Annotated in this window: 39 protein-coding genes, 1 pseudogene and 1 riboswitch; of the genes and pseudogenes, 18 read left to right on the top strand and 22 right to left on the bottom strand. The window is 63.1% G+C overall.

Features of this window, described 5'->3' with window-relative positions; all coding sequences use genetic code 11:
- From AAC126_RS08305 to AAC126_RS08290, 4 genes and pseudogenes are all read right to left on the bottom strand, one after another.
- A pseudogene (locus tag AAC126_RS08305) lies at positions 1 to 692 on the bottom strand (glycine dehydrogenase (aminomethyl-transferring)); the annotation flags it as partial.
- Positions 693 to 762: 70 nt separating this feature from the next.
- Positions 763 to 1,134, bottom strand: coding sequence for a glycine cleavage system protein GcvH (gene gcvH / locus AAC126_RS08300; RefSeq protein ID WP_339852064.1), 372 nt, complete (start codon positions 1,132 to 1,134; stop codon positions 763 to 765).
- Between the two features lie 25 nt (positions 1,135 to 1,159).
- Positions 1,160 to 2,257 carry a glycine cleavage system aminomethyltransferase GcvT gene (gene gcvT / locus AAC126_RS08295; RefSeq protein WP_339852061.1) on the bottom strand — a complete coding sequence of 366 codons (1,098 nt, stop codon included), beginning with the start codon at positions 2,255 to 2,257 and terminating at the stop codon, positions 1,160 to 1,162.
- A 143-nt stretch (positions 2,258 to 2,400) separates the two neighbouring features.
- Positions 2,401 to 2,491, bottom strand: a riboswitch (glycine riboswitch).
- 80 nt (positions 2,492 to 2,571) lie between these two features.
- Positions 2,572 to 3,114: a hypothetical protein gene (locus tag AAC126_RS08290; RefSeq protein ID WP_339852058.1), complete on the bottom strand. Its 543-nt coding sequence runs from the start codon at positions 3,112 to 3,114 to the stop codon at positions 2,572 to 2,574.
- Between the two features lie 123 nt (positions 3,115 to 3,237).
- Here AAC126_RS08290 and ispH point away from each other — a divergent pair, with 123 nt between their 5' ends.
- Genes ispH through AAC126_RS08270 form a run of 4 tightly spaced genes read left to right on the top strand, consistent with a single transcriptional unit; the run spans position 3,238 to position 6,800 of the window.
- Positions 3,238 to 4,182, top strand: coding sequence for a 4-hydroxy-3-methylbut-2-enyl diphosphate reductase (gene ispH, locus AAC126_RS08285; RefSeq protein WP_339852056.1), 945 nt, complete (start codon positions 3,238 to 3,240; stop codon positions 4,180 to 4,182).
- A 4-nt stretch (positions 4,183 to 4,186) separates the two neighbouring features.
- Positions 4,187 to 5,146: a homoserine kinase gene (locus AAC126_RS08280; protein ID WP_339852054.1), complete on the top strand. Its 960-nt coding sequence runs from the start codon at positions 4,187 to 4,189 to the stop codon at positions 5,144 to 5,146.
- Positions 5,146 to 5,577 carry a ribonuclease HI gene (gene rnhA / locus AAC126_RS08275; protein ID WP_339852052.1) on the top strand — a complete coding sequence of 144 codons (432 nt, stop codon included), beginning with the start codon at positions 5,146 to 5,148 and terminating at the stop codon, positions 5,575 to 5,577. Before AAC126_RS08280 ends, rnhA begins: the two co-directional genes overlap by 1 nt.
- Complete coding sequence (locus AAC126_RS08270; RefSeq protein ID WP_339852049.1) at positions 5,574 to 6,800, top strand: MFS transporter; 1,227 nt, start codon at positions 5,574 to 5,576, stop codon at positions 6,798 to 6,800. The genes rnhA and AAC126_RS08270 overlap by 4 nt, the downstream gene beginning before the upstream one ends.
- Positions 6,801 to 6,840: 40 nt before the next feature.
- On the opposite strand, the gene AAC126_RS08265 is transcribed toward AAC126_RS08270, so the two are convergent.
- The 4 genes from AAC126_RS08265 to AAC126_RS08250 are packed head-to-tail and all read right to left on the bottom strand — an operon-like array spanning position 6,841 to position 10,707.
- Positions 6,841 to 7,620 carry an ABC transporter ATP-binding protein gene (locus tag AAC126_RS08265; RefSeq protein WP_339852046.1) on the bottom strand — a complete coding sequence of 260 codons (780 nt, stop codon included), beginning with the start codon at positions 7,618 to 7,620 and terminating at the stop codon, positions 6,841 to 6,843.
- The gene (locus AAC126_RS08260) at positions 7,617 to 8,594 is read right to left on the bottom strand and encodes an iron ABC transporter permease (RefSeq protein WP_339852044.1); all 978 of its coding nucleotides are present in this window, start codon (positions 8,592 to 8,594) and stop codon (positions 7,617 to 7,619) included. Before AAC126_RS08260 ends, AAC126_RS08265 begins: the two co-directional genes overlap by 4 nt.
- Positions 8,591 to 9,574, bottom strand: a complete 984-nt coding sequence (locus AAC126_RS08255) for an iron ABC transporter permease (RefSeq protein ID WP_339852043.1) — start codon at positions 9,572 to 9,574, stop codon at positions 8,591 to 8,593. Before AAC126_RS08255 ends, AAC126_RS08260 begins: the two co-directional genes overlap by 4 nt.
- Complete coding sequence (locus tag AAC126_RS08250; protein ID WP_339852042.1) at positions 9,571 to 10,707, bottom strand: ABC transporter substrate-binding protein; 1,137 nt, start codon at positions 10,705 to 10,707, stop codon at positions 9,571 to 9,573. Before AAC126_RS08250 ends, AAC126_RS08255 begins: the two co-directional genes overlap by 4 nt.
- A gap of 275 nt (positions 10,708 to 10,982) precedes the next feature.
- Between AAC126_RS08250 and AAC126_RS08245 the strand changes: the two genes are divergently transcribed.
- Complete coding sequence (locus tag AAC126_RS08245) at positions 10,983 to 13,400, top strand: FAD-dependent oxidoreductase (protein WP_339852040.1); 2,418 nt, start codon at positions 10,983 to 10,985, stop codon at positions 13,398 to 13,400.
- A 53-nt stretch (positions 13,401 to 13,453) separates the two neighbouring features.
- Here the strand turns inward: AAC126_RS08245 and AAC126_RS08240 are convergent, their stop codons facing one another.
- Entirely contained in the window at positions 13,454 to 16,156 is a 2,703-nt protein-coding gene (locus AAC126_RS08240) for a DUF4347 domain-containing protein (RefSeq protein ID WP_339852037.1), read from the bottom strand.
- A gap of 298 nt (positions 16,157 to 16,454) precedes the next feature.
- Here AAC126_RS08240 and AAC126_RS08235 point away from each other — a divergent pair, with 298 nt between their 5' ends.
- Positions 16,455 to 17,258 carry a glucose 1-dehydrogenase gene (locus AAC126_RS08235; RefSeq protein WP_339852034.1) on the top strand — a complete coding sequence of 268 codons (804 nt, stop codon included), beginning with the start codon at positions 16,455 to 16,457 and terminating at the stop codon, positions 17,256 to 17,258.
- Here AAC126_RS08235 and AAC126_RS08230 read toward each other — a convergent pair.
- A complete protein-coding gene (locus AAC126_RS08230) occupies positions 17,255 to 17,914 on the bottom strand; it encodes a TetR/AcrR family transcriptional regulator (protein ID WP_339852031.1) in 660 nt (219 codons plus the stop codon). The genes AAC126_RS08235 and AAC126_RS08230 overlap by 4 nt on opposite strands.
- Positions 17,915 to 18,023: 109 nt before the next feature.
- Here AAC126_RS08230 and AAC126_RS08225 point away from each other — a divergent pair, with 109 nt between their 5' ends.
- From AAC126_RS08225 to AAC126_RS08215, 3 genes are all read left to right on the top strand, one after another.
- A complete protein-coding gene (locus AAC126_RS08225) occupies positions 18,024 to 18,878 on the top strand; it encodes an NmrA family NAD(P)-binding protein (RefSeq protein ID WP_339852028.1) in 855 nt (284 codons plus the stop codon).
- 104 nt (positions 18,879 to 18,982) lie between these two features.
- Positions 18,983 to 20,029 carry a type III polyketide synthase gene (locus AAC126_RS08220; RefSeq protein ID WP_339852025.1) on the top strand — a complete coding sequence of 349 codons (1,047 nt, stop codon included), beginning with the start codon at positions 18,983 to 18,985 and terminating at the stop codon, positions 20,027 to 20,029.
- Positions 20,030 to 20,034: 5 nt separating this feature from the next.
- Positions 20,035 to 20,541, top strand: coding sequence for an isoprenylcysteine carboxylmethyltransferase family protein (locus tag AAC126_RS08215; RefSeq protein ID WP_339852022.1), 507 nt, complete (start codon positions 20,035 to 20,037; stop codon positions 20,539 to 20,541).
- Between the two features lie 131 nt (positions 20,542 to 20,672).
- On the opposite strand, the gene AAC126_RS08210 is transcribed toward AAC126_RS08215, so the two are convergent.
- The gene (locus AAC126_RS08210) at positions 20,673 to 21,497 is read right to left on the bottom strand and encodes a hypothetical protein (protein WP_339852019.1); all 825 of its coding nucleotides are present in this window, start codon (positions 21,495 to 21,497) and stop codon (positions 20,673 to 20,675) included.
- A 299-nt stretch (positions 21,498 to 21,796) separates the two neighbouring features.
- Here AAC126_RS08210 and AAC126_RS08205 point away from each other — a divergent pair, with 299 nt between their 5' ends.
- Complete coding sequence (locus tag AAC126_RS08205) at positions 21,797 to 23,392, top strand: trimethylamine methyltransferase family protein (RefSeq protein ID WP_339852018.1); 1,596 nt, start codon at positions 21,797 to 21,799, stop codon at positions 23,390 to 23,392.
- A 24-nt stretch (positions 23,393 to 23,416) separates the two neighbouring features.
- Here the strand turns inward: AAC126_RS08205 and AAC126_RS08200 are convergent, their stop codons facing one another.
- On the bottom strand, positions 23,417 to 24,562 hold the full coding sequence (locus AAC126_RS08200; RefSeq protein WP_339852016.1) for an alanine racemase: 1,146 nt from the start codon (positions 24,560 to 24,562) through the stop codon (positions 23,417 to 23,419).
- 72 nt (positions 24,563 to 24,634) lie between these two features.
- Positions 24,635 to 25,009, bottom strand: coding sequence for a helix-turn-helix domain-containing protein (locus tag AAC126_RS08195; RefSeq protein ID WP_339852014.1), 375 nt, complete (start codon positions 25,007 to 25,009; stop codon positions 24,635 to 24,637).
- 138 nt (positions 25,010 to 25,147) lie between these two features.
- Here AAC126_RS08195 and AAC126_RS08190 point away from each other — a divergent pair, with 138 nt between their 5' ends.
- From AAC126_RS08190 to AAC126_RS08180, 3 genes are all read left to right on the top strand, one after another.
- Positions 25,148 to 26,224, top strand: coding sequence for a nitronate monooxygenase (locus AAC126_RS08190; RefSeq protein WP_339852011.1), 1,077 nt, complete (start codon positions 25,148 to 25,150; stop codon positions 26,222 to 26,224).
- Positions 26,225 to 26,318: 94 nt separating this feature from the next.
- Positions 26,319 to 26,933: a glutathione transferase GstA gene (gene gstA / locus AAC126_RS08185; RefSeq protein ID WP_339852008.1), complete on the top strand. Its 615-nt coding sequence runs from the start codon at positions 26,319 to 26,321 to the stop codon at positions 26,931 to 26,933.
- Positions 26,934 to 27,205: 272 nt separating this feature from the next.
- Positions 27,206 to 27,985, top strand: a complete 780-nt coding sequence (locus AAC126_RS08180) for an ion channel (protein ID WP_339852007.1) — start codon at positions 27,206 to 27,208, stop codon at positions 27,983 to 27,985.
- A gap of 10 nt (positions 27,986 to 27,995) precedes the next feature.
- On the opposite strand, the gene AAC126_RS08175 is transcribed toward AAC126_RS08180, so the two are convergent.
- Both AAC126_RS08175 and AAC126_RS08170 read right to left on the bottom strand, forming a co-directional pair.
- On the bottom strand, positions 27,996 to 28,766 hold the full coding sequence (locus AAC126_RS08175; RefSeq protein WP_339852005.1) for a metallophosphoesterase family protein: 771 nt from the start codon (positions 28,764 to 28,766) through the stop codon (positions 27,996 to 27,998).
- A gap of 20 nt (positions 28,767 to 28,786) precedes the next feature.
- Positions 28,787 to 29,719: an AraC family transcriptional regulator gene (locus tag AAC126_RS08170; RefSeq protein WP_339852003.1), complete on the bottom strand. Its 933-nt coding sequence runs from the start codon at positions 29,717 to 29,719 to the stop codon at positions 28,787 to 28,789.
- A gap of 148 nt (positions 29,720 to 29,867) precedes the next feature.
- On the opposite strand from AAC126_RS08170, the gene AAC126_RS08165 reads away from it, so the two are divergent.
- Complete coding sequence (locus tag AAC126_RS08165; protein ID WP_339852001.1) at positions 29,868 to 30,632, top strand: SDR family oxidoreductase; 765 nt, start codon at positions 29,868 to 29,870, stop codon at positions 30,630 to 30,632.
- 50 nt (positions 30,633 to 30,682) lie between these two features.
- On the opposite strand, the gene AAC126_RS08160 is transcribed toward AAC126_RS08165, so the two are convergent.
- From AAC126_RS08160 to AAC126_RS08135, 6 genes are all read right to left on the bottom strand, one after another.
- Positions 30,683 to 31,285 carry a sarcosine oxidase subunit gamma family protein gene (locus tag AAC126_RS08160; protein WP_339851999.1) on the bottom strand — a complete coding sequence of 201 codons (603 nt, stop codon included), beginning with the start codon at positions 31,283 to 31,285 and terminating at the stop codon, positions 30,683 to 30,685.
- On the bottom strand, positions 31,278 to 34,289 hold the full coding sequence (locus AAC126_RS08155) for a sarcosine oxidase subunit alpha (RefSeq protein WP_339851997.1): 3,012 nt from the start codon (positions 34,287 to 34,289) through the stop codon (positions 31,278 to 31,280). Before AAC126_RS08155 ends, AAC126_RS08160 begins: the two co-directional genes overlap by 8 nt.
- Entirely contained in the window at positions 34,286 to 34,642 is a 357-nt protein-coding gene (locus AAC126_RS08150; protein ID WP_339851994.1) for a sarcosine oxidase subunit delta, read from the bottom strand. The genes AAC126_RS08155 and AAC126_RS08150 overlap by 4 nt, the downstream gene beginning before the upstream one ends.
- Before the next feature lie 11 nt (positions 34,643 to 34,653).
- On the bottom strand, positions 34,654 to 35,925 hold the full coding sequence (locus AAC126_RS08145; RefSeq protein WP_339852066.1) for a sarcosine oxidase subunit beta family protein: 1,272 nt from the start codon (positions 35,923 to 35,925) through the stop codon (positions 34,654 to 34,656).
- Positions 35,926 to 36,097: 172 nt separating this feature from the next.
- A complete protein-coding gene (locus AAC126_RS08140) occupies positions 36,098 to 36,646 on the bottom strand; it encodes a hypothetical protein (protein WP_339851991.1) in 549 nt (182 codons plus the stop codon).
- Positions 36,647 to 36,661: 15 nt separating this feature from the next.
- A complete protein-coding gene (locus tag AAC126_RS08135; RefSeq protein WP_339851988.1) occupies positions 36,662 to 38,539 on the bottom strand; it encodes a hypothetical protein in 1,878 nt (625 codons plus the stop codon).
- Between the two features lie 333 nt (positions 38,540 to 38,872).
- On the opposite strand from AAC126_RS08135, the gene AAC126_RS08130 reads away from it, so the two are divergent.
- Positions 38,873 to 39,829 carry an alpha/beta hydrolase gene (locus AAC126_RS08130; RefSeq protein WP_339851986.1) on the top strand — a complete coding sequence of 319 codons (957 nt, stop codon included), beginning with the start codon at positions 38,873 to 38,875 and terminating at the stop codon, positions 39,827 to 39,829.
- Between the two features lie 101 nt (positions 39,830 to 39,930).
- Here AAC126_RS08130 and AAC126_RS08125 read toward each other — a convergent pair whose 3' ends face one another.
- The gene (locus AAC126_RS08125; RefSeq protein WP_339851984.1) at positions 39,931 to 41,319 is read right to left on the bottom strand and encodes an aspartate aminotransferase family protein; all 1,389 of its coding nucleotides are present in this window, start codon (positions 41,317 to 41,319) and stop codon (positions 39,931 to 39,933) included.
- Between the two features lie 367 nt (positions 41,320 to 41,686).
- Here AAC126_RS08125 and AAC126_RS08120 point away from each other — a divergent pair, with 367 nt between their 5' ends.
- The 3 genes from AAC126_RS08120 to AAC126_RS08110 form a co-directional block, all read left to right on the top strand.
- Positions 41,687 to 43,270 carry an ABC transporter substrate-binding protein gene (locus AAC126_RS08120; RefSeq protein ID WP_339851982.1) on the top strand — a complete coding sequence of 528 codons (1,584 nt, stop codon included), beginning with the start codon at positions 41,687 to 41,689 and terminating at the stop codon, positions 43,268 to 43,270.
- An 89-nt stretch (positions 43,271 to 43,359) separates the two neighbouring features.
- Positions 43,360 to 44,346 carry an ABC transporter permease gene (locus tag AAC126_RS08115; RefSeq protein WP_339851980.1) on the top strand — a complete coding sequence of 329 codons (987 nt, stop codon included), beginning with the start codon at positions 43,360 to 43,362 and terminating at the stop codon, positions 44,344 to 44,346.
- Between the two features lie 10 nt (positions 44,347 to 44,356).
- A partial coding sequence (locus AAC126_RS08110) for an ABC transporter permease (RefSeq protein WP_339851977.1) occupies positions 44,357 to 45,294 on the top strand: 938 nt, incomplete at its 3' end.

Below are 45,294 nucleotides of genomic sequence, written 5' to 3'. Positions count from 1 at the left end.
GCATAGTCATGCACGGCGCCGTTGGTATCGGGATATTGCAGCAGGACGGCAAAGGCGTCTTCCGGCAGGGTGTCGTTCTCGTCGCCGACCACCACGGTCAACCCGGCCGGTGTGGCCCGGGTCTGCAGCACGTCGATGGTCTGCGGATGACAGTTCCGGGAGACGAAGAAGACAGTGCCCTTGTTCTTCGATGCCTTGTGGCAGAAGGCCATGGCTTCCGCCGCCGCCGTGCCCTCGTCGAGCAGGGAGGCATTGGCGATTTCCAGACCGGTCAGATCGCCGATCATGGTCTGGAAATTGAGCAGCATTTCCAGCCGGCCCTGGCTGATTTCCGGCTGGTACGGCGTATAGGCTGTGTACCAGGCCGGGTTTTCCAGGATGTTGCGCTGGATGACGGCGGGCACGCGGGTGCCGTAATAGCCCATGCCGATCAGGGTGCGGTTCACCGTGTTGGTGTTGGCATATTGGCGGAGCTTCTGCAGCACCGCGCTTTCGGTCTGGGCGGGCGGCAGGTCGAGCGGCTCCGTGACGCGGATCTTTGCCGGAACGGCGGCATCGATCAGGGCGCCGAGGCTCTCGTAGCCGAGAGCCTTCAGCATTGTTGCCTGATCATCCGGGCCGGGGCCGATATGACGGCGAATGAACTCTTCGCTTTCTTCCTGTTCGGCGAAGGCCAGCCTGTTGTCCATCATCTCTTCTGCTCCTTCCGGCCCGCGGGCCGTACGTCATCTCGTCTATGGGGCGCCAGAACGACACCCGGCCTCAGGCTTCCGCGTGCGCCTTGTAGGCGTCGGCGTCCATCAGGGCGTCGAATTCGGCCTTGTCGGAAATCTTGATCTTGTAGAACCAGGCTTCGCCTTCGGGATCGCTGTTCACCAGATCCGGCGTGTCGGCCAGCGCGGCATTGGCCTCGACCACTTCGCCCGTGACCGGTGCGTATAGTTCGCTCGCGGCTTTCACGGATTCGACGACGGCGGTTTCGTCGCCCTGTGCGACGGTTTTGCCGACATCCGGCACTTCCACGAACACGACTTCGCCGAGCTGTTCCTGCGCGAAATCGGTAATCCCCACGGTGCCGATCTCGCCGTCGAGATCAATCCATTCATGGTCTTCGGTGTAGCGGCGTTCGCTCATATCTGATCCCCTCAGGTGCTTTGTTTTAACGTTTGTAGCCGTTCGGGACGAACGGCATCTTGGCGGTTTTGGCGGGCAGGGCTTTGCCCCGAACGACAACATTTACAGCGCTACCGGCGGCGGCATGTTCCGTGGTGACGTAGCCCATGGCCAGCGGTGCCTCGAGGCTCGGCCCGAAGCCGCCGCTGGTGATGCTGCCGATGCTGGTGCCGTCGGGCGCCTGGATTTCGGTGCCTTCGCGGGCGGGTGCCCGTCCGTCCGGCAGGATGCCGACGCGCTTGCGCGGGGCGCCGTTCTTGATTTGACCCAGAATGACATCCGCGCCGGGAAAGCCGCCTTCCTCCCGCCGGCGCTTGCCGATGGACCAGGTAAGCGCGGCCTCGACCGGCGTCGTTGTCTCGTCGATATCGTGGCCGTACAGGCAGAGCCCGGCTTCAAGCCGCAGGGAATCCCGGGCGCCAAGTCCGATGGCCTCCACGTCGTTTTGAGCCAGAAGTTTGCGGGCAAGGGCGTCGGCCTGATTGGCGGGCACGGAAATTTCGTAGCCGTCCTCGCCGGTATAGCCGGAGCGGGTGACGAAGCAGGCAGCCCCGTCCACATCCATCTCGGCGCCGGTCATGAAGCTGAGGGTCGCGGCGGCCGGGGCGAGGGCGGACAGCGCGGCTTCGGCGCCAGGGCCCTGCAACGCGATCAGCGCGCGGTCTTCCAGAACGGTGATTTCGGAGGAGAGGTTGGCCCGCATATGGGCGATATCGGCATCCTTGCAGGCCGCGTTGACGACGACCATCAACCCGTCCTCGATCCGGCAGACCATCAGATCGTCCAGAATACCGCCTGCCTCGTTCGTGAACATGCTGTAGCGCATCTGGCCGACGGCGAGGCCGTCGAGATCGCCCGGCGCCAGTCGTTCCAGGTCGCGCGCCGCATCGGAACCGGTCAGCTTGACCTGGCCCATGTGCGAGACATCGAACAGCCCGGCCTTGGCGCGGGTATGCAGGTGCTCGGCCTTGACCCCGGCGGGGTACTGGACCGGCATGTCATAGCCCGCGAACGGCACCATCTTGGCGCCGAGCTCGACATGCAGTGTGTGCAGGGGAGTCTTGAGAAGGGTGGTTTCGGTCATAGGTCTCTCCGGTCAGCGTAAGGCATCCCGGCGAACTGCCGGAACCTGCCCCCTCTGTCGCTAACCTGAGAGATTCACCCGGCGAACTCTGTGCCGGGCTTTCACCGTGGGTGAGACGGTTTCCCGTCTACTTTCCAGAAGTTCCTCGCCTCAAGGTCCTTTTGCCTGAGAGTTTCCGGGGGCGGTTGCTCCTTCGGCGCCGACCATGTGGCCGGTCTCTCCCTTGAGGGTCGTCGGTAGTGGCGAAACAATAGTCGCCGTAATTGAAAAAGAAAAGGGGCGTTGGCGATCAGGCGCTATCAGCTATGCCGGACCTAGCGCCGCCGCGAGCGGTTATAGGCGAGCTGTTCCTTCGTCAGCTGGAAGCCGATCAGCACCCGGTAGTCGTTCAGGATCTTGCGGTCCGCCGGATAGGGGATCTTCGGCTCGAACTCGTCCTTGATGGCGACGCGGCGCAGGTTGCCCTTGAAGGGCAGCGTGTTGTCGAAGGTCTGTTTGGCGATCACCGCGCCGGTCTCGTCCGAGATGGCGAGGAAGTAGGTCACGGCCGCCTGGTTGCTCTTGTTGGCCGGGCCGCGGGCGGCGATGACCTGGAAGGCGATATCCATGACCAGCTCATCGCTTTCGAAATTGCAGATCGCGCTGAGGCTGGCCAGCTGGGCGTCGAATCGGACATCGGTGAGGTCGCCGACGGCGCCGTCGGTGAACTCCGTCACATGGTCCAGATCGCTGACGAAATTCGTCACCGGGCAGCCCGGCGGCGGGCCCTTGTCGCTGGAGCAGGCGGCCACGAGCGCCAGCAGCACAAGCGGCAGCAGGACGCGGGTCGGAAAGCGGAAACGCGATTGAGAAAACATGGCTCAGCTCTGCTAGGGTTCAGTCGGCGCACACACTACCCGCTCGGGGACGGACCCGCAAATGGGCATGGCGTGCTTCTGTCTTCTATGGACAAGTTTTTACCGAAGGACTACATCGCGGGCATGAACAAAGCCGATCTCACCATTCTGCTGGCCACACCGCGCGGTTTTTGCGCCGGGGTGGACCGGGCCATCCAGATTGTCGAGCGCAGCCTCGAGAAGTACGGCGCGCCGGTCTATGTCCGGCACGAGATCGTGCATAACCGCTATGTGGTCGAGGGCCTGGAAAAGAAGGGCGCGATCTTCGTCGAGGAACTGGACCAGGTGCCGCTCGACGCGCCGGTGGTGTTCAGCGCGCACGGCGTGCCGAAATCTGTTCCGGCCGAGGCCGCGCGGCGCAACATGGTCTATCTCGACGCCACCTGCCCCTTGGTCAGCAAGGTGCATCTGGAAGCCGAACGGCACATGAAGCAGGGCCGCCACCTGATCCTGATCGGCCATGCCGGGCACCCCGAAGTGATTGGCACCATGGGGCAGGTTCCGGACGGTATCATCACTCTGGTGGAAACCCGCGAGGATGCGGAGACGGTCAGCTTCGAGGGCGATCCGGACCTCGCCTTCATCACCCAGACCACGCTGTCGGTGGACGACACGGCGGAGATCGTCTCGGTGCTGCAAAGCCGCTTTCCGAAGATGGTCGGGCCGGCGAAGGAAGATATCTGCTACGCCACGACGAACCGTCAGGAAGCAGTCAAAGCCATTTCGGAGCGCTGTGACGGCATGGTCGTCATCGGCGCGCCCAATTCCTCGAATTCCAAGCGTCTGGTGGAGGTCGCCAAGGGGCGCGGCTGCGACAGGGCGCTGCTGATCCAGCGTGCCGCCGATATCGACTGGGACTGGATGGCCGATGTCTCCGTGCTCGGCATCACCGCCGGAGCGTCCGCTCCGGAAGTGCTGGTTGACGAGGTGATCGAGGCCTGCCGGGCGCATCGCGCCGTTACCATCGAAGAGGTGACGGTCGCCCGCGAGGACGTCCATTTCAAATTGCCCCGCGAGTTGGCGAGTTAAGTCCTTGGCCGTTTACACGTCTATTTCCGACGAGGACCTCGCGTCCTTTCTCGCCGCGTACGATATCGGCGATCCGGTCTCCTTCTCCGGCATTGCCGAAGGGGTCGAGAATTCGAACTTCATGGTCCGGACCACGACCGGCACCTACATCCTGACGCTTTACGAGAAGCGGGTGAATCCGGACGATTTGCCGTTTTTCCTGAACCTGATGAACCATCTCGCGGACAAGGGCCTGTCCTGCCCGCAACCGGTCAGAACGCGCTCCGGAGAGATGCTCAGCCGCCTGAACGGCCGTCCGGCGGCAGTGGTGACCTTCCTGGAAGGCATCTGGCACCGCAAGGCAATGCCGGTCCATTGCCGGGCGCTGGGCACGGAGCTGGCCCGGATGCACGAGATGGGCAAGGATTTCGGCATGGTCCGGGAGAACAGCCTTTCGGTGAATTCCTGGCGGCCGCTTCTGGAATCCTGCGGTGCGGCGGCGGACGGCGTGAAACCCGGGCTCTATGCCTTTCTTGAAGCCGAGATCGATTATCTGGAAAAGAACTGGCCGGCGGACCTGCCGCGCGGCGTGATCCATGCGGATCTGTTCCAGGACAATGTCTTCTTTCTCGGGGACGAGTTGTCCGGCTTCATCGATTTCTATTTCGCCTGCACCGATATGCTGGCCTACGACCTTGCCATCTGCCTGAACGCCTGGTGCTTCGAGACGGACGGCAGCTTCAACATCACCAAGGCGCGGCAGATGATCACGGCCTATCAGGCGGCCCGCAGCCTCTCCGGCGCCGAGCTTGCCGCTCTGCCGGTGCTTGCGCGCGGCTCCGCCACCCGTTTCCTGCTGACCCGCCTTTATGACTGGCTGAACCATCCGGAAGGCGCGTTCGTGAAACCGAAGGATCCCATGGAATATCACCGCAAGCTGAGTTTTCATCAGAGCGTCACCTCCAGTGCGGGATATGGCATCTGATGGCTGGCAAACGGGTCGAGATCTATACGGACGGCGCCTGCAGCGGTAACCCCGGCCCCGGCGGCTGGGGCGCGATCCTGCGCTATGGCGACACCGAGAAAGAACTTTCGGGCGGCGAGAAAGAGACCACCAACAACCGCATGGAAATGATGGCGGCGATCACGTCGCTGGAATCCCTGACCCGGCCGATGCATGTCGATATCTATACGGACAGCACCTATGTCCGCGACGGCATCACCAAGTGGATACACGGCTGGAAAAAGCGGGGCTGGCGCACCGCCGACAAGAAGCCGGTGAAGAACATGGAGCTGTGGCAGCGGCTTGAGGCCGCCGTCGAGCGGCACGAGATCGAATGGCACTGGGTCAAGGGCCATGCCGGCCATCCCGAGAACGAGCGGGCGGACGAGCTGGCGCGCCTGGCCGTACCGTGAGCGCTTCCATCGGGGCTGCTGGCGCCGGGGCACCGGTTTCGGAGACCCGCTGGGACATTGTCTTGCTCGCCGTCGGCGCGGGCATTGTTGCCGCCCTGCAGGTCGGTAAGGTCCCGCCCGCGCTGCCGGATATCCGGGCCGGGCTCGGCCTTTCGCTGGTCGCCGGGGGCTGGCTGGCCTCCCTGCTGCATCTTTTCGCCGCTTTATTCGCCATTCTCATCAGCATGGCGACGGACCGGCTTGGGCCCGCCCGCATGGCGGTTGCGGCGATGCTTGTGATCGCCGCCGGCTCTGTGCTCGGCGCGGTCTCCGGCTCCGCGCTCGCCCTGTTCGCCGGACGGGCGCTGGAAAGCCTCGGGTTCGTTGCCACCTCGATTGCCGCGCCGACCCTGATCGTCGCCGCCGCCCGGCCGACCCATCGCTCTCTGGCGCTCGGCATCTGGTCCGCCTATTTCCCCATTGGCGCCGCCATCGCGATGGTTGCCGCGCCGGTGTTGATGGCCGCTGCCGGATGGCGCGGGCTCTGGCTGGCGGATGCGGGTATCTGCGTTGTCTTCGCCGTTATTCTGGCCGTACTCACGGCGCCGTCCCGCTGGTCCGGCTCTCCACGGCCCAGTCGGGAGCGCGGTTTCAGGGACGTGTTGGGCACATTGCGTCTGCCTGGCCCTTACCTTTTTGCAACGGCCTTCTTCCTCTATGCCTGCGCGATTTTCGCGCTGATGACCTGGATGCCGACCTTTCTGATCGAGCGGATGGGCTATTCCCTCGAAGGCGCGGCCCTGATCGGGGCTGCTGTGGTGCTGGTCAATATCGTGGGTAATCTCGGCGCCGCCTGGCTGATGCACCGCCACGTGCCGCGCTGGTTCATTGTCGCGATCAGTTTTATCGGGATCATCGGCACGGCCTGGTTCGTCTTTGCCGGGGATGCGCCCGATGCGTTCCGGGTGCCGGCGGCCATCGCCATGTCCTGCATCGCCGGCGTGCTTCCCGCCGCATGTCTGGCCGGTGCCCCCGCGCATGCACGCACAACATCGGAGGTGGCGACCTGCAGCGGCGTTGTCGTGCATGGCTCCAACCTCGGAAACCTGCTGGCAGCCCCGATCTTCGCCACGGTGGTGACCTATTTCGGCGGCTGGTCGAACGGGCACCTGCCGATGATCGGTCTTGGTTTGGCCGGGCTGGTGCTGGTGTTCTGGATCAAGCTGGTGGATAGAGGCCACTAGCTGCTGGCTTTTGCTTTCGGTCTTCAGCAGGCATGAAGGATCAGCGCGGTACCACCATCGGTGTGCCGGTGACGGGATCGGGTGTGATCATTGCATCGAGCCCGAAAGCACGGTGCAGGTTTTCCTCGCTCAGAACAGCGTCCGGCGTGCCGGTGGCGACCAGTCCTTCGGGGCCGAGCAGGACCAGATGATCCGAATAGCGGGCCGCGAGATTGAGGTCGTGCAGCACGGTGATGACCGTGGTGCCGTCCCGCCGGTTCCGTTCCTGCAACAGCGCGAGCACTTCAAGCTGGTGGCGCAGATCCAGCCATGTCGTCGGCTCGTCCAGCAGCAGGTAGGGCGTGTCCTGTGCCAGCACGAGCGCGATCCAGGCCCGCTGCCGCTGCCCGCCGGACAGTGTGTTCAGCGGACGGTCCATCTGGTCTTCCAGACCGACATGGCGCAGGGCCGCGGTGCATTTTTCCAGATCCTGCGCGCTCCAGGCCGCGAGCAGCCCGCGCCACGGTGTCCGGCCGCGCTTGATCAGCTCCATGACGGTGATGCCGTCCGGTGCGTTCGGCGCTTGCGGCAGGATCGCCAGACGCCGGGCTAGCGCCCGTGTGTCGAGGCTGAACACATCCTCTCCGCCAAGGGTGACGGTTCCTCGCGACGGGCGGAGCAGGCGGGCAAGGGCGCGGAGCAGGGTGGATTTTCCGCAGCCGTTCGGGCCCAGAATGGAGGTCACCTGCCTGTCCGGGAAGGCAAGAGACAGATCCGCGATCACGGCTTTGTCGCCATAGCCGAGGGTCAGGTCTTCGGTTTTCAGAACGGTGTGCGTCACAGGTCCCCCGTCTCCATTTCCCGTAGCAGAAGCCATATCAGATAGGGCGCGCCCAAGATGCCGGTCATCACGCCGACGGGTAGTTGCAGGCCGGGTATGGCGGCTCTTGAAGCCAGATCTGCCAGCACCGTGATGATGGCGCCCGCGGCGGCTGCTGAGGCCAGTTTGCCCGCCGGATGCCGTGCGCCCGTCAGTCTCGCTCCAAGAGGGGCGGCCATCAGGGCGATGAAGGGTAGCGGTCCGGCAACGGCGACGCCGGTTGCGGCGAGCAGCACGCCTGTGACCGCCAGCAGCCCGCGTGACAGGGAAATCCGTGTACCCAGACCGGCGGCGAGATCGTCCCCCAATTCCAGCAGGGCGAGGGAGCGGGTCTGCAGGGCGAGGGCAAGTGTCAGGGCCGCGCCGAGGCCGAAGACTTGCAGCACATGGCCCCAGTTCCGGGCGGCGAGCGATCCGGTCAGCCAGCGTTGCGCCTCGGTCGCTTCTTGGTGCGGCAGACGGGTCATGATGAAGCTGCTGGCGGCGGCGGCGAAGAAGCCGACCCCGAGACCGACAAGGATCAGCGTCAGGGCCGCATGCGTCCCGCTCCGGCCGGACGCGAGGAAGATAACGGCACCGGCGGCAGCAAGGCCGCCGATGGCGGAGAACAGCGGGATGGGCAGGGCGATCCCGGCGGACACGCCCCAGATCGCCGCCAACCCGGCGCCGGAGGTGAAGCCCATGACATCGGGCGAGGCCAGCGGGTTGCGCAGCAGGATCTGGAAAATCGCACCGGACATGCCAAGCACCGCACCCGCGCCAAGCGCCGTGCCGACGCCGGGGCCGCGCAACACCCGGAGGAACAGCGCACCGGGCCCGGAGCCGTGCCAGAGCCCGTCCCAGAGCGCGGCGGGGCCGATCATGACCTGACCTATGGAAAGGCCGAGCAGCACCGCGAGCAGCAGCAGAGCGATGATGAGGAATGCGCCCTTCATGTCAGCGCCCCCGGCCTGAGACGCCGGGCGATCCAGATGAAGACCGGCGCGCCGATCAGGGCCGTCATGATGCCGACGCGGATTTCAGCCGGGGCAACCAGCAGGCGCCCGGCAGTGTCCGCCAGCAGCAGGATCGTGGCGCCGAAGAGGGCGGAGACCAGCAGCTCGAGGCGTAGATTGTGCCCGCTGATGCGCCGGGCGAGCGGCGGCACCATCAGGCCGAGGAAGGCAATAGGACCAGCGATCGATACGGCGGCGCCCGTCAGCATGGTCAGGACAGCCAGCGCGCCGAGTTGAATACGCCCCGGCTTTGTGCCGAGACCCTTGGCAAGCCCGGTACCGAGGGCGAGGGCTTCCAGCCTCGGCGCCAGCAGCAGGGCACATCCGGCACCGAGCGCGGCGATGGCGCTCATCTCCAGCAGTGGCCGGACATTGGCCTGGGCGAGCGATCCGGCGGCCCAGAAACGGAAGACTTCCAGTGCTTCGGTCCGGGTCAGCACGATGGCGGAGACCAGCGACATCAGCAGCGCATTGAGGGCGATCCCGGCAAGGGTCAACCGGACCGGTCCAGCCTCTCCGCGCAATCCGCCGCCGATGGCGAAGACGGCGAGCGATGCCAGGGCGGCGCCGGGAAAAGACAGCGCGGCGATGAACCCGCCATCCGCCCGGCCGAACAGGAAAGCGCCCAGCACGATAGTGAAGGCGGCGCCCGCATTGACCCCCATCAGGCCGGGGTCCGCCAGCGGATTGCGGGTGAGCGACTGCATGATGGATCCGGCCATTCCAAGGCTCGCCCCCGCCGCCAGTCCGGCGATCAGGCGCGGCAGGCGGATATCATGGATCACGATATGCAGCGGGTTCATCGGGTCGAACGCCACGAGGGCATGCCAGATCTCCGGCACGGAGACGGCACGCACACCGGCAGCGAGAGTCGCGATGGCGGCGAGGATCAGCAGCAGGACGGGCAGGGCAAATCTCACCGGGTCAGCCCGGCCTTGACGCTTGAGGGAACGGGCGTGTCCGCATTGCCGTCGAGGGCCAGGGCGATATCCTCCTCAAGCGCTTTCAGGGCAAAGGGCAGGGACAGCACGCTGCCGAAAGACAGGGCGCCGGCAATGAGCGGCCCGGCGAAGACCTCGCGCCCCTGCCAATGGGCGTTGAGGGTCTTGCGCATGGGCAGGGCGACGATGTCCGGCACCGTGTCGAAAGAGGAGACCCAGATCAGCAGATCGGCATCAAGCGGGGACAGGTCTTCCGGCGAGAGCCGGGCGAAGAACGAGTCCGGTGCCGACAGGCTGGCGATTGCCCCGGGCGGGACCAGCCCCAGCTCCTTCAGGAATGTTGCCCTGGTATCGGTGCCGACAAAAGCGCCGGTCTCTCCGCTAGTGTGATAGGCGCAAACGCCGGTCTTTCCTTCCCAGTCCGGATGGGCTTTCCGGGCGCTGGTAAAAGCGCCTCTGGTCCCGGCGATAAGCTGCTCCGCCTTGTCTGCCATGCCGGTTGCCCGGCCGAGAAGGCGCGTCACCACATCCCACGGTGTCCCGTATGCGTCATTGCCTTCCGGATGCATCAGCACCGGCGCTATTTGCGAGAGCAGGTCGTATTCCGCCCGGGAGATGCCGGAGCCGATGCCGACGATCAGGTCGGGCGCGAGCGAGGCGACGATTTCCACCGAGACTTCGCCGGAAAGTACTGTCGGTTTGCTGTCGCCAAGATACGGGGTTGCCCAGGGCCAGACGGCGTGGGGCAGGTTCCCGTACCATTCGCGAATCCCGACAGGAACGATGCCGAGCGCCAGGAGCGGGTCTTGCGTGGTGTATCCGAGGGAGACGACCCTTCTGGCCGGTTTCGGCAGAACGGTCTCGCCGAATGCATGCTTGAATCGGAGATCCTGTTCCGAGGCGAAAGCGGATGGCGAGAAGATGGCCGGGGCAAGGACGGATGAAGCGGCAATGCCGGAGGCAAATATGCCCAGTCCCGCCAGAACCTGCCGGCGGTGCGGGTGCCGGGATCTGCCCGGAATGCTCTGCCTGACCTCCGGGATGCTTTGCTTGGCGCCCCGGATGCTTCGCCTGACCAATGCATCCTGAATTTCCGGTCCGGGTTTTGACACCTCTGTCTCCTCAGTCACGCTACGTGGTCCGGTTTCTTCGCTGCCGACGAACACCAGACCGTAATGATAGTCAATAGCATTTAGGGGGTAGGGGATGTCGACCGGAGTCTATCGGGCCGATGATCCTTGTTATGCGCCATGCTCCGGTTTGCTCCGATTCCGACGCCGGGCCATGGGCCCGTGTCGCCGGATGGCTCGCGTCGTCCTGCCGGATCTGCTGGACTACCCTTTGTTCAAGCCCGCCGGGCGCGCTGGCGGCAAGGGGAGACAAATCGATGAAATCGCATGCGCAAGTCGTTGTTATCGGCGGGGGCGTCGTTGGCTGTAGCGTTCTCTACCACCTGACCAAACTGGGCTGGAAAGACGTGGTTCTGGTGGAGCGCAGCGAGCTGACATCGGGCTCGACCTGGCATGCGGCGGGCGGCATGCACACGCTGAACAGCGACCCGAACGTCACCAAGCTGCAGAAATACACCATCGATCTCTACAAGGAGATCGAGGAGATTTCCGGTCAGGCGACCGGTGTGCATCTGTCCGGCGGGATCATGGCTGCCGGGACTCCTGAACGCCTCGATTATCTGAAGACGATGGTCGCCAAGGGCAAATATATGGGCCTCGATATCGACTTCATCTCGCTGGATGAGGCGCAGCGTCTGCATCCGCTGGTCGATGCCAGCCATTTCACCGGCGCTGTCTATGATCTAAACGAGGGCCATGTCGATCCGTCCGGCGTGACCAACGCCTATGCCATCTCGGCGCGCAAGGGCGGGGCGGAGATCTACCGCCACACCAAGGTCGAGGAACTGGTGGCAGAAAAGGACGGCGGCTGGTCGGTGGTCACTGACAAGGGCACGATCCGCTGCGAAAAGGTGGTGAATGCGGGCGGCCTCTGGGCCCGCGAGATCGGCCGCATGGTCGGGCTTGAGCTGCCCGTGCTGGCGATGGAGCACCATTATCTGATCACCGAGGCGCTGGACGAGATCAAGGCGCTGGATGCCGAGCTGCCGCACCTGATCGATTTCGAGGCCGAGCTCTATACCCGTCAGGAAGGCCAAAGCTTCCTGCTCGGCACCTACGAGAAGGCTTGCGTTCCCTGGTCGCCGCACCAGACGCCATGGGATTTCGGGCACGAGCTGCTGCAGCCGGATCTCGACCGGATCGCACCGTCCCTCGACATTGCCTACCAGCATTTCCCGTTCCTGGCGAATGCGGGGGTGAAATCGATGATCAACGGCCCGTTCACCTTCGCGCCGGACGGAAACCCGCTGGTCGGCCCGGTGCCGGGGCTCCGGAACATGTATCTCGCCTGCGGTGTGATGGCCGGGTTCAGCCAGGGTGGCGGCGTCGGTCTGGCGCTCGCCCAGTGGATGATCGAGGGCGAGCCGGACATGGATATCTATGCCATGGACTGCGCCCGCTTCGGCTCCTACGCGACCAAGGGCTATACCTACGAAAAGGTGAAGGAGAACTATTCCCGCCGCTTCTCCATCACCTTTCCGAACGAGGAACTGCCGGCGGGCCGTCCGCTGCGCAAGACGGCGATCTATGACCGACTGGTGGCGCAGAACGCGGTGTTCGGCGCGTCCTACGGGCTGGAACATGCGCTATGGTTCGCGCCCGAGGGCATGGAGCCGGTGGAGAACGTGACCTTCGGTCGCTCCAACGCCTTCGGTCCTGTGGCCGAGGAATGCAAGGCCGTGCGCACTGGCGTCGGCATGATCGAGATTTCCAGCTTCGCCAAATACGAGGTGACGGGCGAGGGCGCGGAAGCCTGGCTGTCGGAGCTGATGGCGAACAAGATGCCGCGCACCGGCCGCATGGCGCTGACCCCGATGCTCAATCGCCAGGGCAAGATCATCGGCGATTTCACCATCGCCAAGCTGGCGGACGACCGGTTCATGATCTTCGGCTCCGGCATCGCCGAAATGTTCCACCTGCGCTGGTTCTGGGACCACCTGCCGGAAACCGGTGTCTCGATCCAGAGCCGCTGTCAGGAACTGGTCGGCCTCTCCATCGCCGGGCCGAAATCGGCCGATCTGCTGGCGAAACTGACCCATGAGGATGTCTCGACCGAAGCCATGCCGTTCATGTCCTTCCGGGAGATGAATCTCGGCATGCTGCATGCCATGGTCGGCCGGGTTTCCTTCACCGGGGAGCGCGGTTACGAGATCTGGGTGAAGCCGGATTACCTGATCACGCTCTACGACATGCTGGTCTCGGCAGGTGCGGAATTCGGGCTCAGGCATTTCGGTGGCCGGGCGCTCAATTCCCTGCGGCTGGAAAAAGCTTTCGGCGGCTTCCGGGCGGAGTTCACGCCGGATTATTCACCCTTCGAGGCCGGGCTGGACCGCTTCGTCGATATGTCGAAAAACAGCTTCATCGGCCGGGATGCGCTGGCAAAGGAGCAGGAAGGTGGCAGCGGCAAATACAAGCTGATCACGCTGACCATCGATGTTGAGGATATCGACCCGATCGCCGACGAGCCGATCTTCCATGGTGGCAAGGCCATCGGCTGGGTAACCTCCGGCGGTTTCGGTCACACGGTGGGCAAAAGCATCGCGATCGGGTATGTCGCGAAAGAGTTTGCCGGGGAGACGGACGGCTTCGAGGTCGAAATCCTCGGCAAGATCCTGAAGGCGCACCGGATCAGCGCGCCGCTGCATGATCCGAAGGGCGCTCTGATGCGGGGTTGAGCGCCCTGGTTTCGTTCATGACGGGGTTGCTGGGGTGACACTCAAGCCCGTCTCTATGCGAACTCCCAGCCGGCGGTTGCGGCGAGCCCGAGCTGGGATTTCGACACGCCGATGAGGGTGACGGTGCCACCGTCGGACAGGGTCAGGACGGTGTTGCCGCCGCTGTCCGCTGCCGTATAGGTGAGGCCACCGGCGAAAGAGAGAGCGTCGGTGCCGGCCTCGAAGTCGTTCACCATGTCGCTGCCGCCGCCGAAGCCGAAGATGAAGGTGTCCAGGCCATCGCCGCCGGTCAGAGTGTCGTCGCCCCTGTTGCCGGCGATCAGGTCGTCGCCGCTGCCACCAGCGAGCGCGTCATTGCCCTGGCCGCCATAGAGTGTGTCGTTGCCGAGATTTCCATGCAGACTGTCGTCACCGGCGTTGCCGTAGAGGATATCGTTGTCCTGCCCGCCATAGAGCCGGTCCACTCCCTCGCCGCCAGAGAGGGTGTCCGCGCCCCTGTTGCCGTAGAGTATGTCGGCGTCATTGTTACCGTGGAGGATATCGTCGTCCTGACCGCCATAGAGCGTGTCCATGCCGCCGCCGCCAAAGACGGAGTCGTTGCCCTGGTTGCCGTAAATGATGTCCTCTCCGAAACCTGATCCGACCGTATCGTTGCCGCCGCCACCGGCGATTGTATCGTTGCCGTTTCCGAGCGAGATGAACTGGACGGCATCGTCGCCGACGACGTAGTTCGTGCCCTCGCCGCCGATGACGGTGGCGTTGCCGAGGATGGCGGCGAAGTCGATATGGTCGAGCTGCAGCGTCGAGCCGGGCGTCAGGCCGGATGTGTCGATGATGAAGGCATCGCCGCCGCCGGAGGAAGTGCCGGTGAACTGGATTGTCTGTTGTGACCCGCTGTTGTCCGAGAACGTGATGGTCCGGATATCGACCGGAGCTCCGCCGAGGCTGTTTACGAAGGCCTGGCCATGGCCGTCGAGGAAGGACTGGTTCGTGGCCGAGGTGCCGGTTTCCTGGATCTGCCCGGTAAAGGTTGTCCCCGCCGTATCGCCGCTGACCGCCGTGCCGGTGCCGCTGTTCGTCAGTGAAAGCCCGGCGGGAAGGGTGACGGTGACGGTGCCGCCGCTGCCGGTATTGCTCACCAGCGTGCCGGAGGCGGAAGCGCTGGTGTTGTTGGTGAGGGTCTGGTTCGTTACCGCGGTGTCACCCGCGCTCTGGTCGCTCACCGTAAGGCTGCTGCCGGAGGACTGGGGTGCGTGCGAGAAAGTCAGTGTGGAGTTCGTGCCGTCATACGAGACGGAGACTTTCAGGCTGCCGGAGACGCCGGTGATGTTCACGACGTTCGAGCCATCGAGGCTGACTGAGCTGGTGACCGTGGTGCCGTTGAGGGCACTCAGGTCCGTGCTCCCGACGAAGATGCTGTCGCCGACCTCAAATCCCGAGATCGTATCGCCGTTCAGTCTGTTGCCGTTGGAAGTGCTGACGAAGACATCGGCCCCGGAACCGCCGACGAGAATGTCTCGGTCACTGTCCCCGTAAAGGGTGTCGTCGCCCACGCCGCCATAAAGCGTGTTCCCAGCTCCCCCGCTGCCGTCGTCGGCTTTCGCGCCGGCATAGATAACGTCGTTGCCCTCATCGCCATAGAGCAGGTTGAGGGCCTTGCCTCCGCCGTCGTCGCCGTAGAGCGTGTCGTTGCCGGTGCCGCCATAGACCGTGTCCGGGCCGTCGTCCGAGGAGATGAAATCGTCGCCGGCATCGCCGTACAGCACCGCCCCGGTGGTGGTTCCGGTGCCGGCGCCGCCCGGCCCCTGGACGGTGTCGTTCCCATCGCCGCCATAGAACACCGCGCCGGTATTGAAGAAGAAGCCCGAGGTGAAATCGTCCCCGGCACCGCCATAATAGGTGTCGGCGCTCGTGTCGGACTCGGTCGAAGACCCGAGCGTATCGTTGCCGTCGCCGCCGAAAAGCACGTCGCTGCCGCTCCCGGCCCGGAGCAAGTCATTGCCCTCGCCGCCATAGAGCGTGTCGTTGCCACCATCGCCATAAAGGATGTCGTTCAGGGCATTGCCGTAGACGAGGTCTTCACCCAGGCCGCCATACAGCGTGTCGTTGCCGTCGCCGCCAGTGATGGTGTCGTTGCCATCGCCGCCGGTGATCGTGTCGTTGCCGTCATTGCCGATGATGACGTCGTTGCCGGCAAGCGCATCGATATTGTCCGCGTCGCCATCGCTGGTCAGCGTGTCGTCGCCGGTGGAGGGCGTCCCTGTCACGGCAAGCTGTTCGGGATAGGTCTGCAGCGCCTCGGCCGCGAAAAGGGTAGCGGCGACCGGCAGGCTTGCCCATCCGGCATCGCCGCCAAGCGGCCTCGTGGAGGCGTGCACGGTGACGCCGAGCGCCTCCTCCAGGATCTCGACCAGTTCCACTCCGGCGCGCCCGGCGCCGGTCTCGCAGGAGATCAGCACCAGATCGGCATCGGTCGTCAGAGCGGATGCGATACGGTCGAGATTGTGCCGGTTGGCCTTCAGCGCCGCGCTGTCGATGCGCTGTCCTGAGAGTTCGACGGCGCCGGGGGCGCCATGCGCCAGGATCGAGAGCTGGCGGACGCCCGAAGTGCTGGAAAGCACCGCCGCGATTTCCGCCAATGGATCGCCCGAAGCGGCGAGCGTGTGAACCGTGGTTCCGGCCTGCTGACCGGCGGTCAGCAGGTCAGCGTTATGGACTGCCGGATCGATGAACAGATGGTGCTTATTGATTTTCATACCGGACGTGTCCACTAAATTTGTTGAATAAATTAATGATTTTGGAAACGCACAATGCCGGTGGGGTTGGCTGTCAAGCTATTGGAATGATGGGAAAAATTGGAAAACGAATTTGAAAAAATTGGAAAAATTGGAAATTAACAAGTGGATTGGAGGGGGGCGGTCTGGCTTCTCTATTGTCCGCCGGCTCCCAGCCCCGAGACCGTGCATGCACACGGGATGACCGCTTCGTCGATTGACAGTCGCCGTCGCCGCGCCCATCTCTGCGGCTTCCGGGGGCGATTAATCGGGGGCGACCATGGCTGAACTCAGCGGGAAGGTGGCGATTGTCACCGGGGCTTCCGCACCGCGCGGTATCGGGCGGGCGGTGGCCCTGCGTCTGGCGGCGGAGGGTGCGTCTGTCATCGTCAGCGATATCGGGACGCCCGAGGCATCCAGTCGGCTCGCGGATATCGTCTCCGAAATCACGGCAGCCGGGGGGACGGCATTGGCCGTGACGGTCGATGTCACCCGAAAAGCCGATATCGAGACTGCTGTGCAGCTGGCCCGTGAGCATTTCGGCCGGATCGATATTCTGGTGAACAATGCCGGCTCTCTCGCCGGGTCCGCGAACCTGCTGGAGACTGCGCCGGAACAGTGGGAGACCAGCTTCCGGGTCAACCTGCTTGGTCCGGCCATGTTCACCCAGGCGGTGATCCCGGAAATGCGGGCGTCGGGCGGTGGTAGCATCGTTAATATCGGCTCCACGGGCAGTCTCGGCGCTGATGCCGGGTTCGGCGCCTATACCGCCATGAAACACGGGCTGGTCGGCCTGACCAAGACGGTCGCGGCGGAGTTTGGCGTCGATGGCATTCGCTGCAACGTGGTCTGTCCCGGCTTCATCGCGACGGACATGCATGCGGTGGCGAACGAGCGTCTGGCCCGCGAGAGCGGCCGTCCGGTCGATGATGTGAAGCAGGAGCGCTACAAGAGTGTGGCGATTCGCCGGGCCGGGGAGCCGGAAGAGGTGGCTGAGGCAGTCGCGTTCCTAGCCGGCCCGCGCGCGGCATATATCACAGGGATCGCCATGCCGATCAGCGGCGGCACGCCGGTCGGGCTTTAGGGGCGGGAGGACGCGGCCTGCCGCAATTCCGCTTCGGCCATGCGCTTATAGGCGGTGACCAATACCGCGCCTTCGTCGGGCGGGACCGAGATCGCGAGCCGCATGGTTTGCTCGCCAAGATACATAATGAGGAAGCAGGCCGCCCTGACGCTGCTGTCGTCGGCATTCGGAGCGACCCGCAGCAAGGCGTCTGAGAGCAGGGCGCCGCTCTTGCGGCTTTCCGTGATTTCCAGATCCTGCAAGCTCTTGTCCGCCTGTGTGCCGAAACGGATATCCCGGATCACCGGCTCGGCCAGGAACAGTGCGTAGTAGACATCTGTCAGCGTCCCCATGGCTTCGCAGAGCGCATCAAGGCTGGTCACGCCGGCCAATCCGTCCTCAATGCATTTCAGACATTCCGCACCGTAATGCTCTGCCAGCGCCCGGATGATCGCGCTCTTGTCCGGAAAATACTGATAGAGCGAGCCGATCGAGATATCGGCCAGACGCGCTACCTCGCTCATCTTCATGGCGTCGCTGCCCTGATCGGCAATGAGCCCGGCGGCGCAGTTCAGCATCCGCTCCACCCGTTCCCGGCTGCGCTGCTGACTCGGCATCCGCCGGAGCGAGATGTGCTCCAGCGCGATCCGCGACATGTCCGGCAAATTCTTCGACATAACCACTCCGTGAACGCGACCGGCATCTGAGCAAATTCGGTTGACGACAGTAATGTGAGAGTTTATCACATTTTAAAATATGAGGAATACTCACATTATGGAGAAAATGATGAACGACCGTGAAGAGACGGCCCCGATCCTGGTGTTGGGCGGTACGGGTAAGACCGGGAAGCGGGTGGTGAAGCGGCTGATCGAACAGGGTGAGACGGTGCGAATCGGATCCCGAGGGGCAGCGTTACCGTTCGATTGGGACGCGCCGGAAACCTGGGGGCCTGTGATCGCGGGGATGCGGGCGATTTACATCGCTTATCACCCGGATCTTGCGGTGCCGGGGGCGTTGCAGACGGTCGGGGCATTTGTCGAGACGGCGTTGAATGCCGGTGTAAAGCGCATGGTCCTGCTGTCCGGCCGGGGCGAGGAAGAGGCCGAACAGACGGAACAGATGCTGATCGCGTCGGGCGCCGACTGGACCATCGTCCGGGCCAGCTGGTTTTTCCAGAATTTCAGCGAAACCTTCCTGGCCGAAGCGCTTCATTCGGGTGAGGTAGCGTTGCCGGTTGGCGATGTGAAAGAGCCCTTCATCGACGTCGACGATATTGCGGAGATCGCCGCCGCCGCCCTGATAGACCCGGCGCATATCGGCAAGCTCTATGAAGTGACGGGCCCGGAATTGCTGAGCTTTTCCGAGGCCGTTTCCTCCATCGCCGCTGCGACCGGACGGCCGATCCGCTACCGGCAGATCCTGGCGGCGGATTACAAGGCTGCAATGGAGCAGGCCGGTGTGCCGGAAGATATGATTTCACTCGTCCTCTACCTTTTCACCACAGTTCTGGACGGGCGGAACGCCAACGTGACGGATGGCGTCCGCCAGACGCTCGGCCGCGAGCCGCGTCGTTTTGCCGATTATGCGCGGCAGGCCGCCAGGGCCGGTGTCTGGAGCGTTGAAACGCCCGCGCCGGTTTGAGGTCGCATTCCGGGGAACGGTTGTCCTCTGCCTGAAAACCCGCGATCACGCAGCATCGCGGGTTTTTCGTTTGTCGTGCGAAGGATCGGGCGCACATTCATGACATGATCAACCCGCGCCTCTTGAGTGTTGCGACGGCCGTGCCCCGGCATCGCCTTTCGCAATCCGACGCCCTTGCCCATGCCCGAAAGATCTTCGAGGAGCGGGTACCGGCCTTCGCCCGGCTGGCTCCTGTTTACGGTAATGCAGGGGTGGAGAGCCGGTATCTGTCCGTGCCGCTCGACTGGTTCGCCAGGCCACGCAGCTGGGCCGAGGCGAACAGGATCTATCTGCAGGTCGCCGAGGAACTGCTGGCGGATGCTGCGCGCACCGCGCTGGAGGGGGCAGGCATTGCCGCCTCGGAGGTGGACACGCTGATCGTCGTTTCCAGTACGGGCATTGCGACACCGAGCCTGGATGCGCGCATGTTGCGGCGGCTGGATTTCCGGGAGGATGTGAAACGGGTGCCGCTGTTCGGGCTCGGCTGCGCCGGTGGTGTACTCGGCCTCGGCCGGGCGGCACAGTTCGCGGCGAGTGGCGAGGGGGAGACGGTTCTGCTGCTGGTGGTCGAGCTGTGCAGCCTGACCTTTCGCTGGTCCGACACCGGTAAATCCAATCAGGTCGCGACCGCGATCTTCGGCGATGGTGCGGCGGCGGCTGTTTTGCGCGGAGGCGATGGGGAAGGAACAATACTCACCGCCTGGGGCGAACATACCTGGCCGGACTCCCTCGACGTCATGGGCTGGTCGGTGGAGGAGGACGGTTTCGGCGTGATCTTCAGTCCGCGCATTCCGGAGATCGTCCGCACCGGGATGCGGAGCGAGGTGGACCGGTTTCTGGCCCGTCACAAACTGACCTTGTCCGACATTGACCTGCTCGCCTGTCACCCGGGCGGCGCGAAGGTCGCGGCCGCTCTGGAGGAGGCCTTCGATCTGCCCGAGGGCGGGCTCGCGCATGCCCGGTCGGTGCTGCGAGACTATGGAAACATGTCGGCGGCGACCGTGTTCTTTGTACTGGAGCGGATGCGGGCGGATGGAACAGAAGGCCAGCGGGTGCTGGTGCAGGCGCTCGGCCCCGGTTTCACTGCCGGTTTTGCCGTGCTGGAAGGGTAAGCGGGATGGAATTGGGGTGGGCGCAATGGACGGCGCTGGTCGTGGCGGGGTTGCGCCTGGCCGAACTGGTCTACGCCCGGCGCAACCTGACGCGGTTGCTCGCGCGGGGAGGGCAGGAGCACGGCGCGCGGCATTATCCGCTGTTCGTCCTGCTGCATGGAAGCTGGCTGCTGGCCCTGTTCTTTCTGGTGCACGAAGCAAAGGTGCCGAGCCTGCCACTGCTCGCTCTCTTCGCCGTCCTGCAGGCCGTCCGCGTCTGGATCATCGCCAGCCTCGGTCCATACTGGACCACGCGGATCATCACCCTGCCGGATGCGCCGCTGGTCCGGTGCGGCCCTTACCGGTTTCTCCGGCACCCGAACTATCTGCTGGTCGCAGTGGAAATCCCGCTGCTGCCGCTCGCTTTCGGCGCCTGGGACATTGCACTGCTGTTCGGTGCCGCGAATCTGGCGCTGCTGGCCTACCGGATACGGGTTGAGGAAGCGGTTCTGGCGGGACGCCGGACGCTTTAGTTCCTCCTCAATCCAACAACACGTCCGTCATCCCGTCGAAAGACGGGACCCAGGAGAAGACGGACTCAGCTCTGTGATCATCTGGGTCCCGGCTCTCCGGCCGGGATGACGACTAATATAAATTCCCGGCCTCAGAACCCGGCGTCGCCTTCCCAGTATTTGTCGTTCAGGTTCCGCATCAGCTTGTCGTGGCTCTTCTCGAGGCAGCCGCGCAGGCGGACGTTGTAGCCCTGATCGCCATAGGCCTTACAGCGCGCGTAAGCGTCACGGGCGGCCTCGATGCCCTGCGGCGCGAACTGCCGCAGATTGGCGGGCGTAGTCGCCTTGTCCCAGATGCCGCCACGCAGGGATTTATCCGCATAGCCGTCCGCCGGTAGCAGGTTGATCATCCGGGAGATCAGCGCGCCGCTGTCCGCACGGGGTGAGCCGTTCTCGAAATAGCCTTCCGCCAGCACCCGCTTTTCGCCGAGCGCCGTTTCCAGGTCTTCTTTGCTGGGCCGGGCGGCGACGGTCGGCTCGGAGCGTGGCAGCAGGGAGACCCGGCGCGGCACACTGAGGGAGATCGAGGCCGCATCCAGAGCGGCGAGCCGCTCAGCATCCATGGAGATCCGGACCGAGGTATAGGCGCCGGTGCTTTCGAAATGTAGCAGGCCGGCGGCAGAGAATTCGGCGGTGCTGCCGTCCTTCTTCGCGACCACCATGGTGATATCGCCTTCTCCGGCGACGTCATAGACATGGCCGGCATCCGGTTTCGGACGGTGCTCCTGCAGGCAGAAGGCAGAGAAGAACCCGGTGCAGGTGCCGTCCGTGCAATTGAGCGGGACGGGGAGCTTGGTGGCGATGAGGCCGAGCACCTGGGGCAATTCGGTCTGGGCCGCGCTGGCCTCGGCTTTGCTGCCGGCGATACCGGCGGCAAGGCCCAGGCAGAGGGTGAAGGACGCAAGATGTCGGAACATGGCTCTCTCCTCCGGAGCTGGCCGGTCGGTCCCGCAACCATGAAGGCCGGGACATCCGGCTTTATGCGTTGAGACAAGCATCTCACCGTGCGCGCATAGGTTCAATTGCCGTCTTGGCTGTTCACGCGCATGGGAAGTCGGCCCACGGCAGCGGGAGCAGGCTGTGTCGCAGGCTCAGCAAGGGATTGCGTCGGATCAAAATCTGGCTCAAGGGCGACAACAGATGACGCGCATTTGAAAGTTCACACTTCCAATCGTGCTCATATCGATGAAGCGAACAAAATTGTGGAGGACACGAGATGACCGCGGAAGCTCGGGATCTCGAAGGAGCCGGTAACGGTATTGATGCTTCTGGGGAAGCCCGCGGCCGTCGTGGCCGCAGCGGCGGTGGACGTGAAGCCCGCCGCGCCTCCCGGTCCAGACCGGCGCAGGTGCAGGCGCCCTACATCACTCGCAACGTGCCGGTCTATGAAGTCCTCAGCGAGGAAGGTCTCGAGATCATCGAGGCCAATGCCGACACCATCATGGAAGAGATCGGCATCGAGTTTCAGGATGACGCCGAAGCCCTCGCCCTGTGGCGCGATGCCGGTGCGGACGTACAGGGGACGCGGGTGCATATCCCGCGCGGCCTTGCCCGCACACTCTGCGCGACGGCGCCCTCCAGCTTCACGCAGCATGCCCGCAACCCGGCCCGGTCGGTCGAGGTTGGCGGCAAGAATACGATCTTTGCGCCAGTCTACGGCCCGCCCTTCGTCAGCGATGTCGATGGCGGCCGCCGCTATGCGACCATCGAGGACTTCCAGAATTTCGTGAAGCTGACCTACATGCTGCCGTCGCTGCACCATTCCGGCGGCACGGTCTGCGAGCCGGTCGATTTGCCCGTGAACAAGCGGCATTTCGACATGGTTTATGCCCATATGAAATACAGCGACAAGCCGTTCATGGGCTCCGTCACCGCGCCGGAGCGGGCGCAGGACACGGTGGACATGGCGAAGATCCTGTTCGGGGCCGAGTTCGTCGAGAACAACACGGTCTGCACCAGCCTGATCAATGCCAACTCGCCGATGGTCTGGGACGGCACCATGCTGGGCGCGCTGAAGACCTATGCCCGCAACAATCAGGCCTGCATCACCACGCCTTTCATCCTGGCGGGCGCCATGTCGCCGGTGACGGTGGCCGGCACGCTGGCCCAGACGCTGGCCGAAGCCATGGCCGGGATTGCCTTCACCCAGCTTGTCCGGCCCGGCGCGCCGGTAATCTTCGGCTCCTTCGCCAGCTCCATCTCCATGCAGTCTGGCGCCCCGACCTTCGGCACGCCGGAGCCTGCCATGGTGCTCTATGGCTGTGCCCAGCTCGCCCGGCGCCTCGGCGTCCCGTTCCGCTCCGGCGGCTCGCTCTGCGGCTCCAAGACCCCGGACGCGCAGGCGGCCTATGAGTCCGCGCAAACCCTGAACCCGACAGTGATGGGCGGCGTGAATTTCGTGCTGCATGCGGCCGGTTGGCTTGAAGGCGGTCTGGTGGCGTCCTACGAAAAACTGCTGATGGATGCCGACCAGCTCGCCATGATGCCGACCCTGCTTGGCGGTGTGGACCTGACCGAGAACGGCCAGGCCATGGACGCGATCCGCGAGGTCGGCCCCGGCAAGCATTTCCTCGGCTGTGCCCACACCCAGGCGAATTTCGAGAACGCCTTCTTCCGCTCCAAGGTCGCCGACAACAACACCTATGAGCAATGGGCCGCCGAAGGCTCCCGCGACGCCTACCAGCGCATGGGCGACCGGGTGAAGACCATGCTGGCGGAATACCAGGCGCCGGAGATCGATCCGGCGGTGGACGAGGCGCTGGTCGAGTTCATGACCAAGCGGAAGGCGTCTTTCCCGGATTCGATGGTGTGATTTGATTGAGGATGGCGCAGCGGCTCACCAGCCGTTGCGCCGGTCCCACCGGGCGATGATCTCGTCTGAGCCTTCCTCAAACACTTCATAATTTTCATACGCCGCAACCGTCATGCAGACATGGTTCGGCAGGACGCGGACGCGGGCGCCGATGGGGAGCGTTTCGTAGAGCGCCGGGTCGGGCAGGTGGACTTCGCCGTGTTCCTGGTGCGTGCCCCGGATTGTGAGGCCGTGCAGCGGTTTGCCGGTTTCGAGGTCCGCTAGCAGGCCGAAGCCCATATCGCCGTCCTTGCCGAGCGCTTCGGTCGAGCGGTCCTTGGAGAGGGCGATGCCGCCCGCATCGAGGATCAGGGTGCCGCGCGCCTTGTTGTGGGAGATGACGCTGGCGACGACGGCGGAGGCGATATCGTCGATGCCGTGGCTGCCGATACCGGCCTGGAACAGATCGCCGAGCGTATAGACGCCGGGCCGCATTTCGGTGACGCCTTCCAGATGATCGGCATAGAGCGCGGTCGGGGTTGAGCCGACGCTGACGATGGGGCAGGCGATGCCGTCCGCCCGGATCAGCTCGGCCGCAGCGACGGCTGCGTCCCGTTCGGCACTGGCGACGGCTTTCATGTCTTCCGGTGAGCGGCCGCGATAGGAATGGCCGGCATGGGTCATCACGCCGGCGAGGCGGGAGCGCGGGGACGTGTCGAGAATGCGGGCGATGGCGATCAGGCGGTCGTTATCGTGGTCCACGCCTGTCCGGTGCTCGCCGCAATCAATCTCGATCAGAGCCGCGTGGCTGCCCGGATGGGCGGCGATGGCGTCCGCCACCTCCACGCTGTCGATCAGGATCTTCAGGTCCGCACCCCGGGCCGTCAGCGCGGCGGCGCGGTCCAGCTTCGAGGGCGGGATGCTGACGGCATAGACGATATCGGCAAAGCCGTGTTCGAACAGATAGTCCGCTTCCGCCAGCGTCGAGACGGTCACGCCGCCGGCTTTGCTCGTCTGATCAGTCTGGCCCGCCGTCGCGATCTTCGCGATCTCCGCCGATTTACCTGTTTTCATGTGTGGACGCAGGGCCACGCCGAGCTCTTTGGCACGCGCGCTCATGCGGGCGCAGTTGCGCTCCACCCGGCTCTTGTCGAGGATCAGGCAAGGGGTCTGGAGATCGGAGAGTTTCATGGTCGTCTCGCGGGGCTGGCGATGAAGGGATGGGCACACTAGTGCCTCGCTGCGCCGGGCGGCAAGCGGCGATCATTCGGCGGCCTGGTTCACCCTGCCTTGGCTCTGCCGGGACTTCAGCTTGTGGCCGACTGCGACGATTGCGTTGATCGCCGGGACCAGCTCAAAGCCGAGATCGGTCAGCGCATATTCGACGGAGGGGGGAGAGGTCGGGAGTACCGTCCGGGTGATGACGCCGGAATCCTGCAGCTCCTTCAGCCGGGTCGTCAGCATCTTGGCGGAGATGCCGGGAATATCCGCTTTCAGTTCGCTGAACCGGCGCGGCGCCTCGCTCAGATACCAGATGATGTTTGGCGCCCAGGTGCCGGAAATCAGGTTCAGGCATGTGCTGAGCGGACACCCGCCGGGCGGCGGATCAACCTTGCTCTTGCGCATTTTCAGGGCCATGTGCACTCCGGCGGCAGTTTCTGGCGAGACGGGTTACCGCCCGGTTACCCGATAATGAAGTTACCAAAGGATACTTCATTTACAAAGGTAATTCAGTGTTTCTACATGGCGGCGTCATTGCAGCAGGAGGAGCGCAGTATGACAGAGAATCAGGACGCCATTGCACGTCTGGGCATCAGGCACCCGATCATTCAGGGCCCGTTCGGCGGCGGTTTGTCGACTGTCGCGCTGGCGGCCACGGTCTCCAACAGGGGCGGGCTCGGATCCTACGGTGCGCACATCACGGCGCCGGAGGATATCGGGGCTCTCACACATGAGCTTGCAAGCGCGACCAGCGCGCCGTTCGCGCTCAATCTCTGGGTCTCGGACCATGATCCGGGTGGGGAGCATCTGAGCGACGAGGCGTTCGAGCGACTCTATCCGGTCTTCGCGCCGTATTTCGAGGAACTCGGGCTGGCCAAACCTACTCCGCCGGACCGTTTCCACCACCGCTTCGACGATCAGATCGAAGCGCTGCTGGAAGCGCGCCCTCCGGTGTTCAGTTTTGTTTTTGGTATCCCCTCGCAGAAGATCCTGGAGGAATGCCGCCGTCTCGGTATCCGGACCATGGGCGCCGCCACCACGCTGGCAGAGGCCGAAGCGCTGGACGCGGCCGGGGTAGACCTGATCGTCGCCACGGGCCTTGAGGCCGGCGGGCATCGGGTCTCCTTCCTGAAATCCGCGGAGGAAAGCCTGACTGGAACCTTCTCTCTGGTTCAGGTTGCGGCAGCCCATGTCGCGGCGCCGGTGATCGCTGCCGGCGGCATTGTTGACGGACGCGGTGTCCGTGCGGCGCTGACACTTGGGGCGGGTGCGGCGCAGATCGGCACCGCTTTCCTTGCCTGCACCGAATCCGGCACCAACCAGGCGCATCGGGACATGCTTTTCACCGCTGCGGCGCGGGAGACCGCGCTCACCCGCTCCTATACCGGGCGGCTGGCCCGGGGGATCCGGAACCGCTGGGTCAGCGAGATGGCGGCCCGCGAGACCGAGTTGCCGCCGTTCCCGGTGCAGAGCTGGTTCTTCGGTGCGATCAAGGCTGCGGCGCTGAAGGCGGGGCGGGAGGATCTGGTCTCGCTCTATGCCGGACAGTCCGCGCCGAACCTGAAACACCGCTCGGCCATCGCACTGATGGATGACCTGATCGGCGACCTCGAATCCGTCCGCGCCGCGTGAGCGATGCCGGACGTTTTTCCGCCAGACCATTTCACTTTTCATGCCGCGATGCGGCGCGGTCTGGCGGACCTTTCATCAACAGGAGATCAAGATAATGAAGCTTTATTACATGCCGGGCGCCTGCTCTCTCGCATCCCATATCGTGCTGCATGAAACTGGGGCGACTTTCGATATAGAGAAGGTCGACGGAGCCACGAAGAAAACGGAGACCGGTGCCGATTTCAGGCAGGTGCACAATAAAGGCTATGTTCCGGCCCTGCAGCTTGATGATGGCGAAGTGCTGACCGAAGGCGCGGCCATCATGCAGTATCTCGCTGATAATTCAGATAAAAAGCAACTGTCTCCAGCCCTGGGGAGCATCGCGCGCGCCCGGCTGCAGGCACAAATCAACTTCGTCGGCACGGAGTTGCACAAGTCCTTCAGCCCGCTGTTCAAAAAAGACTCAACCGAGGATGAGAAGGAAGCGGCACGCAAGAAAGTCGCGCTGCGCCTGGACGATGTGGAAGCAGAGCTTTCCGACGGCCGGGCGTTCCTCCTCGGCGACGATTTCTCCATCGCAGACGCCTACCTCTTCACCGTCGCCAACTGGACCAAGCCGACCGGTCTCGGTCTGGGCGAGCGGCCGAACCTGATGGCCTATATGGCGCGGGTTTCCGAGCGTCCGTCCGTGCAGGCGGCATTGCAGGCGGAAGGCCTGATCAAAAAATAAGCCTGATCAGGTTCCCCTATTGTGGCGGGAGGTCGCTGAACCATCCGGTGGCGAGACCTTCCGCCCAATCGGGACGGCGGCGCTCAATGTTGAGTGTCGCCATCTGCGGCGTTTTGTTTTCAGTCCAGTATGATATGGGTTTTGACAGGATCGGGTCCGGTTTGCCGGATCCGGCGAATGAGAATTGGCCGAAGATCGTCCCGAAGGCGCGAGAACACGCCGGGGAATGACGCCAATGAGATGCGCGCGGATGGGGGCGAAAAGTCAAATCCATGGCTGAGGAGAATCTGAAGAAAAGGCTGGAGCTTCTTTACACCGGACGGAGCCGCAGGGCGGAGCTGTTCCGCTATGCGCTCATCGTGTTTGATGTCTGCACGATCGCCTTCTTTATCGCCACGATCCCCATGACCCCGTCGACCACGATATTCCTGATCGATATTGTCGTCGGCTTGCTGATTTTCGCCGATTTCATGGCCCGGCTCTGGATCGCCCCGCACAAGGTCCGCATGCTGCGGCAAATCTACACGATCGCGGATATTTTCGTGATCCTGTCATTGCTGCTGGCGCCGATCTTCAGCCAGAGCTTTGCCTTCATACGCATCCTCAGGGCGCTTCGGCTGCTGCATTCCTACCACGTGCTGCGGGACCTTCGGTCGGAGACCCCGTTTTTCCGCCGGAACGAGGAGATCATCCTTGGCTCGGTCAATCTCGGCGTGTTCGTCTTTTTCGTGACGTCGCTGGTTTTCGTGCTGCAGTTCGGCGCCAATCCGGGGATCGAGGACTTCATTGCCGCGCTCTATTTCACCGTCTCGGCGCTGACCACAACCGGGTTTGGCGATATCGTGCTGACCGGAACGACCGGGCGGCTGCTCGCGATTGTCATCATGGTCGTTGGGGTGACCCTGTTCCTGCGGCTGGCCCAGGTGATTTTCCGGCCGCGAAAGGTGTCCTATACCTGTCCGTCATGCGGCCTGAACCGGCATGAGGAGGATGCGGTTCATTGCAAGCATTGCGGCGAGCCGCTGAAGATCGAGACCGAAGGCAGCGACTAGCCCGGTTTCTTCAGCCTTTTACGGTGGCCGCGAAGGTTGCGTCGCTGATCCAGCCGCTGTCGAGGCCTTCCGCCCATGAGGCGCGGCCGAGATCGGCCGCCAGCTTCACGGCGGCTTCCTTGTTGTAGGGCACGTGGCGGTGATTGACCGACCAGCCGGTGCTCCGCTTCTCGATAATCGCATAGCAGGCGTCCGGTGTGCCGGCCTGGACCCGGTGCGGGGTCGGCTCGGTGTCGATATAGGCGGGGCAGCCGACAGAACCCGGATTGACGATCAGCCTGCCGTCGCCCGTCATCACACTGCGCGGGATATGGGTGTGGGCGCACAGGATGAGGGATTGCGGGATGCCCTTGCCGCGTTCCTCGATCAGATCGCGCGGTGCCAGTGTGACGCTGTCTCCGGCGATCTGCTCCAGCCAGTAGGTATTGTCGTCCTGCGGCGTGCCGTGGCAGAGGAAAATCTCGTCCCGCCAGACCAGATGCTGCGGCAATTGCCGCAGCCAGCCAAATGTCTCCGGTGTGAGCTGGTCATGCGCGCAGCGGTCGGAGAAGCCCATTTCTTCCGGCGCCTGTTCGACCAGCCAGCGGTCGTGATTGCCGGCGATACTGGCCGACGCGTTCAGCCCGGCCAGCAGGGACGCCGTACCGGCCGCATCCAGTGGGCTGCTGAAATGATCGCCCAGATTGACGACATCCGTGATGCCAGAAGCCTGGATATCGGCGATCACCGCCTCCAGCGCGAAACTGTTCCCGTGAATGTCGGCAATGACGGCAAAACGCATGGCGGGGCTCCTGTCCGGGTCTATTCGGCTGCGATTGTTGTTGGCGTGGTGAGCGTGGTGGGGGCGACGTCCCGGCTCGGGCTGACGCCGAACCGGCGGCTGTAGTCACGGCTGAACTGGGTCGGGCTTTCATAACCGACGGCGAAGGCCGTCTCCGAGACGGAGAGAGTCCCGCCATAGACCAGCCGCCGCGCTTCCAGCAGGCGAAGCTGCTTCTGGAATTGCAGCGGGGCCATCTGTGTGATGGCTTTGAAATGCGCGTGGAAGGAGGACGGGCTCATCCCGGCGGCGTCGGCCAGGGCGGCGACTTTCAGCGGGGCGGTGATATCCCGGCGGATCAGGGCGATAGCCTCCGCAATCCGGCTGGCGTGACTTTCCGAGCGGGCGAGCAGCCGGACCATGGAGCCGTGCTCCGCCGTCAGCAGCCAATAATGGATCTCGCGCTTGATCAGGGGCGCCAGAATGGCGGCGGCTTCCGGCTTGTCCGTCAGGGCGAACAGGCGGGCCATGGCATTTTCGATCTCGGGCGGTGTCCGGCCCGCGGCAATTGTCCGGCCGCTGCCATCCGGCGATGGTGCATCTGTGCGGATCTCCCGCGCCAGCTCCCGCAGCAGTCCGGTATCCAGCGCAAGGGCGAGGGCGGCATAGGGCGCGGCCGGGCTGGCCTCCACGATCCGGCTGTTCAGGACGACATCATGGCTGACGATCAGCGATTGCCCGGCGTTGAAGGTGACCACGGCGTCGCCGAAGCAGGCCTTTTTCGCGCCCTGGAGAACCAGGCAGAAGATCGGCTGATAACAGCAGGGTTCCAGTATCGTCGGCTGACGGCTGCGGACCAGGTTCAGACCGTCGATCGTGGTCGGCCACGGCGCGGCGCCCGCACCCTCTCTGTCCGCATAATCGGTGACGGCAGTGATCAGGGGGGCGATATCGTTCGGGGCTTCTTTCTGCATTGGGTAAAGGTGGGTCAGTCCGGCGCCGGGATCAATGCACTAAACCGTTAAATTTGGAGAATCAGGCAGATCATTCGGAGAAAGCGGCAGGCGCGGCCGCCCCGGTGCTCCTACCTTCCGGTCATCAAGGAATTTCTGGAGACAGAGCATGACCTCAGACCGAAAAATCGCCCTGCTCACCGGCGGCAGCCGGGGGCTTGGCCGGAACAGCGCAATCCACCTCGCCGCCAAGGGTATCGACACCATCCTGACCTATCGTGCGGACAAGGCGGCGGCCGACGAGACCGTCGCCGCGATCGCCAAAGCGGGCGGCACGGCCGTTGCCCTGCAGCTCGACACGGCGGAGGTCGGCGGCTTCGATGATTTCGCCTCCCGCCTCGCGGTGGCGCTGAAACAGACATGGGGCCGGGAGCAACTGGATTTCCTGGTGAACAATGCGGGCTCCGGCGTTTTCAAACCTTTCGCGGAGACGACGGAAGCGGATTTCGACGCCATGCTGAACGTGCATCTGAAAGGCGTCTTCTTCCTCACGCAGAAGCTCGCCCCGATGATCGCGGATGGCGGCCGTATCCTGAACATCTCGTCCGGCCTCGCCCGTTTTGCCCTGCCGGGCTTCGCCGCCTACGCCACGATGAAGGGCGGTATCGAGGTGCTGACCACATATTTGGCGAAGGAATTGGCGGAGCGGCAGATCACCGTCAATGTGCTCGCCCCCGGTGCCATCGAGACCGATTTCGGTGGCGGCATGGTGCGGGACAATGCGGAGATGAACGCGCATATCGCCTCGACCATCGCGCTTGGCCGGGTCGGGCAGCCGGAGGATATCGGCGGTGCCGTCAGCAGCTATCTGGCCGGTGATTTCGGCTGGATGACGGCGCAGCGGCTCGAGGTATCCGGCGGTCAGCTGATCTGATTATCGTCAGTGGAACGCGGGCGGGGGCACTGCTCCCGCCCGCTTAACGCTTATCCGCGCGGCTCGATCCGGACGCCGAATTCCAGTCCGGCATCTTCCAGATACATCCAGAGATATTCGGCGAAGCTGGCCCGGACGAGAATGTCGTAGGTCGGCGTCTCGTCGGTCTGGTCGAACAGCACCGTGATCCGGCCGAGATGGCTCTGCACGCACTGGCCGGGGCCGAATTCGCGGGGATGCAGGTCGATGGCGCAGCCCTTGATCATCACATCGCGGGCATGCCTGCCGGACAGCCGGATCAGCGTGTAATGCTCGGTCACCTCGGTGACGGCGGCATGCAGGCCGGCGACGGCTTTCGTCAGCGTGGCGGCAAGGCCGGTATCGTCGCTATAGACCATCCATTCGTTTGGGGAAGTCCACAGCACGCGGGCTGTCTTCGAGCTGGCGACGGTGCCGGGCTTTGCCGGCGGCTCGACACCGAGCGTTTTCTTGACGGCGGCTGTGAATTTCTTGTCCGACGGCTGGCCGCGCAGCACCAGTCTTGTCTGGTACGGGATCTCTGTCAGCGTGACACCGGCATCCGACGGGCCGCCGATGACGATATCCAGCGGGTCAAGCGCGGTGCGGGCGGTGAGGGTTTCAAGATCAGCCATCGATCCGCTCTCCTTCCAGATCAAAGAACCGGGGTTCGGTCACCGTGACCTTCACGACCTTGTCCTCAAGCGGGACATGCAGGGTCTGGCCGTGCCGGGCATGGCCGCCCTTGATCAGGGCCATGGCGATGGAACGGCCGCAATTCGGGCTGTAGTAGCTCGACGTGACATGGCCGAGCATTTCCATCGGCGGCTGCGGTTTCAGCTTTTCGACCACATGGCCGCCTTCCGGCAGCACGGTCTGCGGATCTTCCGTCAACAGGCCGACCAGTTGCTTGCGATCCGGTGAAGCCATCGACTCACGCTCGAGGGAGCGCTTGCCGACAAAGTCCGGTTTCTTCTTGGAGACGATCCAGTCCATGCCGAGATCGAGCGGGTTCACCGTCCCGTCGGTTTCCTGTCCGACGATGATGAAGCCTTTCTCGGCGCGCAGCACGTGCATGGTCTCGGTGCCGTAGGGCGTGATGTCGAATTCCTTGCCGGCCTCCAACAGCGCTTCCCAGAGGGCGAGGCCATAGCGGGCCGGGACGTTGATCTCGAAGGACAGCTCGCCGGTGAAGGAAATCCGGTAGAGCCGCGCCGGAATGCCCGCGACGGTGCCTTCCTTCATGGCCATGAAGGGGAAAGCCTCGGCGGAGAAATCGACGTCCGTGCAGAGCTTCTGCATGACGCCCCGGCTCTTCGGGCCGTTGATCGCCACCACGGACCATTGTTCGGTCACGCTGGAGAAGAAGACCTTCAGGTCCGGCCATTCGGTCTGGTGCCATTCCTCCAGCCAGGACAGCACGTTCGCCGCGCCACCGGTGGTGGTGGTCATGTGATAGTGGTTTTCGCCGATACAGGTGGTCACACCGTCATCCATGACCATGCCGTCTTCCTTCAGCATCAGCCCGTACCGGCAGCGCCCGACACCGAGCTTGAGCCAGGCATTGGTATAGATGCGGTTGAGGAACTCGGCGGCATCTGGCCCCTGGATATCGATCTTGCCGAGGGTCGAGGCGTCGAGGATACCAACGCCGTCGCGCACGGCCTTTACCTCGCGGTCGATGGCCTGCCTGAAGGTCTCGCCCGCCTTCGGGAAGTACCAGGCCCGCATCCACTGGCCGACATGCTCGAATTTTGCGTCGTTGGCCCGGGCCCATTCGTCGATCCGGGTCTTGCGGATCGGCTCGAACAGTTTGCCGACATTCCGGCCCGTATAGGCGCCGATGGTGGCGGGCGTGTAGGGCGGTCGGAAGGTTGTGGTGCCGACCGAGGGAATCTCGGCGGCGAGCACGTCCGACAGGATGGCCAGCGCGTTGACGTTGGAGGTCTTGCCCTGATCCGTGCCCATGCCGGTGGTGGTGTAGCGCTTCAGATGCTCGACCGACCGATAACCCTCGCGGGCGGCGAGCTGCACGTCGGCGGCGGTCACATCGTTCTGGAAATCGACAAAATGCTTGCCCTTGCGGCCAAGTCTGGCTTTGCCCGGCGCGATCCAGAGTGGGCGCAGGCTGCCCTGTTCCGGCTCGGTGGCTTTCGGTGCGGCGGGCGCGCGGCCTTTATGGCCAGCCTCGCGCGCGGCTTCGGCGCCGAGCTTGAGGCCTTCCTTAAGGCTGTCGACGAGACCCATGGTGCCGTTGCAGGCACCGGCGCTGGCCAGAGCCTGACTTGCCGTGCCGGGAATGAACGCGGCCATCTCCGGGTCCCAGGTGAGCTTGCCCTTGGACTGGGAGAACAGATGAACGGTCGGGTTCCAGCCGCCGGACATGGCGATCAGGTCGCAATTGACCGACTTGGCCGTGCCGGTGACACCGGTTCCATCGGCATCAAGTTGCATGACCTCCACACCAGACACCTTCTGCGTGCCCTGCACCGAGACGATGCCGTGATTCTCGTAGACGGTAATACCCTTGGCCCGGACCGCATCGGCCAGCGGGCCGGTGACGGATGCGCGGACATCGACGATGGCGGCGACCCGACCGTGTCCCTCTTCGAGGGCGAGGGCGGTGCGGTAGGCATCGTCGTTATTGGTGAAGATCACAGCCTTGCGGCCCGGCAGCACGCCGTACCGGTTGACATATGTGCGCACAGCCGAGGACAGCATGACGCCCGGACGGTCATTGTCCGTGAAGACAAGCGGCCGTTCGAGGGCGCCGGTCGCCAGCACCACGCGTTTTGCCCGGATCTTCCACAGCCGCTGGCGCGGGGTATGTTCCGGCGCGGCGCCGAGATGGTCGCTGACCCGCTCCAGGCCGGTCAGATAATTGTGATCGTAATAACCGGTGATGGTGCAGCGCTTGACCAGAGTGACCTCCGGCATCGCTTCCAGCTCGGCGACGGTTTCCTCGACCCAGCGGGCCGGCTCCTTGCCGTCGATTTCGCAGTCGCTTTCGGACAGCAGTGAGCCACCCCAGTCAGCCGTCTCGTCCGCCAGGATCACCCGGGAGCCAGTCTTGCCGGCTGCCAGTGCTGCCGCGAGACCAGCGGGACCGCCGCCGACAATCAGCACATCGGCATGGGCATGGACCTTCTCGTAGCGGTCCGGATCGCGGTCCGGCGGCGCTTTGCCGAGACCGGCGGCATGCCGGATGACATGCTCGTATTTCAGCCAGAGAGAGGCCGGCCACATGAAGGTCTTGTAATAGAAGCCCGCCGGGAAAAGCCGGTGGAACACCGAATTGATCGCGCCGATATCGAATTTCAGGCACGGCCAGCGGTTCTGGCTGGCGGCTTCCAGACCGTCGAAGATCTCGATCTGGGTCGCCCGCAGGTTCGGCTCCGACTTGTTGCCGGTGCCGAGCTGGATCAGCGCGTTCGGCTCTTCCGATCCGGCGGCAAGAATGCCGCGCGGGCGGTGGTACTTGAAGCTGCGGCCGATCAGGTGAATGCCGTTTGCGATCAAGGCAGAGGCGAGGGTGTCGCCTTCATAGCCCTCGTAGATCTTGCCGTCGAAGGTGAAGCGAACCGGCTTGGAGCGGTCGATCCGCCCCTTGTCGCGGATCCGGAAAGACTGCCCGCTCATGTGCCCGACACTCCCGCTTTCGCGTTCTTCTCAGCTGCACTCTGGCGCCGCCAGTTGCCTTCATAGGCCTTGATGCCCTCGGCGCTCTTCGGCAATTCCCCCATCGGGTAGATCTCGATGATCTCGTCGGTAGCGGTGTTGCGCACGACGTTGAACCATTGCCGGCAGCCGGCGCTGTGGGACCAGCGCTCCAGGAACGGGCCCTTGGCGTTTTGCTTCAGGAACAGGTATTCGGCCCATTCCCCGTCGCTCAGCTTTTCCGGCGCGGCCGGGCGCAGGATGTGAGCCTCGCCGCCATAATGGAATTCGTTGTCGTCGCGCGGTCCGCACCAGGGACAGGTGATCTGCAGCATGTCTTCTCTCCCTAGTGCGCGACGCCGGCGGCGCCGTGCTCGTCGATCAGGTAGCCGGTTTCGAACCGTTTCAAGCTGAACGGCGCGGCGATGGCATTCGGCGCATCCTTGGCGATCAGGTCGGCGAAGACATGGCCGGAACCCGGCGTTGCCTTGAAGCCGCCGGTGCCCCAGCCGCAATTGAAATAGAGCCCGTCGACCGGGGTCTTGGAAATGATCGGGGAGGCGTCCGGGCAGGTATCGACGATACCGCCCCAGGTCCTCAGCACGCGCAGGCGCGAGACGATGGGGTACAGCTCGACCGCCGCCGCTAGCAGTCCTTCGACCGTGGGCAGGCTGCCGCGCTGGCTGTAGGAATTGTAGCTATCGACACCCGCGCCGAACACCAGCTCGCCCTTGTCGGACTGGCTGATATACATATGCACCGCGTTCGACATCACGACCGTGTCGATGCAGGGCTTGATCGGCTCGGAGACGAGCGCCTGCAGGGGCCGGGAGTCGATCGGCAGGTTCAGGCCCGCCATGGAGGCGACGACACAGGAATGACCGGCGGTGACAACGCCGACCTTCTTCGCCTTGATGGTGCCGCGGCTGGTCTCGATGCCGGTGACCTTGCCGCCGTCGCGCAGGATGCCGATGACCTCGCAATTCTGGATGATGTCGACGCCGAGATCGTCGGCCGCTCGGGCATAGCCCCAGGCCACGGCATCATGCCGGGCTGTGCCGCCACGGCGTTGGATGAAGCCGCCCATGACCGGATAGCGAATGCCGGGATTGGTATCGATGATCGGCACCAGCTGCTTGATCTGGGCCGGGCTCATCACCTCGCTGTCGATGCCGTTCAGGCGGATCGCCTCGACCCGGCGGCGCATTTCCTTCAGCTCATGCTCCGAATGCGCCAGCGTCAGGACGCCGCGCTGGGAGAACATGACGTTGAAATTCAGCTCCTGGCTCATGCCTTCCCAGAGCTTCAGCGCATGCTCGTAGATCCCCGCGCTTTCGTCCCAGAGATAGTTGGAGCGGATGATGGTGGTGTTCCGGCCGGTATTGCCGCCGCCGATCCAGCCCTTTTCGACCACGGCGATATTCCGGATGCCGTGCACCGAGGCGAGGTAGTAGGCGGTCGCCAGGCCATGGCCGCCGCCGCCGACAATGATCACGTCGTACTCGGGCTTCGGCTCGGGCGAACGCCAGGCCTTCTGCCAGTTCTCGTGATAGCTGAGCGCGTTGCGCACCAGTGCGAAGATCGAGTAGCGGGAAGCCCCGCCCCTCAGTGCCCGCATGCCGTTCGCGGAACCTTTCATCGCCTTGCCCCCATAGGACTAAGATTCGCCAGAATGATCCGGACCGTAATCGGAGCTGTCCAGCCCCTGTTGTTCCGGCCCGACCTGCCGTGACGCCGCTGGAACAGGCCGGATGGGTTCTTTTTACCGCAGGTGCGGGACGGGCGGGTTTTTAAAGGTTTGGAATATAGTCCGCCGGGGCCGGTCGCTTGTCCGGATCGGCATGCAGGTCGATCGCCATCAGCATGTCAGGTCCGCCGGTCTTGTCGCGGACCGGCAGGCGGACACAGCAAATGCCATAGGTCCGGTTGCGCCATATGAAACGGTTTTCGTGAATGGTTGGCTGTCCTGACGATAGGCACTGCCGATGCTGCCGGATGAGGGCAGCGGCATAATCCGGATAAGGCATGTCGCTGACATGCATGCCGGTAAAATCCATACCGCCCTTGTTGGCGGCGATGACCGAATAGAGCCCGTAGATGAAGTCCGTGCCGTCTTTGACGGGATCGAGCAGGGAAATGCGGCCCATCAGCTTGCCGAAACTTTCCGGCGGGAAATGTGACCGCAGGGGAAGGCCGGGTCCGGTCCAGCTTTCCCAGCGGTCCAGCATATGCAGGGCTGGCTGCACTGCAGGCGCATCGCGCGAAAGCTCGATGGCGGATATCAACCCGCCGCGTCTCGTGCCGTCGAGGTTCGGAACGAGATGGTCTTTATCGGGCATGTTTGGACCGGTGGTCTAGTTGAGCTGAAACTTCCGCATCAGACCTTCATGGAAAAGCCGTTCCGCATGGTCTGATGGCGTGGGTGTACCCACAGGGTTGTCCGCATACCAGTCCCGATAGTCGGCAAGCCGGACAGGATTCAGGAATTCCTGGCACTCACGGCCCCGATTGGCAGCCTTGAAGCGCAGAATATCGTCGAATGTGACACCGGTCACCTCGACCCTTTCCACGAGGCCGCCATCGTCGAACCCGAGAACGATCCGGTTAAGGTAGGGATATTGCGCTTCGGCAAGCAGCATTGCGGTGCCGCCCGTGTTGGAAACCGGCGCGTAGATCCAGCACCCGACATGGGCCCATTGCTGGTGCAGCATGCGCAATACGGACTCGCGTGAGCTGGATGCGGCCTGGCCCTTGCGGCCAAAGCGGACGGCGACAGGATCGTTGATGGCCGCCTTGATATCCTGCAGCCGGGCGCCGCTCTTGGCGGCGGAGGCGAAGTCCAGCAGCAGTTTCTTGACGACATCCTGGTTTGCCGCGTTCGATTCCGTTTTTGTTTCGATCGCGGGTGCCATGGCGAGATCGACCACGGGGGCATCCAGCGCCTGCCAGTCGGCGGCAAGCTCCCCGGAAGGTCCGGTGGCACCGGAATCGAAGCAGCCATGCTGGTTCGCCGGCGAGAGGGCGGTCAAAAGGCCGGTTGGCCTGGCTGCGATATACGTTGCGACGGCCGCATCGAAACGGCTGAAATCCTGACGCATCGCAGCATAGAAGGCGATGCAGGCCCGGCCTGCATCCCACTGGGCGGTGGCGGCTTCTTCACTGGCATCAAGGCGTGAAACCGATTGCGATTGGAGTGTCTCGTGGGCGGCCCGGATACGGGCGCTGGCCGATGGTCCGGCGGCAACGATCCGGCGCATCAGCCAGCCGCTTGTGCCGGGGGGCAAGGCGCCGGGGGCTGTCAGAATTTGCGCGGCGTTCACGCCGTTGGACAGAATGTCGGAAAACAGCAGGGTCGCGGATGTCCGCGCCCGGATGCTGATTTGCTGGAATTCAGGGGCGCCGGTGGAAATACGCACCATTGTACCGTCTTCCGCCAGCGGAATGTCTTTGCTGATACGGGAGGTTTCGGTTGCGTCCGGGGCTATCATGGCAACCAGCTTCGCGACGGAAACCCCGGTCGGGGCGCCGGTAAGACCTTCCGCCCAGTCAAGCAGCGGCATGGAGAATTCAGGTCTGGCGGAGAGGCTCAGTGTGCGCGGCGGGATCTCGCCGCCGGCCAGGAGAACGGGGCTTCCGGTAAGGCGCGCGCCGTCATCAAGCGGCAGCGTGCTGTCATTCGCATTCAGCGTTCGGGGCAGAGTGCCGGATCCGTCCTTGTACCCGGCTGTGACGGCCAGGGATCGTTCGACCACCACATCGCAGCAGAACTTGTCCATTCCGGTTTTCGCGGACGCGGCGGGTGCGGAGACAGTGATCTCTTCGGTAAGATAACAATCCTCGAAATGCCCGGCGATGGCCGGACAGGCAACGGGACCGCCATTCGGCGCAATGGCGGCTTCGAACGGCCGCGATGTTTCAGACAGACACCAGGCGAACAGTGCAGGCCCGCCGATCAGAATAATTGCGATTACGGCGGCAATCGCGAATGCCGCACGCTTTCCCCAGTGCGGGCCCTGGCGCGGAGAGGCGGGTTTTTCCCCGGCGAGTTTGTCCGCAGGGTCTTTCGTCGCGGACAGTTCGGGTTTTGGCTTTGGCTTTTGTTTGGCGGCGGCCGGCTTTTTCTCCGCTGACGCTTCGGCGTCGGTTTTTTCGGGAGAAGGTGTTTCCGGCTGGTTCGCGTTCGGAGACTTGTTGAGATCTTTCTTGTCGTCGGGATTGTCGGGTGCCGACATATCGAAACTCCACATGCAAAACGCTGACGACAAAGATATGCGAAAACAGCGTGAAATACCAACTTGTTAACACGCTTAACGGAAGGGCCGTTTGCCCTGTCCTCACTCTTGCCGGGTGTTCTCTCTAGTTTAAGGGATCTGTTTTAGGAGGGCGTCTCCTGTTCAGGGGACGCAATGGACACTTCACAGGCGTCTCCGGTCCGTCCTGAAATAAGTGTCAGTTAAAAAAATCGCACACGATTTAATCGCTCCCTCTTGACGTTGGGGTGTGTCGAATCCAAATAAGTCGTGCGCGATATAATCGGGCGAATTTTAAAGCGAAAGACCTAGCGAATGAACCCAATACCCCAAGGCCTGCATCTTTCCCGCCGTCAGGCGCTGATCGCGGGCGGACTTTCCGGACTTGGCCTGGCGTTTCTTTCCCGGGCCGCAGCAGCAACCGCATTTGCAAAGATTGGAGACATCACCATGACCACTTTCACCACAACGGACGGAGTTGACATTTTCTTCAAGGACTGGGGCAAGGGACAGCCGATTGTGTTTTCCCACGGCTGGCCTTTGTCGTCGGACGCCTGGGACGCACAGATGCTCTTCTTCGGCCTGAACGGATATCGAGTCATCGCCCATGATCGCCGGGGGCACGGCCGTTCGGCTCAGCCCTGGGACAATAACAACATGGACCGTTATGCCGACGATCTGGCGGAACTGATCGAGCATCTGGATCTGCGGGATGTCATCCTGATCGGGCACTCGACCGGCGGCGGCGAGGTTTCGCATTATATCGGCCGGCACGGGAATGACCGGGTTGCGAAAGTCGTGCTGGTCGGCGCGGTACCGCCGCTGATGCTGAAGACCGCCGATAATCCGAACGGCACCCCGCTTGAGGTCTTCGACGGAATTCGCGAGGGGACGGCTTTGAACCGCTCGCAGTTCTTTCAGGACCTGACGGTGCCCTTTTATGGCTTTAACCGCGACGGAGTCGCGGAAGTGCAGGGCCTGCGGGACAGCTTCTGGCTTCAGGGCATGGCCGGCAGTATCAAGGGGCAGTACGACAGTATCCGGGAATTCTCGGAAGTGGATTACACGGCCGACCTGAAAGCGATCCGGCGGCCGACCCTGATCGTCCATGGCAGTGACGACCAGATCGTGCCGATCGAGGCTTCGGCACATCGTGCAGCCGAAATTGTGCAGGGTGCGGAGCTGAAAATCTACGAAGGCAGCGGGCACGGTCTCGCCCAGTTGCAGGCGGCACAGTTCAACACCGATGTTCTGGACTTCATCCGCGCTTAAGCCGGACTGGTTCTTACTGCCGGACTGGATCTTACGGAGAGAACAAACAAAAAGGGCCGGCGCATGCGCCGGCCCTTTTCTCTGTCGTGTCTTGCGTCAGGTCAGGCGACGGCCTGGCCTTCCTTGCGCAGATGATCGAGCGCACGGTCGAGGCCGCGCCGGAAACAATCGAACATTTCGTCGATCTGCGTCTCGGTGATGATCAGCGGCGGGCAGAAGGCGATGCTGTCACCAACGGCGCGCAGCATCAGGCCTTCCTCGGTCGCCAGATTGGCGATCATCGGGCCGACACCGGCGGAAGCCTCGAACGGCTTCTTCGTGGCCTTGTCCTGCATCACCTGGATGGCACCGACCAGGCCGACACCACGGGTTTCGCCAACCAGCGGGTGGTCGGCGAAGGAGTGGAGGCCCTTCAGGAAATGCGGAGCAACGCCCTGCACCTTCTCGATGATGTTTTCCTCGTCGTAGATCTTCATCGTCTCGAGAGCGACGGCGGCGCAGACCGGATGGCCGGAATAGGTGTAGCCGTGGCCGAAGGCACCGAGTTCGGCGCTGGCTTTCTTCACCGGCTCGTAGACCTTGTCGTTGATGATGGTCGCGGAGATCGGCAGGTAGCTGGAGGACAGGGCCTTCGCACAGACCAGAATGTCCGGCTTCATGTCAAAGGTCTCGGAACCCCAGTAATTGCCGGTCCGGCCAAAGCCGCAGATCACTTCGTCGGCAACGAACAGGATGTCGTACTTGTTGAGGACCTTCTGGATCTTCTCGAAATAGGTCTTCGGCGGGACGATAACGCCACCGGCACCCATGACCGGTTCCGCCCAGAAAGCGGCAACCGTGTCCGGACCTTCCTCGATGATCAGGTTCTCGAGGTTCTCGGCGAGCCGGGTCGCGAAATCCTCTTCGCTCTCACCCGGAAGGCACTTGGAATAGTGGTGCGGCTCGTCCGTGTGGATGAAGTTGGCGAGCGGCGCGTCGAAACCGCGATGGTTCATCGAGCGGCCGGTCAGGCTGGCGGCGGCGAGGGTGATGCCGTGATAGCCGTTCACCCGGCCGACGATCTTCTTCTTGTGGTGCCGGCCGAGAGCGTTGTTGTAGTACCAGACGATCTTGATCGCGGTATCGTTCGCTTCCGAGCCGGAATTGTTGAAGAACACCTTGGACATCGGCACCGGCATCTTGGAGATCAGCTTCTCGGCCAGATCGATGCTCGGCAGATGCGCCTTGTGCGCGAAGGTATGATAGTAGGGCAGGGTGTCGAACTGCTTCATGGCAGCCTGTTTCAGGCGCTCGGAATTGAAGCCCAGAGATGTCGACCAGAGGCCGGCCATGCCCTCGATATATTTCTTTCCGGAATCATCGTAGACATAGATGCCTTCACCCCGGTCAATGATCATCGGACCCTTTTCTTCATGGGCCTCGAAGTTCGTGTAGGGATGCAGCACATATGCGACGTCACGCGCCGCCGGTGAATTCGGCTGAAAAGTCATTACGATTCTCCTTCGGGAACGGCGCTGAACAGGCCGTGGGGACTGGAATGCAGCATAGCATGCCAATTTGGCTTGAAAAGCCCATGAGCAGTTCGACAAAGAAATCATAGTGATGCCGAATTCCGGCACATGCTGCTGCTTACTGAAGCATAGGTAAAGCACGGCCGCTGCAATTTCGCGTTGTACGTTTCCATGCGGTTTTTCTAGGGGTTTGGCGAACATCAATGTCATTGACGCCACCAGGACGAGAGGCTTTTATGCATCAATCCCGGCCAATTGTTTTCGCCGGGCCGTGCCCTGGCCGCGATCCCGACAATCAAGAAGGGTCTGCACCGGGCGCGACAGAGGCATCATTGGGGAGCTTTCCATGCGTAAAGCATTCACCGCCCTTGCGGTCGCGGCAGCTGTTGTCGCTTCCGGAGGTTTCGCTGAGGCGAAGACCTTTAAGTGGGGCTTTCAGACAGACACGACTTCGCTCGACCCGCATGCACATAATGTGACCTTCACTCTCGGTTTCCTCGGAAACATCTATGAAGGTCTGGTGCGCCGCGGTCCGGATCTGCAGTTCGAGCCGGCCCTTGCGACCAGCTGGGAAAACGTCGAGCCGACGCGCTGGCGCTTCCATCTGCGTAAAGGCGTGAAGTTCCACGACGGTGGCGACTTCAATGCCGACGACGTTCTGTTCTCTTACGAGCGGACGAACAATGAGGACGCGAACCTGCGCGGCCGCGTTGTCGGTATTACCGAGGTCATCAAGGTTGATGACTACACCGTCGATTTCGTCACCGAAAAGCCGAATCCCATCATCTATTACGAATGGGATACCTGGTTCATGATGGACAAGGAGTGGTCCGAGGCGAATGGCGCCGCCACCCCGACCAACATGTCCAAGGGTGTCGAGAGCTATGCCGCTCACCACGAGAACGGCACGGGCGCGTTCACGATCACGGAACGCCAGGTCGACGTTAAGACCGTCATGGTTCCGTTCAAGGGCTGGTGGGATAAGCCGGTTCACAACCTGACCGAAGTCATCATGACCCCGATCGGCCAGGACGCGACCCGTGTCGCGGCTCTGCTTTCGGGCGAAGTCGACATGGTCTATCCGGTTCCGGTGCAGGATATCGGCCGGGTTGAGAAGAATGACGGCACCAGCGTGCTGGTTGGCCCGGAACTCCGGACCATCTTCCTGTTCATGGACCAGTTCCGCGACGAGCTGCTCTATTCCAGCGTCAAGGGCAAGAACCCGTTCAAGGACCTCAAGGTCCGCCAGGCGATGTATCATGCGATCGATATCGAGGCGATCAAGAAGAAGATCATGCGTGGTCTGTCCGATCCGTCGGCTCTGATGATCTCCCCGAAGCTGTTCGACCGCTCCGAGGGCTTCACCCGTCTGCCGTATGATCGTGACAAGGCAAAGGCCCTGCTGGCCGAAGCCGGTTATCCGGACGGTTTCGAAACCCGCATGGATTGCCCGAACGACCGCTACGTCAATGACGAGCAGATCTGTCAGGCCATCGTGTCCATGCTTGCCAAGGTCGGCATCAAGTCCACTCTCGTTGCGCAGCCGAAAGCGAAGTATTTCGCGGCGATCGCTCCGAAGGGCGGTTCCGACTATTCCTTCGGTCTGCTGGGCTGGACCCCGAGCAGCTTCGATTCCTGGAACGTGCTGTTCAATATCATTGGCAGCCCGAAGCCGAAGGAAGGCCGTGGCCTGTACAACTACTCCGGCTACAGCAATGCTGAAGTCGACGCGCTGGCTGATGAGGTCGCAATCGAGACGGATAAAGAAAAGCGTGATGCGCTGATCGAGAAAGCATTCAAGATCGCCGCTGACGAAGTTGCCTTTATCCCGCTTCACCAGCAGGCTCTCGCCTGGGGCAAGCGCGACAACATCGATCTGAAGCAGCGGGCTGACAACCAGTTCCGCTTCTACTACGTCACAGTGAACTAATTCACGGGCGATAAAGGTGCGGGCCGGTCGTCAGACTGGCCCGCACTTCCTTGAGAGATTTGCTAACCTGCCGGAAAGCGTGACCGTTTATGGCCGCATTCATACTTCGTCGGCTGGCCCAGTCCATCATTGTGATGCTCGTGGTCGGCCTCGTCGCTTTTTTCATGTTCCAGTTTCTCGGCGACCCCGTGAACCAGATGGTCGGGATCGACACGCCGCAGGCTGAGCGCGAAGCTCTGCGCGAGCGTCTCGGCCTGAACGATCCGATGGTGATCCGTTTCGGGAAGTTCGTCATAAACGCGGCACAGCTCGATTTCGGACTGTCCTACCAGCACAAGTCGCCGGTTACCGACCTGCTGCTGGAGCGGATGCCGGCAACGATCGAACTCAGTGTGGTCTCCGCCGTGATCGCCTTTGCGCTGGCACTGCCCGCGGGCGTCTATACGGGGCTTTACCGGAACCGGTGGAGCAGCAAGGCGATGCTGACCCTGTCGCTGATCGGGATTTCGGTGCCGACCTTCCTGATCGGTATTCTGTTCATCTATCTCTTCGCGGTGGTGCTTGGCTGGCTACCCTCCTTCGGGCGCGGCGATGTCGTGACGCTGCCTGGCGGATGGACCACGGGCCTGCTGACGGTCAGCGGGCTGAAGGCAATCATCCTGCCGGCCCTGACCCTCGGCCTGTTCACCCTGACCTTGATCATGCGCCTGATCCGCGCCGAGATGCTGGAAGTGCTGCGCACCGACTACATCAAGTTCGCGCGGGCCCGGGGGCTGACCAACCGGGCGGTTAATTTCGGCCATGCCCTGAAGAACACGCTGGTGCCGGTGATCACGGTGACCGGTCTGCTGCTCGGCAACCTGATCGCCTTCGCGATCATCACCGAGAGTGTGTTCCAGTGGCCGGGGATGGGACGTTTGTTCCTGCAGTCGATCCAGGAAGTGGACCTGCCCGTCATGTCCGCCTATCTGGTGATGATTTCGTTCCTCTTCGTCGTTCTGAATCTGGTCGTCGATATTCTTTATTACGTCGTGGATCCGCGCTTGCGCGTTGAAGGCCACGGCAGCGGACATTGAGGGCTGAGAGATGACTGACACAACCTCACCCAAACTCGCGGCGTCGAAGCCAAGCCTGCTCTACAGGATCTGGGATCACGAGCTCAGCTACAGCTTCCGGAACTCCCCCCTGACCGTGGCGGCGGCGGTGATTACGCTGGTTCTGATCCTGTCGGCTGTGTTCGCCGGCGTGATCGCACCGCATAACCCGTCCGATCTGGCATCCATCGATCTGATGGATTCCGAACTGCCCCCGGCCTGGACCGAGGATGGCGATGCCCGGTTCCTGCTCGGGACGGACAATCTTGGCCGCGATATCTATTCGACCATCCTCTATGGCATGCGGATTTCGCTGCTGGTCGGTTTTGCCAGCGTCGTGCTGTCCGCCGTGATCGGCATCTCGGCCGGTCTCGTTGCCGGTTACATGGGCGGCAAGGTCGATGCGCTCATCATGCGGATCGCCGATATCCAGCTTTCCTTCCCGACCATCCTGATTGCCCTGCTGATCGACGGGATCATGCGCGGCATTCTGGACCGGGAGCAGCATGACGCGATGATCATTCCGGTGCTGGTGCTTTCCATCGGCATTTCCAACTGGGTGCAATATGCCCGTACGGTGCGCGGCTCTACCCTGGTGGAGCGGAACAAGGAATATGTCCAGGCGGCCCGGATTATCGGTCTTCATCCGATCCTGATCATGATCAAGCACGTGCTGCCGAACGTGATGGGACCGGTGCTGGTCATTGCCACGCTCGGCCTGGCCTTCGCCATCCTGACCGAAGCGACCCTGTCCTTCCTCGGTGTCGGCATGCCGCCGACCGAGCCGTCGCTCGGCACGCTGATCCAGATCGGTAACGATTTCCTGTTCTCTGGCCTCTGGTGGATCTCGATTTTCCCGGGAATGACGCTGGCGATCCTCGTGCTCGCCGTCAATCTCCTCGGGGATTGGCTCCGTGACGCCCTCAACCC

The sequence above is a fragment of the uncultured Nisaea sp. genome (assembly GCF_963974195.1).
GTDB lineage: Bacteria > Pseudomonadota > Alphaproteobacteria > Thalassobaculales > Thalassobaculaceae > Nisaea.
Note: the sequence above shows the minus strand (reverse complement) of the source record. Positions and strands in the feature narration are given on the sequence as shown.

Excerpts from the sequence above, each read along its gene's own strand:
- AAC126_RS08200 (WP_339852016.1), bottom strand. The coding sequence starts at position 24,562 with ATGAAACTCTCCGATCTCCAGACCCCTTGCCTGATCCTCGACAAGAGC.
- rnhA (WP_339852052.1), top strand. The coding sequence starts at position 5,146 with ATGGCTGGCAAACGGGTCGAGATCTATACGGACGGCGCCTGCAGCGGT.
- AAC126_RS08210 (WP_339852019.1), bottom strand. The coding sequence starts at position 21,497 with ATGTTCCGACATCTTGCGTCCTTCACCCTCTGCCTGGGCCTTGCCGCC.
- AAC126_RS08225 (WP_339852028.1), top strand. The coding sequence starts at position 18,024 with ATGAACGACCGTGAAGAGACGGCCCCGATCCTGGTGTTGGGCGGTACG.
- AAC126_RS08195 (WP_339852014.1), bottom strand. The coding sequence starts at position 25,009 with ATGGCCCTGAAAATGCGCAAGAGCAAGGTTGATCCGCCGCCCGGCGGG.
- AAC126_RS08115 (WP_339851980.1), top strand. The coding sequence starts at position 43,360 with ATGGCCGCATTCATACTTCGTCGGCTGGCCCAGTCCATCATTGTGATG.
- AAC126_RS08160 (WP_339851999.1), bottom strand. The coding sequence starts at position 31,285 with ATGGCTGATCTTGAAACCCTCACCGCCCGCACCGCGCTTGACCCGCTG.
- ispH (WP_339852056.1), top strand. The coding sequence starts at position 3,238 with ATGAACAAAGCCGATCTCACCATTCTGCTGGCCACACCGCGCGGTTTT.
- AAC126_RS08290 (WP_339852058.1), bottom strand. The coding sequence starts at position 3,114 with ATGTTTTCTCAATCGCGTTTCCGCTTTCCGACCCGCGTCCTGCTGCCG.
- AAC126_RS08125 (WP_339851984.1), bottom strand. The coding sequence starts at position 41,319 with ATGACTTTTCAGCCGAATTCACCGGCGGCGCGTGACGTCGCATATGTG.
- AAC126_RS08180 (WP_339852007.1), top strand. The coding sequence starts at position 27,206 with ATGGCTGAGGAGAATCTGAAGAAAAGGCTGGAGCTTCTTTACACCGGA.
- AAC126_RS08245 (WP_339852040.1), top strand. The coding sequence starts at position 10,983 with ATGAAATCGCATGCGCAAGTCGTTGTTATCGGCGGGGGCGTCGTTGGC.
- AAC126_RS08120 (WP_339851982.1), top strand. The coding sequence starts at position 41,687 with ATGCGTAAAGCATTCACCGCCCTTGCGGTCGCGGCAGCTGTTGTCGCT.
- AAC126_RS08190 (WP_339852011.1), top strand. The coding sequence starts at position 25,148 with ATGACAGAGAATCAGGACGCCATTGCACGTCTGGGCATCAGGCACCCG.
- AAC126_RS08235 (WP_339852034.1), top strand. The coding sequence starts at position 16,455 with ATGGCTGAACTCAGCGGGAAGGTGGCGATTGTCACCGGGGCTTCCGCA.
- AAC126_RS08215 (WP_339852022.1), top strand. The coding sequence starts at position 20,035 with ATGGAATTGGGGTGGGCGCAATGGACGGCGCTGGTCGTGGCGGGGTTG.
- AAC126_RS08165 (WP_339852001.1), top strand. The coding sequence starts at position 29,868 with ATGACCTCAGACCGAAAAATCGCCCTGCTCACCGGCGGCAGCCGGGGG.
- AAC126_RS08230 (WP_339852031.1), bottom strand. The coding sequence starts at position 17,914 with ATGTCGAAGAATTTGCCGGACATGTCGCGGATCGCGCTGGAGCACATC.
- AAC126_RS08145 (WP_339852066.1), bottom strand. The coding sequence starts at position 35,925 with ATGCGGGCACTGAGGGGCGGGGCTTCCCGCTACTCGATCTTCGCACTG.
- AAC126_RS08175 (WP_339852005.1), bottom strand. The coding sequence starts at position 28,766 with ATGCGTTTTGCCGTCATTGCCGACATTCACGGGAACAGTTTCGCGCTG.
- AAC126_RS08135 (WP_339851988.1), bottom strand. The coding sequence starts at position 38,539 with ATGTCGGCACCCGACAATCCCGACGACAAGAAAGATCTCAACAAGTCT.
- AAC126_RS08140 (WP_339851991.1), bottom strand. The coding sequence starts at position 36,646 with ATGCCCGATAAAGACCATCTCGTTCCGAACCTCGACGGCACGAGACGC.
- AAC126_RS08150 (WP_339851994.1), bottom strand. The coding sequence starts at position 34,642 with ATGCTGCAGATCACCTGTCCCTGGTGCGGACCGCGCGACGACAACGAA.
- AAC126_RS08205 (WP_339852018.1), top strand. The coding sequence starts at position 21,797 with ATGACCGCGGAAGCTCGGGATCTCGAAGGAGCCGGTAACGGTATTGAT.
- AAC126_RS08260 (WP_339852044.1), bottom strand. The coding sequence starts at position 8,594 with ATGAAGGGCGCATTCCTCATCATCGCTCTGCTGCTGCTCGCGGTGCTG.
- AAC126_RS08220 (WP_339852025.1), top strand. The coding sequence starts at position 18,983 with ATGATCAACCCGCGCCTCTTGAGTGTTGCGACGGCCGTGCCCCGGCAT.
- AAC126_RS08170 (WP_339852003.1), bottom strand. The coding sequence starts at position 29,719 with ATGCAGAAAGAAGCCCCGAACGATATCGCCCCCCTGATCACTGCCGTC.
- AAC126_RS08240 (WP_339852037.1), bottom strand. The coding sequence starts at position 16,156 with ATGAAAATCAATAAGCACCATCTGTTCATCGATCCGGCAGTCCATAAC.
- AAC126_RS08155 (WP_339851997.1), bottom strand. The coding sequence starts at position 34,289 with ATGAGCGGGCAGTCTTTCCGGATCCGCGACAAGGGGCGGATCGACCGC.
- gstA (WP_339852008.1), top strand. The coding sequence starts at position 26,319 with ATGAAGCTTTATTACATGCCGGGCGCCTGCTCTCTCGCATCCCATATC.
- gcvH (WP_339852064.1), bottom strand. The coding sequence starts at position 1,134 with ATGAGCGAACGCCGCTACACCGAAGACCATGAATGGATTGATCTCGAC.
- AAC126_RS08130 (WP_339851986.1), top strand. The coding sequence starts at position 38,873 with ATGAACCCAATACCCCAAGGCCTGCATCTTTCCCGCCGTCAGGCGCTG.
- gcvT (WP_339852061.1), bottom strand. The coding sequence starts at position 2,257 with ATGACCGAAACCACCCTTCTCAAGACTCCCCTGCACACACTGCATGTC.